This window comes from Candidatus Micropelagos thuwalensis (genome assembly GCF_000469155.1).
Classification (GTDB): domain Bacteria; phylum Pseudomonadota; class Alphaproteobacteria; order RS24; family RS24; genus Micropelagius; species Micropelagius thuwalensis.
The window spans coordinates 633,231-690,901 of the sequence record NZ_AWXE01000001.1 but is presented as its reverse complement, the minus strand read 5'-3'; the positions used below and the strand labels follow the sequence as shown (position 1 = coordinate 690,901).

Below are 57,671 nucleotides of genomic sequence, written 5' to 3'. Positions count from 1 at the left end.
GCGATTGGTGTTCTCAAAACCGACCCAAATCAGAATTAACGGGGCAATGGCGACCACCGGAGTAACCTGAAGTGTGACCACATAAGGGGCAAGCGACATTTCAATAAATCGCGATCGCGTGAACAAAATTGCCAGCGCAACGCCACCAAGTAGTGCCCAGAAATAGGCAAACCCAGTAATGCTTAAAGTGACAATCAGAGACCCCATTAGAGAAGTAAAATTCTCTATAAGCGCATAGACGATTTGTGAGGGTGGAGGGAGAACAAAAATCGGTAGAGCCAGAAAGCCAATAATCCATTCCCAAAACCCTAGAAGAGCAAAGCCGACAAATAAAGGAAGCAAAAATTTCATGATATCGCCTCATCATTTTGTTCTAATGATTTGGTGATTTTCAGACGAGCTTCATGGAATTCTGGTGAGGCTCTGAAGGCGTCATTCCGTGTTTTGCTCTCGATTTGGATATCATCTTTAAGTCGTCCGTTAGGCGACATGACGAGCACGCGCTCTGCCAGATAGGTCGCTTCAGAAACCGTATGGGTAACAAATAAAATTGTACATTTTTGGCGGCGCCAGATATCCAACAACTCATCGTCAAGTTTTAAGCGCGTGAGTTCATCAAGAGCACTAAAGGGTTCATCCATGAACAACACATCAGGGTTTTGTGCCAAGGCTCTTGCGAGAGAAACGCGCATCTTCATGCCACCAGACAATTCACGCGGAAGTGCGTGTTGGCGATCGGCGAGTCCAACAAGTGCTAACGCATCAGCTATCCGGTTATTAATCTGTTGCTTATTGAAGCCTTTAATTTTTAGCGGCAGTGCCACATTTTCATAAACAGTACGCCACGCCAGTAGTGTTGGTTCTTGAAAAACATAACCGATAGATGTGTCTGGATTAGCTTCAATCTCCCCGCTGGATGGGGATTGAAGACCTGCAAGAATTCTTAACAGCGAACTCTTTCCACATCCTGAAGGGCCGACAATAGCCGTAAAGCTGCCAGCGTCAAAAGAATGGGAGAAACCTCTGAGCACCTCAATGCCATCAGCATAGGCCATATTTAAATCTGTTACTTTTATTGCCAGAGACATTATTCGGAGTCAGCCTTGGTGACGAATTTTGTCGTGAAGGCACTTTCCCAATTCATCTCCATGTTATACAGACCATTTTGAGCCATTAAGGTGAAAAAGGTTTCCCACCTGTTTCGTGTCATTGTACCTATGCCTTTATCAAGAGCGTCTCCTGAAATGACGAGGCCGCGGTCACGCATTTGGATGATTGCCTGATCAAGAATATCTTGCGTCATGTCTTGGTTTGCAGCGAGAATAAGTTGATTTCCGGGCGTCGGGTCATCCATCAAATAGCTCCGCCATCCCTCTATGGAGGCGTTAACAAATGCCTGAACAATATCTGGTTTTTCTTCAATCAATTTATTTTGCGCGATGACCATTGCGGCATATGAAGGGTAACCCTCATCGGAGAGAAGAAATACTTTAGGTGTGATGCCGTTTTTGGAAATAGTGTAGGGCTCTGAGGTTGCATAGCCTTGCTGGATTGCATTTTTGTCGACGATGAAAGGCGCTAGGTTAAAAGTATATTTTCTGATTTGTTTATTTGAAAAACCGTACCGTGCACGCATCCAAACCCAGAAAGCATTAATAGATGCGTCGGCTATCATAATGGGTTTGTCTTTCATATCGGAAATCGACTGAATATCATCACGTTCATGGGTGATTAAAACCTGCGGATCTTTTTGAAAAGCGGCCATGACGGCTTTGGCAGGGACTCCAGCTTGCACCATATTTAGCAAAATAAAACTGTTCGACCCCATAGCAAAATCAATTGCATTCGCGCCTAAAAGCTGGGGTATGTTAATACCTGGCCCACCGCCACGAATGACCACATTCAATCCAGCTTTTTCATATAATCCCAAAGCTTTAGCTTGATAAAATCCCCCTTGCTCGGCCTGTGCTTTCCAATCTGTTGCAAAAGTTACCGGCTCAAGTGCGAAAGAGCTCTCAATCTGATAGCTAAAAGAAAAAAAGAAAACTGAAAGCAATCTCAGAAATTGAAGTTTTTTTGATATTATGTTGAGTTTTTTCATAACAAAAAACAAGGTGGCAGAGCCGGCTTTACTGGTCAATAATCAGTTATATTTAAAATAGCTTCCTTATTCTAACAATTTTCTAATATAGAGATTGGGCTTAAATTATATGCGATGAAATTTGCCCTTCCAGAAGTAGACCCCGACTGATATGAAGCATCATGTTTGACATATTTTTTCACGATGTGGTGCTTTGGTGTTTGCTCGCTCTCATGAGTGCGGCAGCAAGTTATTACATTTTGCGCCCATTGATGAAAAAAAAGTTGTTGTATAAGCCCTTTGGTTTGCTAGCGTTTATCGCTGTAGTGAGTTTTCTTCCTGGTCTGGCGCTGATACTTTATTTGATGCTGGGCTCGCCCGGATATTCTGATTTGCCTTTGGCGAAAAGGCTGGATGTTCCCCCCGAAACACTTCCTCTGGAAGGTTTGGTTGTTCATCTGGAACAACGCCTCAAAGATAAACCCAAGGACTCAGAGGGGTGGCTCATGCTGGCAAGAACACGTATGGCACTCGGGGAAGCCGACAGAGCTGAAGATGCATTGTTAAATGTCATTTCCTTGCGGCAAGGCGATAAAAATCCCGACATTTTGGTTATGCTTGCCGAGAGTCGTCTTCAACAACAAGACGGATTGATGGATGATGGCATTGAGCGTCTTGTTAATCGGGCACTTGAAATTAATCCCGACCACCCGCGTGGTCTATATTTACGCGGACTTTCTCTTCTTCAACAGGGCAACAAATCAGAAGCCCTTGCCATCTGGAGTGTTTTACTCTCCGCCGCTAACCCGGACAGTCCGTGGCAGATATTTCTCCGGGCGCAAATTTCCCGCCATCAATAAAATATTGTTCCTGTCATTATTCAGCATGCGTCGGTTTTTCACCTTTAATCTTCGTGTTTAGTCGATATATTCCCCGACAGGAGATATTATGACTAAACGCCAAACACGATTGCTGTTTTTTGCTCTTGGCTTTGTGATGCTGGGCGTAACCGCTTTTATTGCCTTAACGGCTTTAGAGGATAATCTCGTTTATTTTAAAACACCCACGGATATCGCCGAAAGCCCCACCCTACCCGCCGGAAAAATAAGAATTGGCGGTTTGGTGGCTGAAGATAGCTTAACCAAAGCAGGGCTGGAAAGCAGATTTGTTGTTACCGATTTGCAAAGCCGGATAGATGTTTCTTTTGAAGGTGTGTTGCCGGATTTGTTCCGAGAAGGGCAGGGCGTTGTTGCGGAAGGTCAGTTTGTCTCGGCAGGTATTTTTGTTGCTGACACCGTTCTTGCAAAACATGATGAGAATTATATGCCCCGAGAAGTTGCTGATGCACTCAGGGAAACGGGCGTCTGGCAGGGAAAAAATACTGCAGGGGATCAAGAGTGATTGCGGAGACAGGCCATTTTGCGATGATACTGGCATTTTGTGTTGCTCTGGTTCAGTCAATACTTCCGCTTTATGGCGCTCATCGTGACCGTCAAGCTTTTGTCATCATAGCTGCCCCTGCCGCCAAGTTACAATTTATCCTTCTCCTCTGGGCATTTGCTGTGCTGACCATTAAATTTGTTCAATCTGATTTCTCACTTTGGCTGGTCACCGCAAATAGTCACGCAGACAAACCCTTTATTTACCGTCTTACCGGCGTCTGGGGAAATCATGAAGGATCCATGCTTTTATGGATTTTGATGCTCGCGGCTTATGGTGCTGGTATTGCCCAATTTGGTAAATCAATACCGGATGCGCTTAAGGCACGGGTGCTTGGCGTGCAGGGCTTGATAGGCGTTGCTTTTCTGGCATTTTCACTTTTTACCTCTAATCCTTTTGCGCGTCTGACCTCTCCCCCATTTGAGGGAAACGGTCTCAACCCGATTTTACAGGATCCGGCACTGGCAGTTCATCCGCCTTTGCTTTACGCAGGATATGTTGGTTTTTCACTGGCTTTCTCGTTTTCAGTTGCGGCTCTATTGTCCGGTAAAATTTCCCCCGATTGGGCTAAATGGGTTCGCCCTTGGACACTCTTGGCTTGGCTTAGCTTGACGCTTGGCATCGCAGTAGGATCTTTCTGGGCTTATTATGAACTTGGTTGGGGCGGTTTCTGGTTCTGGGACCCAGTTGAAAATGCCAGCTTTATGCCATGGCTCGCTGGCACAGCATTGCTTCATTCTGCACTTGTCACAGCAAGGCGGAATACACTGCATAGCTGGACAATGCTACTTGCCATTTTGACATTTGGTTTATGTATTGCCGGTACGTTTTTGGTGCGCTCTGGCGTTTTAACGTCTGTTCATGCGTTTGCAACCGACCCGACACGCGGTGTGTTTATTCTCATGATACTAGGTGTGCTTGTGGGCGGGGCTTTGCTTTTATTTGCCATGCGATCTGTCGGACTTTCATCAGCGGATAAAAATGTGCCGTTTCAACCTGTCAGTCGAGAAGGCGCATTAATACTAAATAATGTGTTTCTTGCCAGCGCGACAGCTACTGTTTTTTTGGGAACAATATATCCGCTTGTTATTGATGCGTTTGGCCTTGGCAAAATTTCTGTTGGGGCACCTTATTATAACGCAGTATTTGTACCTCTTATCACGCCTCTTTTAATGTTAATGCCTTTAGGGCCACTTGCGGGTTGGGGGCAGTTTGAAATCCCGACGGTGTTAAAAAAGCTTACTATGGCATTTGTGCTGGCTGTTTTGGGCGGGCTGACGGTTTTGATTATGAGTGCCGGTCATCAAGGTGGTGCGGCTTTAGGGGTTGGGCTGGCTCTGTGGCTCATGCTCGGTGCGCTGGCTGATCTGGCGAAAAAAATTAGAGTCGACACTATGCCTTTGGGGCGGCTACCAAAGAATATTCTCAAACTTCCCTTTCAACAATGGGGCAGTGTTTTGGCACATGGTGGCCTGGGGATTATGATACTCGGTATCGTTGGAACAACTGCATGGCGGAGTGAGGTCGTGCAAGCGGTGACACCCGGTGCGGTGATGGAAATTTCAGGATATGAGGTGACGTTTGAAGGGGAAACTTCCGTCAGTGGAGAGAACTATATTGCCGAGCAGGGTGAGTTCTCTGTCAGGCGAGGCGGCGCTGATATTACAATACTGAAACCCGAAAAACGTTTTTATACGGTAGAGCGTCAATCGACGACTGAAGCCGCGATTTTGAAAAACCTTTCAGGCCATCTTTATATTGTCATAGCTGATGAAACCATACGAGACGGCATGGCTTCCCGTGTTGTTAGAATATGGTATCACCCGCTGGTTGCTTTCATATGGATTGGTGGGTTGATTATGGCGTTGGGCGGCGTTGCGGCATTGACGCGCCGTGAGGTAAAATCTTTAGCTGAAAGACATGACGAGTTTTCAAATGATCCTCCGCCTGGCATTTAAAAAAATGAATTTCATTATTTTTTCTCTATGTATTAGTGCCTATCCAGCTTTTGCAATTAGTCCTGGAGAGGCCTTTGCGGATGATGCATTGGAGGAGCGAGCACGAAGCTTATCCATGGAACTCAGATGTATGGTCTGTCAAAATCAATCAATTGACGACAGCGATGCGCCATTAGCAGCAGACCTACGCATGCTTATTCGCGAGCAAATTCAGGCCGGAAAGACCGATGATGAGATTCTTGATTTCATTGAGGATAGATATGGCGAATTTGCTTTATTAAAACCACGCCTTGATATTAAAAATGCTCCCCTATGGGGGCTGCCTTTCCTGTTGGTTATAGCAGGTTTTTTCCTGATGCGGTCTTTCTTCCGCAATGCCCCCAAAGACTAATAACATTAACATTAATTAATCTCCCGGTAACATAGTGTTTAAGAGGCATTATGTAATTTGAGCTTGCGCAATCGGTTCTCCCCAAGTCCACTTGCGTTTCGGCGGCGATAGAAAGTTTACTCCCCCCTCCTTTCTCATCGCCGCCAATTTGTTTAGGATATGTTTATGCATATTTTATTGATTGAAGATGATAAAGAAGCTTCGAAGTATGTCATTAAAGGCCTACAAGAAAGCGGTCATGTTGTTGACCATGCCGCCGACGGTGAAGAGGGATATGAAATTGCCCTTGTTGGCAAGTTTGATGTCTTAATTGTCGATCGCATGCTTCCCGGTCTCGATGGACTTACTTTGGTTGAGAAACTGCGCCAAAATCATATCGCGACACCTGTTTTGTTTTTATCTGCATTGGGAGATGTTGACGACAAGGTTAAGGGTCTCAACTCGGGCGGGGATGATTATCTCAGCAAGCCTTTTGCTTTTTCTGAATTATTAGCAAGAATTGAAGTGTTGGTGAAACGTGGTTCAGGTCTGTTAGCTGAGACAACCCTAAAATTTGAAGATTTAGAAATGAATCTCTTGTCACGTCGAGTGACGCGCAATGATAAAGCCATAGACCTCCAACCGCGTGAATTTAAGTTGCTGGAATATTTATTACGAAATGCAGGGCGGGTAGTAACGAGAACTATGTTGCTGGAAAATGTATGGGAATATCATTTTGACCCTCAGACAAATGTTATTGATGTTCACATTTCTCGGTTGCGGTCAAAAATTGATAAGGATTTTGACCCGCCACTTGTGCACACCATAAGAGGGGCGGGGTACTCCTTACGTGTTCCAGACTAATCTTCTTAAAACAACAACTTTTCGCGCAGCCTTACTGTATTTGTCGATATTTTTATTTTCGTCATCCACGCTGTACGCTTATCTCTTCTGGAACACGTTCAGTCTCATCTCTAGTCAAACGGATGCGGCGATAGAGGCCGATATCGCGGATTTGTCACAAAGATACAAAGAAGGTGGCATACCCAGCCTGGCGCGACGCGTTGCAGTGCTGAGCCGAGACCCGCGTCTGTCGATATATCTTTTAATCGACCCTGAAGGCCGACCCATGGCAGGCAATCTTAATAAAATTCCTGATATGAAAGATGCTGGAGAAGATTGGCAGGAATTTGAGTTTGTTCGTATTACCAATAATTTTGAAGAAAAGCATGCAGCGCGGGCAAAGACCTTCACTTTGCCACAAGGGTTTTATCTACTCGTCGGGCGAGACGTAGAGGAGTTTAACAAATTCAGTGCGGTTATATTAAACGCGATGATTTACGGCTTAGCCATGACAGTTTTATTCGGTTTGATTGGAGGTGTACTTACCAGCCGTAATTTTACCCGACGAATAGACAGCATTAACCGCACAAGTTCAGACATTATGGCGGGGGATTTATCTCGTCGTATTCCGGTTAGGGGGAGTGGGGACGAAATTGACCAGTTGGGCGTGAATCTCAATATGATGTTAAGCAGGATTGAAAGCTTGATGAATGGCATGCGCGATGTGACAGATAACATTGCTCATGATTTGCGTAGCCCCATAAATAGGGTTCGAAATAAGCTGGAAGTTACCCTAATGAAACCTGCGAGCCCAGAAGATTATAAAAAAATTATGCAGGAAACGATCGCGGAGGCTGATGAACTTCTAGCAGTTTTTAATGCGTTGTTATCCGTGGCGCAACTTGAATCCGGGGCTCGAGACATTCAGAAAGAAATGTTGGATGTGGTGGATCTTATTAAGCAAGCAGTAGAATTTATGGAGCCTGCAGGTGAGGAGATTGGCGTCCATTTTGACTTAGATTTGCCTGAAGATCCGTTATTTATCAAAGCCGCGCGGCCTCTCATGTCGCAAGCGATTATTAATTTGATTGATAATTCTCTAAAATATGGTCGTTCGAATGATCCGGTTATTTCGGTTGGTATTACAACATCGAAAGACACATTAACTATTTATGTGTCTGATAACGGCCCAGGCATTCCTCCGACAGATATGTCACGTGTGACTGAACGCTTTGTCCGGTTGGATGCTAGTCGAAACAGGCCTGGGAGTGGGCTTGGTCTTTCATTGGTATCCGCAATTGCACAACGTCATGGCGGTGAGCTTTGTCTTCAACAAAATCTTCCTCAAGGGCTGAGAGCTGAAATTGTGTTAACATTAGACACATGAATAAAGGTTTTTCAGATCGAAAGAAAAATTATGTGAACTTTGGAGACAGCGAAACTCGTCGTGTCGCGCACAGTCATCTTGCGGACTGTCAATCACTTTGGATAGCTGAATTATCTACCGAAGCACAATCAGCCATCATTACATTTGTGAGTGACCATGAAGATTTGTTTCTTCGGATTTTTGCTGGTTCCTCATTTTTAACGCGCATTATTCGTACCCGTCCGGATCTTCTTGGAGAACTGGCAGTAGAAGGGCCGGATGTTTTTTGTGAAAAAATTTTAACCCGTCTTTATGGGCTGGACCTGTCCTGCGACCGAGACATATTAATGCGGGACTTGCGCTTGTACCGTCAGAGCATTTCCTTGGTGACCGCTATGGCAGATATTGCGGGAATCTGGTCGTTGGAAAAAGTAACGGGAGCTCTAACGGATTTTGCTGACGCATCCGTTAGAGTCAGTTTGGATTGGTTGCTCAAAAACAAGTCTGCCCAATATGGTCTGGATACACCTCTTACTGCAGACCAGTGCCAATGCGTTATTCTTGGGATGGGCAAATATGGTGCGCGCGAACTGAATTATTCATCCGATATCGATATTGTCGTTTTTTACGAACCCGATGGGATTGCCTCACTAGGCGAACACAAGATAGCTGAGTTTTGGATTGAGCTGACGAAAGATTTATCCACCATTTTGCAATCTACTACGGATGCAGGTTTTGTGTTTCGTGTGGATTTGCGGTTGCGCCCTGATCCTGGTTCCACACCCGTAGCGGTATCCCTTCCTGCGGCCGAAATTTATTACGAATCTTTCGGTCAAAACTGGGAGCGTGCCGCTTTCATCAAAGCGCGCCAGATTGCTGGTGATACGAGGACGGGCAATAAATTGTTGTCTATTTTATCTCCTTTTATCTGGCGTAAGAACCTGGATTTTGCTGCCATAGAAGATGTGCATGCAATGAAGCGACAAATTCATGCGGTTCGAGGGCATGGTCAAATTGCCATAGCAGGTCATAACATTAAGCTCGGACGGGGCGGCATCAGAGAGATTGAGTTTTTTGTGCAGACACAGCAACTTATTGCCGGCGGACGGGATAAAAATCTGCGTGGGGCACAAACATGCCCAATGCTAAACCAGCTTGCAGAACGCGGGTGGATTAAAAACGAAACTGTAGAGGAATTGACAGGAGCTTATCATTTTCTGCGCGGTATAGAACACCGGTTGCAAATGCAGCAGGATGAACAAACGCACACGCTCCCTAAAACTGAAGAGAAATTGCAGGCCTTTTCAGATTTTTGCGGCTATGAAACGCTTGATGATTTTAAAAGCAGACTGACAGACGTGCTGGAAACCGTTCAGACACATTATGCTGAGTTATTTGAGCAAGGTGAGGTGTTGGCAAATGAGATGGGCAATCTCGTTTTTGCGGGTTGTGAAAATGATCCGGAAACATTGGAGACTCTCTCCCAGATGGGGTTTGAAAGAGCAGCGCAAATGTCTGATGAAATCAGAGGTTGGCATAGCGGCAGGTTTGCGGCTGTTCGTACACCGCGTGCCAGAGAGTTGCTGACAAGATTAAAGCCCCACCTCCTTAAAAGCTTGTCGCAAACACCTGACCCGGATTTTGCTTTTGCACGTTTTAACGATTTTCTAACTGGCTTGCCATCCGGCATACAAATTTTCTCACTCTTTCAATCTAATCCCGACCTGCTTAATCTAATCACAGATATTGTTGGCACCGCACCGCGCCTATCTGCGCAATTAAGCCGCCGCCCAGTCACATTGGACAGCCTGCTGGATCCAAATTTCAATCAACCTCTGTCGGATGCTGATGAGATTTTGTTGGAACTCAAAACCCACACGTCCGGTATCACACATTTTGAAGATATGCTGGATGCCGTAAGACGTTGGCACAGGGAAAAAATCTTCCGGATTGGCACCCAAATTTTGTCGGGTAAGTTGACCGGTCTTTCTGCCGGTGAGGACATTACTAAAATTGCTGATGCGGGCACACGCGTTCTTTATGATTTTGTGTTGAAAGATATGCTGGGTGAGGCCACGCTTCCATATGGCGCTGAAATGGCAGTTTTGGGGCTAGGTAAGCTCGGTAGTCGAGAAATGACTGTTTCCTCAGATCTTGACCTTATTATTGTGTGCACGGCAGAGGATTATGCGCAAAAAGTTACCTATACGGCGACCTCTTCTATGGAAATTTTGTTTAGCCGCACAGCGCGGCGTTTCATTTCTGCTATGACAGCGCCAACATTCGAAGGTCATCTCTTTGAAATAGATATGCGATTGCGCCCATCGGGGAATGCGGGCCCACTCGTTACGAAAATCCAAAGTTTTGAGGATTATCAATTTTCAAACGCATGGTTATGGGAACATATGGCATTGACCCGAGGGCGCGTGCTGGCAGGTGGAGAAGGTCTGACAAACAAAATTAATGCTTTGCTGAAAAGGATTTTTCAGATGCCGCGTGACCAAGACGAGGCACGGCAGAATATTGTGGATATGAAAAAACGGCTTGAGGCGCATCATGTCAAAAAAGGCGATACCAAATGGGATATCAAACATGCGCCAGGGGGGCTGGTGGACGTTGAATTTATCGCACAGGGTTTATGCCTTCTACATGGCGCGGCACTCTTTAATCGCATAGATACCTCCACCAAATCTAATTTAGAATTGCTTGGTACGGCACGTATCATATCTACTGACGATGAGGCTCGGCTCGTTGAGGCCTTGTCGTTTTATTCTAGCCTCTTACAGATTTTCCGCTTGTGCCTCGACACACCCGCAGAGCCGCCATTTTCTCAGTCGTTAAATTTGTTGTTATGTCAAAGCACGGCCTTGCCGAATATGGGGCATTTGGAACAAACGCTGAGTGAGCATCAAAAATCTGTGCGCGAGATTTTTGTACGCATGTTGGGTCAGTTATCTGACTAATTTTTTCAAGACATCCCCATCTATTTGCGGCATATCTATCTCATGACAACGCATCGATTTTGTATAGCGCCAATGATGGACTGGACAGATAGACATGACCGCTATTTTTTGCGGCTATTATCCAGAAAGTCTCGGCTTTATTCTGAAATGGTCACGGCAGATGCAGTGCGCCACGGAGACCGCGCACATCTTTTGTCCTTCAACTCTGCTGAACACCCTGTCGCTCTCCAGTTAGGTGGTAGCGACGCCACGGCGCTGGCAGAGGCGGCAAAGATTGGTGAAGATTTTGGCTATGATGAAATAAATCTCAATGTCGGTTGCCCGTCCGATAGGGTGCAAGCTGGCCGTTTTGGGGCTTGCTTGATGCAAGAGCCGGAGCTTGTTGCTGACTGTGTGGCAGCTATGCGCGCCAATGTTAAAATCCCAGTTACCATTAAATCCCGAATAGGTGTTGACGATCAAGATCCAGAGGAAGCGCTTTTTCAGCTAGTGGAATTATCCGCGCAAGCAGGGTGCGAAGTGTTCATCGTGCATGCAAGAAAAGCTTGGCTTGATGGTTTAAGCCCCAAACAAAATCGCGATATTCCGCCACTTAATTATGATCTTGTTTATGAGTTGAAAAAGTCACGACAGGATTTGACGATTATTTTGAATGGTGGAATTGATACATTGTCTGAGGCACAGACGCATTTGCACCATGTTGACGGTGTCATGCTTGGACGCGCTGCTTATAAAACACCTTATATTCTGGCCGACGTAGATTGCACGATTTTCAACGATGAAGCGCCCCCGCCAAGCCGTGAAGCCGTGGTAGAAGCATTGATACCCTATGCTGAAAAACTGGTTGAAGATGGGGTTCCTCTCCATGCTCTGACTCGACATCTTATGGGGTTGTTCCAATCTCAACCCGGCGGAAGATTATGGCGCCGTTACTTGAGTGAGAATGCACCTAAAAATGAAGCCGATGCGTCTGTTTTATCTGAGGCGCTTCAATATATGCGCCAGGCAGTTCAGCGAATTCATGACACCGATAATGATATAAATCAGCTGGCTGACTGAAATGAAAGTTGCAGATAAAAGGTTATAGATATGTCTGAATTGGAAATGCCAGTCCTCATTGCCCTTTTTATTCTTGCAGGTTCTGTAGCTGGGTATATGGCAGGTCTTTTGGGTATTGGCGGTGGGGCTATTCTAGTGCCGGTACTCTTTCAAACCTTTATTTTTCTTGGCCTTCATGAAGCACATCAAATGCATGCTGCCGTCGCGACCTCATTGACGATCATCGTACTTACATCCATCCAGTCGGGGCGTGTTCATTATAAGAACGACGCCGTTGATATGACAATTGTGCGCCAATGGGCGCCATTTTCTGTGATAGGTGTCGTATCCGGCGCGCTGTTAGCGGGCTATTTCAACGCTGAAGTTTTAAAAATAATCTTTGCAATTCTGACATCCCTTATCGCCTTGAATATGATGTTTAACGATGTTGATGAAACGCTGGATGGAAAAATGCCTATTATCTGGTTGCAACGCGGTGTTGCGTCAATGATTGGATTCTTCTCTGCGCTGATGGGGATTGGTGGTGGTGCATTTTCTGTCACCGTCATGCGTTTGTTTGGTCGCCCGATACACAAAGCGGTGGGTACTGCAGCCGTGCTTGGAATTTTTATTGCGTTACCCGGCAGTCTCGGCTTTGTCGTTTCCGGCTGGGGTAAAGAGGGCCTCGCCCCGTATTTTCTGGGTTATGTGAATTGGCTTGCCGTTTTGCTGCTCATTCCGGTCACAACGCTAACAGCGCCAATGGGCGCGCGAATGGCGCATAGGATTGACCGGAAAAAACTTGAAAAGATTTTTATCTTTTTTCTGTTTCTGGCATCGGCACGAATTTTGTGGTCAGTATTTTAAGCTTAAAGCTTCTGGTCATACTCACCAACCTCAGACCAGGATGAAAGCAAATTATCAATTTCTGCAAACATATCCCGCATGCGGTCTTCTGAAACCGGGCTTTCGACGACAACCACAAGGCCGGGCTTGTTGGAGGAAGCGCGAACAAGTCCCCATGTCCCATCCTCGACTGTTATCCTGATGCCATTGACTGTTACTAAATCGCGAATAGATTGTCTGGCAACCTTTTTGCCGTCATCGGCACATTTTTGGAAATGAGCAATGGCGCGATCCACGACTTCGTATTTTTCCGTATCGGCACAATAGGGTGACATGGTGGGAGAGCCCCAGCTTTGTGGCAGGCTGTCATTTAAGTCGGCCATGCTTTTGCCGGGATTTTGTTCTAACATCTCGCAAACTGTAATCGCTGTCACCAACCCGTCATCATAGCCCCGCCCAATAGGTGCGTTAAAAAAGAAGTGACCGCTTTTTTCAAAACCAGCCATCGCGCCTGTCTCCACCGTATGACGTTTCATGTAACTATGCCCTGTTTTCCAGTAAACTGTTTCAGCGCCAAGTTCGTTCAGCACTGGATCTGTCATGAAGAGACCTGTTGATTTTACATCAGCAACAAATTTTGCATTTGGATGTTTAGCGGCGAGATCTCTGGCAACAAGCACCCCCATTTTGTCGGCAAAAATTTCACGCCCTAAATTGTCCACGACACCGCAACGATCACCGTCACCATCAAAGGCAAAGCCAATATCTGCGCCCGTTTCTTTTACTTTCGCACTCAAAGAATGAAGCATTTCCATATCTTCGGGGTTTGGATTGTGGTTCGGGAATGTAAAATCCGGATCGCAATGTAAATCAACCGTTTCAATATCAAGCGCCGACAGAGTTTTGGGCGCAAATACTCCGGCAGTGCCATTACCGCATGCCAGCACGGCTTTAATTTTTCTTTTGAAAGCCGGTCTTTTGGTCAAATCAGCTATATAGCGTTCTGCCATATCCGGCACAAATTCATAGCCGCCACCTTCACGCGAAACACCTGTACCATTGAGGACTATATCGCGTAACATCGTCATTTCATCCGGGCCGAATGTTAAAGGGCGGTTGGCGCCCATTTTAACACCTGTCCAGCCATTTTCATTATGACTTGCCGTGACCATAGCTACGCCGGGAACATCCAATTCATATTGTGCAAAATATGCCGTTGGTGAAAGTGCCAGACCAATATCATAAACCTTTGCGCCCGCCGCCATTAGGCCGGTAATCAGAGCTAGCTTGATAGATTGTGAGTAGGAACGGTAATCATGTCCGACAACAAGAGATGGATTGTCAGATAGCTCGTGCAGCACATTGCCAAGGCCAAAGCCTAGGGCTTGAATGCCCGATAAATTGATTTCAGTGGGAAAAAGCCAGCGGGCATCATATTCTCTAAAGCCGGTTGGTGTGATTTGTGGAGTGTTCTCAAATGCTGGTGTGTTTGGCACTAAATCTGAGACTGGAATTGGGAATAGGGAATTGAGTTGTTTTTGTGACATCGAAATCCTCTTCTGACATTAATTTTTTAGCGCATTGTAGGCTTAAAGAACAGAAGTAATCGAGAGTTGAATTTATGTCTGATTGGCTCATATAAAGCTTATATGGATAAAATGAAGCAAGAGATTATTCGGCTTAAATTAAGCGACATGCCTTTGCCTGATGTGCAAATTAGCGGTCTGCCGATTTTTCTGCCCGGCTGGGTATGGCTCGCGGGCGCTGGGCCGGGTGATCCAGGTCTGCTGACATTGCATGCAGTCAATGCCATGCAACAAGCAGACGTCATTATCCATGATGCGTTGGTAAGTGAAGACATATTATCTATAGCCGGGGTAGATACGGAAATTTTCTATGCTGGTAAAAGAGGTGGAAAGCCCTCTATGAAGCAAGCCGATATTACGGATAGTCTCGTTCATCATGCGAAAAACGGAAAAAAAGTTCTTCGTCTCAAGGGGGGGGACCCGTTTGTTTTTGGTCGAGGTGGGGAAGAAGTCGAGAGACTGGTTGAGGAAAAGATATCATTTCGTCTTATTCCCGGTGTGACGTCTGGTATCGCCGGGCCGGAATATGCCGGGATTCCTGTGACGCACAGAGATGTAAATCACGCTGTAAGTTTTGTTACCGGACATCTCGCCGGTTCAGGTAAAACAGAATTGCTCGATTGGGAATCAATTTCGAAGGCTACACCTGTTATTGTGGTTTATATGGCGATGAAAAAAATCGATATTATTGCCGAAAAATTGATGCAAGCCGGACGGTCACCCGAAGAACCAGTGGCGATTATCACCCAAGCAACGACTCCTCAGCAACAGGTGCTCACGACCACTTTGCGAATGGCTGCATCGGAGGCTAAAAATGCCGGTTTGGAGCCGCCAAGCATTATTGTTTTTGGTGCGGTAGCATCCTACGCTGAACGACTTACGTGGTTTGGTAGTGCGTAAATAGTAAAAAGTGACGCAGGCGTCATTTTTTGCTTTTCTTTCTAAAAAGAAGTTTTATAACAACATCAATTGTTACGGGAGATTAAAATGAATTTCGATTTCAGCCCTGAAGAAAATGCATTTAGAGAAGAAGTCAGACAGTTTATTGCTGACAATTATCCTCAACATCTGACGAAAAGCCGTCGAGGAGAGTTTACCAAGGAGGATTTTTTATCATGGCATCGTGTTCTTGCCGAAAAAGGCTGGGTTGCCCCCCATTGGCCTGAGGAATATGGCGGGCCGGGCTGGTCTGTAACGCAAAGATATATTTTTGATGATGAATGTGCCAAAGCAAATACTTTGATTGTTTTGCCTTTTGGAATCACCATGCTGGGTCCGGTTTTGATGCATTATGCAAATGATTCTCAAAAGGCACATTACTTGCCACGTATTTTGTCTGGTGAGGACTGGTGGTGTCAGGGTTATTCCGAGCCGGGGTCTGGGTCTGATCTTGCCTCTCTTAAGACCAAAGCAGAGCGTGATGGCGATGACTATATCGTTAATGGTCACAAAATCTGGACAACGCTGGCGCAGCATGCTGACTGGATGTTCTGCCTTGTGCGTACCTCGCAAGAGGATAAGCCACAAAAGGGAATTTCATTTTTGCTGATTGATATGAACTCACCGGGTATTGAGGTTCGTCCAATTATTACGATAGACGGTAGTCATGAAGTCAATGAAGTGTTTTTGACAGATGTCCGTGTACCGGCTGAAAATCTGGTCGGTGAAGAAGGCAATGGCTGGGGTATAGCTAAATTTTTGCTTGGGAATGAACGCACAGGAATTGCCGGTGTTGCCAGATCCAAAAATGCTGTGAAACGCCTTAAGGAAATTTCTTGTGCCGAATTGGTGGATGGTGAACCGCTTATCGACGACTCTGATTTCAAGAAAAAAATTAGTGAGTTGGAAATTGATTTGCTTGCACTGGAATATACCGAATTGAGAACACTGGCTGCCGAAAGCGCTGGACGTGGTCCGGGTGCGGAAAGTTCAATTTTAAAAATTAAAGGGACTGAAATTCAGCAGAAAGTGACTGAGTTAATTATGGAAGCCGTTGGCACTTATAGTCTGCCGAAAATTCCGATGCTTGATACGGGCGCAAATTATAATCTCGTTGGACCTGATTACAGTCACGGTGCTTCTCAGAATTATTTCAACATGCGGAAAACTGCCATTTATGGCGGTACAAATGAAGTTCAGCGCAATATCATTGCTAAATTTGTTCTAGGTTTATAAACCGCGAACCTGATGCATATAATTTAAGGCAGACAATTATGGATTTTGATTTTACTGAAGAACAAACACTGCTCCGCAATATGGTTCAGAGTTTCGTTCATGATAATTATGATTTCGACAGCCGCATGAAAATTGTTCGATCCGAAACAGGTATGAGTCGTGAAAATTGGTCTCAATTTGCTGAGCTTGGATTACTTGCCGCCCCCTTTAGTGAGGCAATGGGTGGTCTTGGTGGTGGGGCGGTTGATACCATGATTATTACAGAGGAGTTTGGTAAAGGTCTTGTTACCGAACCTTTTATTCCGACAGTGGTTCTCTGTGGGGGTCTCCTTGAGCGTCATGGGAGTGAAGCTCAAAAAGACACGCATCTGCCTCCGCTTATCGGTGGTGAGAAAATTTGGGCGCTAGCTTATTCAGAACCTAAAAGCCGGTTTAACCCCGCAAATGTTCAAACCACTGCTAAACATGATGGTGATGGTTTTGTTCTCAGCGGTCTTAAATCTGTAGTTAATGGTGGGCCTTGGGCTGATTATCTGATTGTGTCTGCCAGAACTTCAGGTGAGGGGTGGCAACAAGACGGGATCAGTCTCTTTATCGTTGATAAATCTGCTGATGGCGTTGCCTCAGAAGATTATGAAACAATTGATGGCGGTCGCGCTGCTGATATTAGTTTTGAAAATGTGAGGCTTGGCGCAGAAGCGCTCTTGGGCCCCTTAGATGCCGGACTTCCGCTTTTAGAAGAAGCATTGGATTATGGTATTGCCGCTATTTGTGGTGAAGCAATTGGTGGAATGCATCAAGCACATCAGGCCACTGTTGAATATTGTAAAACCCGCAACCAATTTGGCGTAGCGATTGGAAGCTTCCAGGCTTTGCAACACCGTATGGTCGATATGTTTATGGAATATGAACAATCCGTCTCTTTGACATATATGGTCAACATGCATGTCGGGGGGGATGCTGCTACGAGATCACGCGCTGCTTCCGGTGCGAAAGTGCAGATTGGTAAAGCCGGAAGATATATCGGTCAAAGCGCTGTGCATTTGCATGGGGGCATGGGCATGTCCGAAGAGCTAAATGTCGGTCATTATTTTAAACGCCTTACAGCCATTGACGCACAGTTGGGAAGTATAGATTATCATCTCAAACGATTTGCTTCATCCGAAGCAGCCTAGTGAGAAGATAATATGAGCAACGCTTTATTGACCTCTCGGCAAGGGGCGGTCATGACCGTCACAATTAACCGTCCTGACCAATTAAATATTTTGGGCGAACCGGGGGATGGTGATGCCTTCCGCAAAGTGTTTGACGCTATTAATGAAGACCGCTCCATTAAGTGCGTGATTTTTACTGGTGCAGGTCGCGCATTTTCTGCCGGTGGTAATGTCAAAGACATGCGTGACAGAGAAAACCTGTTCGCTGGGTCGCAAGCCGACATCGCGGATAATTATCGCAACAATGTGCATGAAATTGTCAGGTCTATTTGGCATTGTGCTGTGCCAGTTATTGCGGCAGTGAATGGCCCTGCAGTTGGTTTGGGGCATGACGTTTCAGGCCTTTGTGATATTCGTCTTGCAGCACAATCTGCAAGATTTGGGTCAACTTTTTTGAAAATTGGTCTTATTCCAGGTGATGGTGGTTCATGGATATTGCCGCAAAATATAGGTGCGTCACGCGCGGCTGAAATGCTTTACACCTCGCGTATTATTGATGCAGAAACAGCATTAAGTTGGGGGCTCGTATCTGAAGTATATCCAGGTGAAGAGTTGATGGCAGCAGCCGAAAAGTTGGCGGCAAAAATTATTTCCCAGCCGACAGCTGCTTTACGGGCAACAAAAAGATTACTAAGAAGTGCAAAAACGCCTGAGCTTGATGCTGCACTTGAAATGGCGGCGGTTGAGCAGGCGAAGCTTCATGCGACGGATGACCATCTGGAAGCTGTGACGGCATTTATTGAAAAAAGGCCGCCACAATTTACAGATAGCTAATTATCGCTTGAGATTATGAAGGGCGAAGAATTTCGCTGATTGCTCAAAACCCATGCCCAATGGTTTGGCCTCGGTTAGATCAGATATTTCTTCCCAGTTTGCCGCGACATCTTCTGCTGCAGCATCCAACCCAAGCAGTTTCCCGGGTGTCTCCACAACTTGTGCCGCTGCAAAAACGCCCGCACCTGCGCAAATAATTTGTCCGCTTGGTGCTTGGTCGGAACTCATGAAAACTACGGCAGGAGTTACGCTTTCAGGCGTGAGGAGGGCCTCTGCTTCGGGCGGCATTAAATCTTCAGTCATGCGTGTCCAGGCAACTGGCGCCAGTGCATTTACATGAATATTATATTTAGCACCCTCAAGTTCGAGCGTGTTCATCATGCCAACGACTCCCATTTTGCCGGCACCATAATTTGACTGACCAAAATTACCGTATAGGCCGGAAGATGAGGTGGTCACGACGATACGTCCGTAATTTTGTTCTTTCATGATTGGAAACACGGCATGGGTTGTTTTAACTGTTCCCATCAAGTGAACATCAACGACAAATTCGAAATCGGACATGGACATGTTGGAAAATGATTTATCGCGGAGCACACCGGCATTGTTAACGAGAACGTCAATTCTGCCGAATTCTGAAAGTGTCTGCTCAACCATATTGGCGACACCTTTGTCGTCGGTCACTGATGCGCCGTTGGAAATGGCCTTGCCACCGTTATCAATGATGGTTTTCACCACTGCATCGGCTGCTTCGGACGATCCGCCTGATCCGTCTACTGAGCCTCCAAGATCGTTAACAACGACGTTTGCGCCTCTGCGCGCAAATTCTAAAGCGTGACTGCGGCCAAGGCCGCCTCCAGATCCGGTGACAATCACAGTTTTTCCAGTGAAATCAAGACTCATAATTCTCCCCTAAAATTATCCCAAATGCATGTTCCAAAAGACTTATCACCTATTTGCATGTAATGGGTCAAGCATATCAATTTAAATATAGAATTTTTTTTCTATCCAATCTAACCTTCGATAAATTATAACCTTTTGAAGTTGTTTAAGTTGTGGACGTGAGGGCAAATGACAGACAAAAATATGTATGAAATTCTTAATCAGGTCACAGCAGAGTTGACGGGGGAAGCGAGTTTATTCGCTATTACGACGACTGAGGTTAACGGCGTAGAAGTTAGATCTTTCGCGCTTGCTCCGCCGACTTTGAGAGATATATGGGGGATGACCGAAGCGCATGCTGAGAAAGATTACATCATCTATGGAGATGAAAGATGGCTCTATAAAGATGCTCACGCAGAGGTGGCATCGATAGGTAATTGGTTGCTGGCGAATGGTGTTCAACCTGGTGATCGCGTTGCCATAGCCATGAGAAACTTTCCAGAATGGACTCTCGCTTATTGGGGGGCTGTTAATGTTGGCGTTGCCGTTGTTGGTGTCAATGCTTGGTGGATAGAAGAAGAGCTTGCTTTCGCGCTGGAAGACTCCCAGCCTAAAATTTTGATATGCGATCAGCAGCGCCATGACCGCTTTATGAATATTCGGGAGAGGTTTCCTGATATGCGTGTTGTTGGGGTTCGCTTGGAAAACCCCGGTGAGGATGTGATAGATTATTCAACGCTGAAATCTTTTGGCGGCGATCAACCAACTCCGGAATTTGATACCGATAGCGATGCGTGCATTTTTTATACATCGGGGACGACTGGACGACCGAAAGGTGCACAACTGACCCACCGAAGTTGTATTAACCAGCTCATGGGCTATGTGCTTAGTTCTTATGTTTATAATATTTCTTCAGCACGTTTGAATGGTGATATGGAAAACGACGGTTCCCAACCACCAACAATCACGATTATCACAACACCTCTTTTTCATGTAACGGCGAATAATTGCATTATGCAGCCTGTTACGATTGGTGGTGGTAAGATGATACATATGTATAAATGGGATGCAAAAGAGGCGCTTGAGATTGTTCAAAGAGAAAAGGTCAACGGGCTTACCGGTGTGCCGGTCATGTCACGTGAAATTCTAACGCATCCTGATTTTGCCAAATTCGACACCTCTTCTATTACCATGATGGGTGGCGGCGGAGCGCAGGTGCCGCCGGATTTGGTTTTAAAAATCGATGAGAAACTTGTTAACGGGAAGCCGGGTACGGGCTATGGCATGACCGAAGGCAGCGGCATGATGTGTTCCATTAATAAAGATTATTATGTCGCTAATCCTGAGAGTGTTGGGCCGACTATAGCTGTTTATGAGTCCAAAATTGTTGATGAAAACGATAATGAAGTTGCTGATGGCGAATTAGGTGAAATCTGTTTTAAAAGTGCAGCTATTTTTAAGGGCTATCTCAATAACCCCGAAGCTACTGCTGAGACCATTAAAGACGGGTGGCTTTATACGGGTGATATTGCTCGCAAAGATGAAAATGGCTTTGTCTATATTATGGACCGTGCCAAAGACATGCTTATTAGAGGTGGAGAGAATGTATATTGCGCCGAAGTCGAGTCCGCTATTTATAAATTTGATGGAATTGCTGAGTGTTCAGTTTTTGGCGTTCCGGATGATAGGCTTGGCGAAGAGGTCGGCGTTGCTATTTATCTGACGCCTGGTGTGACAATGACAGCGGATGAACTGCGTGCCCATTGCAAAGCGAATATGGCTGCTTACAAATCACCAAAATATATTTGGTTCCTTGATAATCCTTTGCCACGAAATGCCAGTGGTAAATTTCTTAAGCGCGAATTAAGGGATGCCTTGGATACTGCGCAAGCTGTCTAATTTGCTTTCAATGAGAGATTTTTGATAGTCGGTGCCCCATTATTGGGCGTAAGGCTGTCACAATGTCATAGAAAGTTTCATAATCATCAATGATGGCTTCCGCCCCTAACGATTGAACAGGTTCTAGGGAATATCCAAAGGTAACACAAATACACGGGATACCCGCATTTTGGGCTGCCTGTGTGTCGGCTGCGCTATCTCCTACCATAATGGTTTGAGAGGGGTCGCCATCCAGTCTTTTCATAGCTTCATAAATCATGCCGGGGTCAGGTTTTCTGGTAGGCAATGTGTCACCGGCAACCAATGTGCAAAAATATTTCAATAGTCCAAGTCGGGTCAAAAGTTTTTCCGACAAATCAAATCTTTTGTTGGTTACAACTGCCAGACCGATATCGGCTTTTTGTGCGGTCTGCAGAATATCTTCAACATGTGGAAATATTTCTGTGTGTGTGTCGATATTATCCATATACCAGGCAACGAAGTCGTCAACATCCTTATCTAGCTCTGCCTCTGAGAGACTGACGTTTCTATACGCCAGACCCCGTTTAAGGATCATGCGTGCGCCACCCCCAATCATGCCTCTAACAATTTCGGTAGGAACCGGCTCAAGTCCTTTTGTGCTTAAAACATAATTCATCGCTGCACATAAATCTGGAGCCGTGTCAGCTAGTGTGCCGTCTAGATCGAATAAAAGTGTTGCAGAGGATTTGTGGGTCATGCACTTAAACCATGTAAAATAAAGAGCTATAGTGGGTTACAGTGTCTGCATACCACGAATGGTAACTTAATATGCAAATGATTGAATGTTTGTCACCAAATTACAATGCCCGCCCCGATGGAGATGAGGTGAGTATGTTGATTATGCATACAACGTGCATGGTCGATACGCGATTAGCTCTGGACAGGTTATGTGACCCGGACAGTAAAGTGTCCGCCCATTATGTCATTGATGAAGAGGGGCAGGTTTATCGCCTTGTTGATGAGGGAAAACGGGCCTGGCATGCCGGGGTTGCTTTTTGGGATGGTGAAACGGATGTGAATGGATATTCTATCGGGATTGAAGTCGCGCATCCCGGCCCTGATGAAAATGGCGAGGAGCCGGAATTTCCATCAAATCAGTGGCAATCGCTAATTAAGTTATCGCAAGATATAATAAGCCGCCATCCAATATCTGCCCACCGCGTTTTGGCACATAGTGATGTTGCACCCACACGCAAAACCGACCCCGGCTCTTTATTTGATTGGCAGGGGCTTGCCGCTGAAGGTGTCGGCCTCTGGTCAGATTGTGGTGCGGAGGATTTGGCAACTTTGTCTCGTCCTCAATTATTTGAACTTGAGCCAATTCAAATATCCGGTGATGCGCTGGAGCAAAGACAAGCGGTCCTCAAGCTCCAGCAGGCTCTCAAGGCTCTCGGATACCAGATAACACCGGATGGCGTTTACGGTGCAGTGACGCAAACAGTGATGCGCGCCTTTCAACTTCATTTTCGTTCTGAGCGAGTTGACGGCATTGCTGATGCTGAATGTTGTGCAAGATTGCTTGACCTTATCAGCCGGAAGCAATAGACAGAAATCGGATAGACGGTCGGGCAGTCGCCTCTGTGAAGGGGAGGAAAGTCCGGGCTCCATGGGAACACGATGCCGGATAATTCCCGGCCAGGGTGACCTGAGGGAAAGTGCCACAGAAAACAAACCGCCCGTCAGGGTAAGGGTGAAATGGTGCGGTAAGAGCGCACCGCATGTCCGGTAACGGGCATGGCAGGGTAAACCCCATCGGGAGCAAAACCAAATAGAAGCGGCGCATAACCAGTTCCTAGGTTGTCGCTTGGGTAGGTTGCAAGAGGTGTCCGGTAACGGTCATCCCAGATGAATGACTGCACATTATGTGTTTTCACATAAGGACAGAACCCGGCTTATAGACTGTCTATCCTTCTTTCATAATTAGATACATTTTGCCCAGATTTTAATTTTTTGGGTGGCTGTATCATTTACTCAAGAGAGTGTTAAGTCCCTATAAAATCCCAATAAAACGAATTGACATCCCATAAAATCCCATGGTATCCCTATATATCCCATTAAGGACCATGCCTGAATTGTGTCCAATAAAGTCATTCAGGCGCACATGAAGGTCATTAAATAAGGGAGAAATTGAGGAGGCATCGAGTTTGACAGCTTTTATGTCAACAGTGACGGGTAAAATTGATGCAAAGGGGCGGGTTTCCGTACCTTCCGTCTTCCGTGCGGCTGCCGTGGCTCAGGGTTTTAACGGTGTTTACCTCTATCCTTCTTTTACCGAGCGCGCGATAGAGGGGGGTGGTCAGCTTTTGATGGATAATGTCAATCAGATGGTCGGGCAACTTGACCCCTATTCCGAGGAGAGAGATGCTCTGGCGACAGCCCTTTTTGCCGACAGTCACCAGTTAAATTTCGATGGTGACGGGCGCGTAACTTTACCAACGGCTCTTCTTGACCATGCAGGTATTGATAAAAGCCTCACATTTGTAGGCTTAGGCGCCAAGTTTCAAATTTGGGAGCCAGAAGTTTTTGCTGATCACAGGTCTAAAGCGCGTGAGCTTGCCAAACAACATCGAGGGATGTTGAGGTCCCTTGCTGCTGGACCTCTGCCTGATAAAGCCGGAGGCGGATGATGGCCCGGGTATGTTCTGACAAAACCACTGATGACAGAAGTTACCCGGAAACGCGTCCTCACATTCCCGTTCTTCTCAACGAGGTTATCGAAGCCCTGTCTCCGCAAGATGGAGAAATTTTTATTGATGGTACATTTGGTGCTGGTGGATATACACGCGCTTTGCTTGAGGCTGCTGATTGCGCTGTCATTGCCATTGACCGCGACCCGGATGCAATAGAGGCGGGTAGAAATCTACAGGCACAATTTGGTGATCGCCTGAAATTAAGTCATGGTTGTTATGGCGATATGCAGGAACTCGCCCAAGCGCACGGGTTTCAGAAAGTGGATGGCGTAACGCTGGATTTGGGTGTCTCTTCAATGCAGCTTGACCAATCAGAGCGTGGGTTTTCATTTAATAATGATGGCCCATTGGACATGCGCATGGGGCAAGTGGGGCCTAGCGCTGCCGATATTGTTAATACAATAGATGAAAAATTACTCGCCCGTATCATTGCCCTTTATGGCGAGGAGCGAAAAGCAAGAGCGATTGCGCGCGCTATCGGGCGTGTGCGTCGTGATATGGAAATTTCCCGTACATTGGAACTGGCAGATATTGTGTCACAGACAATAGGTCAGCCAGCTGGCTTACAAAAAATTCATCCTGCCACACGAACATTTCAAGCCTTGAGAATTTACGTGAATGACGAGCTTGGTGAGTTGGTGCGTGGTTTGGCGGCGGCTGAAAATATACTCGGCGATGGGGGGCGGCTGGCTGTGGTCACTTTCCATTCGCTGGAAGATAGAATTGCAAAAAAATTCCTCGCACATCGGACCGGACGAGCCGGGCGTCCTTCCAGGCATATGCCTGAGATGCACCTCCCTGCGCCTAGTTTTACCGAACTAACGCGAAAAGGAACCAAGGCGACTGAAGATGAAATTTCGCATAATCCGCGTTCTCGGTCTGCTCGCTTGCGTGCTGCAAGGCGAACGGGTGCTCCGGCTTTTGCATTGGATGATGTGCTGTTCAAAGCTCCGGCGGATGACTCTAGTGGGGTGCGCGCATGATACGTCTTGTAAATATCTTTATGTTCATAGCTGTTATCCTGCTTTTTGCGGCGGTCTATCACATCCGTTATGGCGCAGATGCTGAATATAAAGCTATCAGAAATGCCGAGCGCGCGATTGAGAAAGAGAAAATCACACGCCGCATTTTGGAGGCCGAATGGGTGAGCCTGAATAATCCTGCCCGGCTTGAAAGATTATCGGAAATACATTTGCGTCTTGAGCCTCTCGCGGCCACTCAGATACGGACACCAGAAAGCTTTATTACTTCTGAAGAAGATAAAATCGTGAAGGCAAATATTAAGTCTGATAATCAAGGCAATTGGCAAAAGGGCTGGATGATGTCGGGTGAAAGAGGGGGGCTTGATGCGAGGTGAGGTCATGCCATCTCTGATACGTCCGGGCGGCGATTTGGTTGAGACAACAAATGCTCAGCTTGGTATTCGTCTCGGCGATTTAGAAGGACACGCGGTTGATATTACGCGTCGGCGCATTTGGTTGGCGGTATGGGTTTTTGCACTCATCTTTATGTTGCTTGGTGTGCGCCTGGCCAATTTAACCGTCGGGGGTGATGGGCCAATGTTGGCCAAAAAAGGTGTTCCGCCGCAGATGGCTCAAGAGCGTCCATACATTGTTGATCGCAATGGTGTCCTGCTGGCGACGCAAATCAGCGCTTATAATCTCGGTGCTGATGCACGTAAAATCTCCAATATTGATGAAACGGTTTCCGCATTATCTGAGATGCTTCCCGGTTTCAATCGCGAAAAAGCAAAACGGTTTTTGACGTCTAATCGTAGCTATGTCGAGCTGATGAAGGGTCTCACGCCGCAACAATATAAGGCGGTTCTAACGCTGGGTGATCCGGCATTAAAAATGCAAAAGGCGAATAGACGTTTTTACCCGCATGGGCCTTTGGCTTCCCATATGCTCGGTTTTGTCGGCAGCGATATGCAAGGACTTGCGGGACTGGAATTTTTTCTGGACCGTAATGTTGAGCCTTCGGGGTATGACGGGTTTTTGCCTGTCACGCTGGATATTCGGGTACAGCACAGTGTCCGAACTGAACTGGCGAAAAGCATTGAGAAATTTTCTGCTACCGGTGGAAGTGCCATTGTTATGGATGTTATGAATGGCAATATTTTGTCCATGGTGTCATTGCCGGATTTCAATCCTAATCTGACTCCTTGGAATGCCGGTCATCAGCGTTTATTTAATATGGCGACTTTGGGTAGTTACGAACTTGGTTCGGTTTTCAAAGTGTTCACGGCATCTATGGTGCTGGAGACCGGTGCGGCTTCGCCTGAAGACACATTCCAGACATCTCTACCAATTTCGATTGGAAGACATGAAATCACAGACCCGCATGGCGAGAAGCGCCCATTGACGGTTGGCGAGATTGTTGTTCATTCATCAAATATAGGGTCGGCGCAATTAGCGCTCTCTGTTGCGCCTGAAGTACATTGGGGGTTTCTTGAGCGCCTCGGCTTGATTGACAAACCAGAATTGGAAATTCCTGAATTGACAAAACCGCAATTACCTCGCCAATGGGGTGAGGTGGAGCGTGCGACAAGTTCTTACGGCTATGGCATAAGCATTTCTCCGCTTCAGGCATTGGTGGCAGGTGCTGCGATGGTGAATGGCGGGGTGATGTATCGTCCACGCTTAATCAATGATGATTTGCCTCTTGGTGTGCGTGTTATATCTGAAGAAACAAGCAAACATATGCGCCAGATTATGCGGGCTGTTGTCACGCATGGTACGGCCAAAAATGCCAAAAAATCAAAGTTTAAGATTTTGGGTAAGACTGGTACGGCGCGCATGGCAGGGCAGGGTGGTTATGATAACAATCGTCTGATGACGAGCTTCCTTGGTGCATTTCCGGCGCATGCTCCGCGCTATGCTTTCATTGTAATTCTTCAAGAGCCGCAACAGGTTGATGGTGTTTATGGCACTGGTGCTGGCTGGAATGTTGTCCCGCTATCAACAGATATTGTTGAACGTATAGCCCCGTTGCTCGGTGTGATGCCACAGCCAGAAAATATGCCTGGAGATAAGGGTTTCATCGTTCACAAAGCAAAGGAGGTGTTGTGATGCGCCTTAATGAATTGCTTGGTCAAGATTTTAAGGATGATGTTCTGGATAAAAGCTTGGACAAGAATGTTGAAATCCTTGGTATGACAGCAGACAGCCGGAATGTTCTTCCCGGTTATATGTTTGCTGCGCTTCCTGGTTCGGTTGTGGATGGTGCAAAATTTATTGGGGATGCTGTCAAGAATGGTGCGAGATTAATTCTGGCAGCTCCCGAGGTTGACTTCCCTGATGGTGTTGAGACTGTTCTAAGAGATGCCAATCCGCGTCGTCAGCTTGCTTTATTGGCGCAACGATTTTTCAAATTTGCGCCACCGCAGATTTTTGCTGTAACTGGCACGAATGGTAAAACCTCAGTGACGACTTTTATTGATCAAATTTTGACTCATGCTGGTCAGTCATCTGCTTCAATGGGGACGCTCGGTGTTAAGGCTGGTGATTATCAATTCCCGCTTGAGCATACAACGCCTGAACCTGTTATGTTGCATGCTATTTTACGCGACTTATATGCACTCGGTGTTGAAAGCCTGGCAATGGAAGTTTCCAGCCATGCGTTGGCCCAATTCAGGGTTGATGGTGTGAAGGTAAATGTTGCGGGTTTCACAAATTTGTCGCGCGATCATTTAGATTATCATGAAAATGAGCATACCTATCTTGATGCAAAGGCACGTCTTTTTTCTGAGGTTCTCGTGCAAGACGGTGTCGCGGTTATTAATCGCATGGGCGCGAAATCCAATTTTGTTGAACAGGCTACGTCTAAAGCTGGGCGCCGTATATTTACGGTGGATACAGTAAATGCTGATCTCACTTTGACTGATGTGACGCCTCGTACTGACGGACTCGATTTTACTCTAACCTATCAGGGTGAAACTCTTGCGGTGACAACACCTATTGCCGGTGTATTTCAAGCGGAGAATATTGCTCTTGCGGTAGCGATGTGCCTCGCGGGTGGACTACCATTTAAGCATTTACGTGTAGGCCTTGAAGCGCTTGCTGCGCCTGTAGGTCGTATGGAGCAAGTGGTGTCATCCCCAAAAGGTGTTGCGTGTTATGTCGATTACGCGCACACACCCGATGCTTTAATGACTGCTTTGATGGCTCTACGTCCGCATTGCAAAGGCAGATTGATTTGTGTTTTTGGCTGTGGTGGAGACCGTGACGCAGGCAAACGGGCTGAAATGGGGCGGGTTGCTGCGCACCATTCGGACGACATAATCATCACAGATGATAATCCACGTAATGAAGATGCGGCACTTATCAGGCAAGAAATTATGCAAGCTTGTCCGGCGGCAACTGAGGTTGCTGATCGCCGAGAGGCGATTAAAGCTGCTCTTAGGGATGCCGATGCGGGAGATATCATTTTGGTGGCGGGCAAAGGCCACGAGACGGGTCAGATTGTTGGTGACAAAATTTTTCCATTCAGTGATCACGAGACGCTGCGTGATTTGGTTAAAGAGTTGACTGTTGGGAAGGGTGAAGATGACTGAAACCGGACGTGATATGTCTCAAGAAGCTCGTCCTCTCTGGACATCTAAGGAAGTTTCAGAAGCCCTTGGTGTGCCATCACAAGCTGAATGGCAAGCTCAAGGTGTATCTATTGATACTCGGACATTATCTCATGGCGACATATTTGTTGCCATTCGCGGTGACCGTCTGGATGGGCATGATTATGTTTCCAACGCATTTGAAAACGGCGCTGCTGTTGCGATTGTTGCCGCCGATGCCAAGCTTAATGACATTAACGGTGTAGATGAGACGCACCTTTTGCGCGTTACGGATACTCAAGACGCGTTGGAGAGGCTCGGTCAGGCTGCGCGCAACCGCATGTCCGGAAAGGTGATAGCGGTAACGGGCAGTGTTGGCAAAACGACTGTTAAAGAATGTTTGGGGCTGGTCTTTAGCCAGATTGGCAAAACACATATTTCTCAGGCTTCATACAATAATCTCTGGGGCGTGCCGTTAAGCCTTGCACGCATGCCGGCAGATACTGAATTCGGGGTGTTTGAAATTGGTATGAACCATGCGGGCGAGATTTCACCTCTGACCCGTCAAGTTCGTCCTGACATTGCTGTGATTACCAAAATCGCAAATGCTCATATTGAACATTTCGATTCACTCGAAGGTATTGCCCGAGCAAAGGCTGAAATTTTTGAGGGGCTGGGCGGGCTAAAAACTGCTCTTGTGCCAGCGGATAGTGAATGGGCAGCTTTGTTAACACAATCTGCAAAAGATGTGGGTGCACGCAGAGTTGTATCCTTTGGCGAAAGCGATACATGCGATGCGCGGGTGATTTCCTTCAAACTTCATGACCATTGCAGTTGTGTGAGTGCTGAAATTCTTGGCCAATCTGTGACCTTCCGTATAGGTGCGCCGGGTCATCATCAAATTGTGAATGCCATGTCTATTCTTGCCACTGTACAAGTCCTCGAAGAGGATTTGACCAGTGCGGTTTTATCACTCGGAGAAATGAAGGCAATGGATGGGCGTGGCCGTCGGCATAACATCTCCCTATCAGATGGTGAACTGATTGTGATTGATGAAAGTTATAATGCCAACCCCGAGTCTATGGTTGCGGCTTTAAAAACACTCGGACAATTTCCACGCCTTGGTCAAGGCAGACGCATAGCTGTTCTGGGCGATATGAAAGAGCTGGGGGGGCAAGGCGATGCGCTCCATAAAAGCCTCGTAGAGCATATTGTAAACACTGATGTGGATATTGTTTTTACAGTTGGCGCTCAGATGAAGCTTCTGCAGGACGCGCTTCCCGGTGGTCGCCGCGGCGCGCACGCAACAAGTGTTGATGGTTTAAAAAGTTTCCTAACGAGGGAAGTGCATGCCGGAGACGCTGTCATGGTAAAAGGTTCGAATAGTATGCGTCTATCCGAGCTCGTTAAATGCCTAGTTGATTTGGACGTTGAGGAAGGCTTCGGCGCGCCGATAGTTCAAAATGAAGGAGGGATGAGCTGATGTTGTATCATCTTATGCAGTATTTTGGAGATGCTGTTCCGGGTAGTAATGTGTTCAACTATATCACCTTCCGAGCCGGTGGTGCTGTCATGACCGCAATGATTATCAGTTTTTTAATCGGCCCATGGATGATTGATCGGTTAAAGATGCGTCAGGGCAAAGGGCAACCTATCCGCGAGGATGGCCCGCAATCGCATCTTATTACTAAAGTCGGTACGCCTACGATGGGCGGTTTGCTTATTCTCGTTGCTGTTAGCTTGTCGACCTTGTTATGGGGCAATCTTTCCAACCCCTATGTTTGGATTGTGTTACTCGGGACACTCAGTTTTGGTCTCATTGGTTTTGCCGATGATTACAGCAAAATTAAAGGTGGACACAGCGCAGGTGTCTCTGGTCGGGTGAAGCTTTTGATAGAAAGCATTGTCGCTTTGGCGATTGTGTTGTGTCTCTCCAGCAGCATGCCGGCGTCTTTGTCGACAAGTTTTGCTGTGCCGTTTTTCAAAGATTTTTTGATTGATTTTGGCATCTGGTTTTTTGCTTTTGGTGGGGTTTTTGTGATTGTCGGTTCGTCTAATGCAGTCAATTTGACGGATGGGTTGGACGGCTTGGCGATTGTCCCAAGCATGATAGCTGCGGCGAGCTTCGGTTTAATTGCCTATCTGGTCGGCAATGCGATTTTCGCAGATTATCTGCAAATTCATTATGTCCCAGGCACTGGAGAGTTAGCTATTTTCATAGCCGCACTGATAGGTGCCGGTCTCGGATTTTTATGGTTCAACGCGCCGCCCGCCATGGTGTTTATGGGTGATACGGGGTCGCTTGCCATTGGTGGGGCGCTCGGCTCCATAGCCGTTGCCACAAAGCATGAAATCGTCCTCGCAATTATAGGCGGGCTGTTTGTTCTTGAGGCTTTATCCGTCATTGTGCAGGTCGCCTCATTTAAAATGACTGGCAAGCGTGTTTTTGCAATGGCACCACTCCATCATCATTTTGAACAACGTGGCTGGGCTGAACCAACCATTGTTATCAGGTTTTGGATTATCGCCGTGATACTTGCCTTGATCGGGCTTTCAACATTGAAACTGAGGTAAGATGATAAAAATAAACACCTTCCACAATCACGTTGCCGTATTTGGCCTTGGTATCACCGGGGTTGAAGCCGTGCGCGCTTTAAGGGCGGGGGGTGTCAAAGTCACTGCATGGGATGATGACGAAAGCAAACGTAAAGTAGCCGCTGATTTGGGTGCTGATATTCAAGAACTCATTCCAATGCCGGATGGTGTGGAGGCGCTGGTTTTGAGTCCGGGCATTCCGCTCACACATCCCGAGCCTCATAAGGTTGTGACTGTCGCGCAGGAAGCTTCAATTCCTGTCATCGGAGATATTGATCTTTTCGAGGAAGCACGCGCGTCCTTTCCCGCGCCGTCGCAGGTGATTGCAATTACCGGTACTAATGGAAAATCAACCACTGCAGCTTTAACGGCTCATTTGTTGGATGAGAGTGGGTTTAATGTTCAGCTTGGCGGTAATATTGGTCAGTCAGTTCTTGCTCTGAGTCCGGCGGAAGAAAACACCATTTATGTGTTGGAACTGTCTTCTTATCAGATTGATTTGTCGCCTCGATTTAGCCCGGATATTGCTGTGTTGCTGAATTTAAGTCCTGACCACCTTGATCGTCACGGGTCAATGCAAGGATATATTCAAGCCAAATGGCAAATGTTTGAAAACCTCCAGCCTGGCAGCACTGCGATTATTGGTGTGGATGGCTCGGATGAAGCCGCTCTTGCTGAAATTGCAGAAACATATGACGCCATTGTGAGTGTTAGAATTTCTGGTAAGGCAGAAAAAACAGCGAAGGTGTTTTACCTAGAAGGGTGGCTTTATGATCAGGATGGGCCCATTGTTGATCTGTCGGCTATTGCAACGCTTCAAGGCGCGCATAATGGTCAGAATGCTGCCGCGGCTTTTGTTGCCGCGCTCTCTGCAGGAGCCGATAGAGAAGATGTTATAAAAGCCTTTGCAAGCTTTCAGGGGCTCGCGCATCGCATGCAACCTGTTGGGGAAATTGCTGGCGACAACGGCCACGTTCGTTTTGTTAATGACAGTAAGGCCACGAATGCAGAGGCCTCTGCACATGCATTGGCAACTTACGAGAAAATTTACTGGATTGCCGGTGGTCTTCCTAAAGATGGCGGTATTGATCGGTTGCGTCCCTATTTTGAACGTATCGCCTGCGCTTATTTAATAGGCACGGCTTCAGAAGTTTTTTCTCAAACACTTTCAGATACACCACATGTAATATCTGAAACTTTGGACAAAGCTGTGCCCCAGGCAGTGTCCGATGCGCTTGAGGCAGGAGGCGGGGTCGTCTTATTTTCACCGGCCTGTGCGTCCTTTGATCAGTTTGAGAATTTTGAAAAACGCGGCGCAGCTTTTTGTGAATTGGTGAATGACCAAATCTCACTTTTGGGGGCCGTCGCATGATTGGCTTTGGGCGCACAGATAGACATTTTCTAGCCAATTGGTGGTGGACGATTGACCGTTGGTTATTGCTCGGCATTGTCTCCTTAATGATAGTTGGCTTTGTGATGACATTTGCTGCCAGTCCCGTCATCGCGCATAGGCTTGAGATTGACACTTATCATTTTGCCTATCGTCAGATTATTTTTCTCGCCATGGCTTTTGTAGGGATGATAATTGTTTCCCTGTTAGAGCCCGTGCAAATTCGTCGGCTTGCTATGGGGCTTGGTGTGCTTGCGCTTGGTGGCGTATTGCTGACGCTGACAATAGGTTCGGAAATTAAAGGTTCAACGCGATGGTTGCGTATTATGGGCTTTTCGCTTCAACCTTCCGAATTTTTAAAACCATGCTTTGTTGTAGCTGTTGCTTGGTGTTTTGCCATGCAGAATACAAGGCTTGATGTTTCCGGGCGTTTAATTGGATTTGTTTTGCTGATTGTGACGTGCTTCTTACTTTCCCTCCAGCCGGATATCGGTCAGATGATTTTGCTTACCATTGTCTGGACAGCAATGTTTTTTCTTGCTGGTGGTTCTTATTTGTTTTTATCCGCCATGTCTATGACAGGTCTGGGTCTGTTGTTATTTCTGTATCAATCATTCCCACACTTTAAATTCCGGGTAGACAGATTTCTCGACCCATCCCTGGGAGGCACATATCAAACAGATAAGGCGCTTGAAGCATTTAGAAATGGCGGTCTTTTCGGTACTGGGCCAGGTGATGGTAAAATCAAACATGTCTTACCGGACGGTCATACGGATTATGTTTTCGCCGTTGCCGCCGAGGAATTTGGTTTGGTGGTCGGCTTATTAATAATCTGTATTTTTGCAGCGATAATTTTGCGGTGCCTCATGAGTCTGCGTGATAGCCGTGACCATTGGGTGCAGCTTGCAGGCACAGGGCTGGTTATTTTGTTTGGCATGCAAACAATTATTAACATGGCCGTTAATCTTAATCTCATGCCGCCAAAAGGTATGACATTGCCATTCATTTCATATGGCGGATCTTCTCTGCTTGCACTGGCTTTGACCATGGGCATGGTTCTGGCGCTCACGCGTCATTCATCTGGCAAGAAGCGTATTCTTGGCGACGGTTTTGCAGATGAAATACCTCTACATAAAACATTCAATCTGAAGGGCGGTGCCGTATGACAAAGCCAACAATATATTTGGCTGCTGGTGGTACGGGCGGACATTTATTTCCTGCCATTTCGCTGGCGCGTGCATTACAGAAGAAGAATTTCAAAACTATTATTCTGACCGACGCTCGTGCCATGCAATATGCTAGCCAAACCGAAGGTGTTGACCTGCAACTTCTTACCTCTGGATCGATATATAGTGGCGGCAAAGTAAAAAAACTTTTGGCACCTCTCAAGATTCTTTTGGGTGTGCTTCAGGCCATGATAATTATGATTTCAAACCGGCCAGTGGCAGTCATTGGTTTTGGTGGCTATCCTAGTTTCCCGCCATTATTGGCGGCACGACTTTTATTTTGCAAAATTGCCATTCATGAGCAAAATGCGGTTCTCGGACGTGCAAATAGAATGCTTAGTCTTTTAGGTGCACGTATCGCTGCCTCCTATGCAGGAACACGGCATGTCCCGTCAAGTAGTCGCGGCTCAATGGTGGTGACGGGTAACCCTGTAAGACCGGAAGTTTTGAGATATAAGGACTCTGCTTATTCAAGGCCGAATGAGAATGGGGCTTTTAATTTGCTTGTCTTCGGTGGCAGTCAGGGGGCGAGTGTATTTTCAACGCTTCTTCCTGACGCGTTATCTCTGCTTCCACGCGAAAAATTAAATCGCATGCGACTTGTTCAGCAATGCCGCAAAGACGAACTTGCCTCGACCCTGCAAGCTTATGGTGCTTTGGGTATTGATGCAGAGTTGCGAGATTTCTTTGATGATATGCCGCGCCGGATAATGAAGTCGCATCTCGTCATTTCTCGGTCTGGTGCGACAACCATTAGTGAGATGGCGGTTATTGGAAGCCCGTCATTACTCGTGCCATTGCCGCAATCAATTGATCAAGACCAAAAGACAAATGCATTGCAACTTAGCAACCATGAAGCGGCTTGGGTTGTTGATCAAAAAAACCTCACCCCGATAAAGCTCGCTGAGATGATTGGCGAGTTTATGGAGAATCCTCTCAAGCTTGAAACTGCGGCGCGGGCTGCCAAAACGCGCGCTATACCTCAGGCGACTGAAAACCTTGTTGCTTTCGTTGAGACTTATGCAGGTTACACGAATGGTATAAAAATATCTGGAGATGCCGCATGACGCAGCTTTATGAAATGCCATCTCACCCTAACGCCATTGGTTGTGTCCATTTTGTGGGTATTGGCGGTATTGGAATGTCCGGTATTGCAGAAATTATGCATAATCTTGGGTATCACGTTCAGGGGTCGGATGTCAGTGAGAATGCCAATGTCCAGCGGCTCCAAAATATGGGCATTAACATTTTCAAAGGCCATGATGCATCCAATATGGCGGATGTCGCCTTACTGGTAATTTCCTCTGCCATCAAAACGGATGAAAACCCTGAAGTTCTTGCCGCACGAAAAATAAGTATTCCTGTCATCAGGCGTTCGGAAATGCTGGCAGAACTCATGAGGTTGAAATATTGCCTAACTGTTGCCGGTACGCATGGTAAGACAACGACCACATCTATGGTTGCTGCTGTTCTTGATGGGGCGTCGCTCGACCCGACTGTTATTAATGGTGGCGTCATAAATGCCTATGGCACGAATGCGCGTCTTGGTTCAGGTGATTGGATTGTTGTCGAAGCGGATGAAAGCGACGGTACATTTGTCCGTCTGCCATCGACGATTGGAATTGTGACAAATATCGACCCTGAGCATCTGGATTATTATGGGAGTTTTGACGGCCTGAGAGATGCATTTGCGCGTTATGTAGAAAATATTCCTTTTTACGGGGCTGCTTTGATGTGTATTGACAGTCAGGAAGTTCAGAACCTAATGGGACGCATTTCTGATCGGCGTATTACAACTTATGGCCTGTCACCTCAGGCAGATATTCGCGCTGATAATATCTCGGTAGAGGGTCAGAAGACGTTATTTGATGTTGTGATATCTGAACGACGTCTTAATCAAGTTCGGGAAATTCAAGGTTTCTCTCTTCCGATGCTGGGACAGCATAACCTTCAAAACGCACTGGCTGCCATTGCTGCTGGATTGCAACTTGGGGTCACAGATGAGGCAATCAAGCAGGCACTCAGCGAGTTTGGAGGCGTTAAGAGACGCTTCACCCTTACGGGAGAATGGCAAGGCGTTGAAGTGTATGATGACTACGCCCATCATCCAGTCGAAATTAACGCTGTACTTGAAAGTGCCCGCGCTGCGGCGACGGGGAAGGGCGGGAGAGTCACAGCTGTTGTTCAGCCGCATCGTTACACCCGTTTGCGTGATTTGTTTGAGGATTTCTGCACAGCGTTTAATGATGCTGATAGCGTCATTGTTGCGCCGGTCTTTCCGGCTGGAGAAGCACCGATTGAGGGTGTTAATTCCGAAGCTATGGTCACTAATATGATTGCTAAAGGCCATCGCGATGTGAGGCTTTTAGATAGCCCTGAAAATCTATCAAGCTTTATTGCTGATATGACCAGTGACGGTGATGTGGTGATTTGCATGGGTGCTGGCAGTATTACCCAATGGGCAAATGATCTACCTGCTCAACTGGCTGAATTAAAAGAGGCGAGCAAATGAATCTTGCCTTAAAAAATACCGATATGTTGGCGCGCCTTCCACAAGTCCGTGGTGGTTACAGGGAGCAAGCTGACCTGGCGGATGTAAGTTGGTTCCGGGTTGGGGGGTGTGCTGACATTTTGTTTTCTCCTGCCGATGAAGCTGACTTACAAATATTTCTGGCAAACTGCCCCGAAGAAATTCCTGTGACAGTGCTGGGTGCATGCTCGAATACACTTGTGCGCGATGGCGGTGTACCGGGTGTGGTGATTAAGCTCGGCAGACCTTTTGGCGATATTATTATTGGCTCAGATGGTCAGGTGGATGCAGGAGCTGCTGTTCCAGACTTGATGCTGTCCAAGCAGGTTGCTAATGCTGAATTATCCGGTCTGGAATTTTTTCGTGGGATTCCGGGAACTGTCGGTGGTGCACTGCGTATGAATGCCGGTGCGTATGGAAATGACACGGCGACGGTTCTTTCACATGCTTATGCCTATGATAGAAATGGTAAGCGCCATGAAATCCAAGCGCATGAAATGGGTTTCGATTACAGACATTGTGCTCTGCCTCAGGATTTGATTTTCACCGCCGCCCGTTTTCAGACAGTGCCGGGTGATAAGCAGAAGATACTTGCTCAAATGGAAGAGATAAGCGCCTCTCGTGAAGACACCCAGCCGATTAAAACTCGTACAGGCGGGAGCACCTTTAAAAATCCGGGTGGGGCTGATCCTGAAGGTCTCAAGGCGTGGAAGTTGATTGATGCAGCTGGATGTCGCGGTTTGACCCAAGGTGATGCACAGATTTCAGAACTGCACTGCAATTTTTTAATTAATCACGGTAATGCCTCTGCGGCTGATTTGGAAACACTTGGTGAAGTTGTGCGCCAAAGAGTTAAAGATCATTCAGGTGTCACTCTGCAATGGGAAATCAAACGCATTGGCAGGGAGGCGATGTAATGACGAAGAAGCATGTCGCCGTTATTATGGGTGGATGGTCGCCGGAACGCGATATCAGCCTTATTTCAGGTGAAGGGTGCGCCAAAGCTCTTGAAGCATCGAATTATCAGGTCAGTAAAATTGATGCGGGGCGTAATCTCGCTGAGCAATTACAGGCTGTAAAGCCAGATGTTATATTCAATGCTTTACATGGTGTTGGCGGTGAAGATGGGGTTGTTCAGGGTCTCTTTGAATTGCTGGAAATCCCTTACACACATTCAGGCGTGATGGCCTCGGCTTTGGCGATGGATAAAATCCAGGCCAAAAAGATTTTCACTGAAGCGGGATTGTCAGTTGCTCCAGACATGAAAGTTTTTGCAGGAGATATTTCTAATCACCCGATGACACCCCCCTATGTTGTTAAGCCGATTAACCAAGGGTCAAGTGTTGGTATTGAATTGGTGAAGGATTCAACACAGGACATTCCTGAAATCTTAAGAAATTCTGAATGGCCATTAATGGTTGAAGCCTTTGTGCCGGGCAGAGAATTATCTTGTGCAATTTGGCAGGGCAAGCCCTCCGAGGTTATGGAAATTAGAGCCAGTAATGAGTTTTATGACTTTGATGCCAAATATACGGAGGGGGGATCAACTCATATTGTGCCAGCCGATATTTCTGCGGATATTCGCGCGGCTGTACAGGCTCAAACTCTGACAGCGCATGATGCGCTTGGTTGTAAAGGTGTGACCCGCACTGATTTCCGTCTTGATGAAACAGACGGAGGCTATGGATTGATAATCTTGGAGCTGAACACTCAGCCGGGCATGACCACGTTATCTCTGGTGCCAGAAATGGTCGCTTGTGAAGGGGTGAGCTACGAGGAACTGGTTAGCTGGATGGTAGAGGATGCATCATGTCAAAGATAAAACAAAAACTGTCAAACCTCATAAGTGATATGAAAATGTGGTCTCATAATAAGGTTATTGCGCCGATATTGTCGCCGTTAAAAGGTTCAGTAAGCTATTTGAAAAATGCACCAATCCTTCCGGTTATTGCTGGTGCATTGATTGTTGCTTTTATCGTCACCGGTTTAATATTGAACGGATCAGTTCAAAGATTTGGAACTAAATTCGCTGAGAATGTTTCCGCTATGACCCATAAGTCATTAGAAAAAAGCGGTTTTGGTCTCAGGGATGTGACGGTCGAAGGACGCTATAACACCAAACGCGCCGAGCTTCGTCGTGTTGTGCAAGCACGAATTGGTGAAAGCATTTTTAAAATTGATTTGGATGCGACGCGGGTGCGTATCGAAAATTTACCATGGGTGAAATCGGCCACTGTGACACGCGTTTTACCCGATCTTCTGCATATCCAAATCGAAGAACGTAAAGCCTTTGCATTGTGGAAGCATAAAAAAGGCACAGCTTTGATTGACCGTACAGGGGCTATCATCAAAACGCGTAGTCTCGATAAATATGAAACGCTTCCCTATATTAGAGGTAAAAAGTCCGCAACCACCGCCGCGCAACTTTTTGATTTATTGTCAGATTACCCGGTTGTCAGAAATCGCATGATTGGCGCAGAACGTATTAGTGACCGCCGTTGGACGATTTATCTGGATCATGGTGGAGCTATCCATCTACCAGCAGAAAATGTACAAAATGCGCTTAACCTCTTAATGGATATGGAACGTGATAAAAAGGTTCTCGCCATGAAGGGGCGCGTAATAGATTTACGTTTGCCGGATCGTGTTGTTTTGCGCGCGCGCCCACTGCCCATCACATCGTTGTACAGAAAAAGGGATAATACATGAATATTCCTGTTTCGCCATTTACAGCTCAAAAAGATGCCAGTGTCTACAGGGACACGGATTACCGGAGTGGTGTAATCGCTGCTTTGGATATTGGCACGAGTAAAGTGAGTTGTTTTATCGCTCAGAAAATTATTGATGATGATAGCGGTAAATCTGGCATGCGGATTATTGGTGTAGGGCATCAGGTGTCTAAGGGTCTGCGTGGTGGTGTTGTTGTAGATATGGTCGCCGCCGAAAAAAGTATTCGTAAAGCGATAGATGCAGCAGAGCGCATGGCGAATATGATTGTCAAAAAAGTTGTGGTCGGTGTTACGTCACCCAAATTGGCAAGTTCATCTTATAAAATCAGTCTCAATCTGAATGGTTTTGCAGTGAATGATGAGCATATGGGGCAGGCCTTGCTTTTTGCCCGCGATAAATGTCAATCCCCCCAGGTTGAAGTGCTTCATGCCATTCCAGTTAGCTACACAGTTGATGACAGTTTTAATGTTGACGATCCGCGAGGGCTTTTTGGCGAAAAACTAATTGTTAATGCCCATGCAATTACGTCACCTGTCAGGCCGGTCAGAAACTTGCTGGCGTGTATTGAGAAATGTCATCTCAAGGTTGATACGCTTGTTGCTACGCCTTATGCGAGTGCTCTTGCCTGTTTGGTTGAAGATGAAATGGAACTTGGTTCTTTGTCAATTGATATGGGCGGCGGTACGACAGGCTTTACAGTATTCCACAGCGGAGCGCCTGTGTTTACAGGTTCTATTGCTGTTGGTGGTAACCATATTACTGCTGATATCGCGCAGGGACTCGGTGTCTCATTGGCGACAGCCGAACGAATCAAAACGCTTTATGGCTCGGCTTTGAGTGAAACGATAGAAAATGACGAACAATTTGATGTGCCTCTGATTGGTGAAAGTGGTGAGGAAGGGCTGCATAAAATTCAACGTTCCGATATTAGTCGTATCATCCGTCCTCGTATTGAGGAAACATTTGAATTGCTACTTGCTAATCTCAACCGAAGCGGGATTAACAAAACTCATTGCCCCAGAGCTGTTCTAACAGGGGGCGGCGCGATGCTCACAGGGGCGCGGGAACTTGCACAACATATGATTGAACGACAAGTTCGCATGGGCCGTCCTATCAGGCTCTCTGGGCTTCCCGAAGCATCTGCCGGACCTGCTTTCTCAAGTTGTGCCGGTCTTATTGCTTATAAAAAGCGGCGGTCAAACGACATGCTTCCAGCCACACCAAACTTACCGTCTTTTTTTGGAAAGGCCGGAAAATGGCTAAAAAGGAATTTTTAATATGGAAAGAATGCGGATGAATATTGTCTTTCCATTCACGCAAACCGGTCTCGGTTTGTCCCGTTCGGTAGATTTTAGCCGAACACAAATGCTTCAGGTCATGGATCTCACAGTGTATATTACTGAAGGGCCTGATTGCGCTATTTCGGCCCCTAACGGGTGTTCGAAAGAAAGGAGAAAATCATGAGTATCCAACTGACTGTTCCTCCAAAAAGGGAACTTAAACCTCGCATTACCGTCATTGGTGTCGGTGGAGCAGGTGGTAACGCTGTAAATAATATGATTACAGCAGGTCTTGAGGGTGTTGATTTTGTTGTTGCTAATACCGACGCTCAGGCTCTCGCAAACAGTAAAGCAGACCGTCGCATTCAAATTGGCGCGCAACTTACTGAAGGTCTTGGCGCAGGATCTGACCCGGAAGTGGGGCGTGCTGCTGCTGAAGAAGCGATGGCAGAGATTGTCGACCAGATACAAGGTGCGCATATGGCGTTTGTGACTGCAGGCATGGGCGGTGGTACCGGAACAGGCGCTGCGGCTGTTATTGCCCGTGCATGTCGTGAGCAGGGTATCTTAACCATTGGTGTTGTTACCAAGCCATTTGAATTTGAAGGGCCGCGCCGAATGCGGTCTGCAGATACAGGTATTAACGCACTTTCAAAAGAAGTGGATACACTGATTATCATTCCAAACCAGAATCTTTTCCGGGTTGCCAATGAGCAAACGGGTTTTGTTGAAGCCTTTGCTATTGCTGATGAAGTGCTTCATTCAGGCGTTGCGAGTGTAACGGATTTGATGACCAAACCGGGTTTAATTAATCTTGATTTTGCTGATGTCCGCATGGTCATGAATGAAATGGGTAAAGCTATGATGGGAACGGGTGAGGCAGATGGCCCTAATCGGGCTCTTGAAGCTGCTGAAGCTGCAATTGCTAATCCACTTCTGGAAGACGACTCTATGCAGGGCGCGAGTGGGGTGCTTATCAATATTACAGGCGGACAAGATATGACGCTATATGAAGTTGATGAAGCCGCTAACCGCATCAAGCGCGAGGTTGCCACAGATGCAAATATTATTATCGGCGCAATTTATGATGATGCCCTTGCCGGGGTTATCCGCGTATCTGTTGTTGCGACAGGGATTGATGCTGATGAAACTGTGCAACGCGGTCCGCGTGTTGTGCCTATGGAACGCCCAGAAGCAACGGTTGCACCAACTCCACAGGAAACTGCCATTACTGAAGATGATGTTTTGGTTGAAGACAATGATGTCGAAATTCTAGAAATTGATGAAGCGTCAGAATCTATGGTCGAGCAAATGGCCGAGGAAGAGCAGGAGACTGCATCCGTACCTACTTTCCTGGTTCCGAAGCCTGAAGAACCAAGAGTTACAAGACATCGTAAACGCTCCAGAGGTTTCCTTGAGCGTGTTTTAGGGGGGCGCAAGAATGATGAGGAAACATCCGTTCTACTAAACCCTAATGAAGAACCTGTGCCAAGTGAGTCTCAGCAGACCACAGCATCTGTTCAAGAAGCGGAACCTGCTGATGCCGGTATAGTGAATAATGCAGATGTGAGTGAGCCGACTGATGCCACGGATATCAACAATCTGTTCGACTCCGTTGTGACCCATGAGGGGCCCAATGAGCGTATGCAGGAACCTCTTGATAATCCTGTGGAAATTGAAGTTGATGATCCGGTTGTGCCGCCTGAGGAAGCAATTCCAACCCCACGCGAAACAGACCAAAGCGGGTTTCAGGTAACAGCTGAACCCACTTATGCTCCTGAGCCGCCAATGGTTCAAACGAGTATGCAACCTAACATGATATCCGGTTACGAAGATGCACAACTGGATATCCCTGCCTTTCTCCGTCGGCAGGATTAATTCTAACCGCCCTATGAGGTTTGCTTTGAGGATCCATCCAAATCCTCATAGGGTGGTAACTTTCTGAAACTAAGTAACAAATCGAAACAATATGTTATTTGTAATGACGATAGTCCTTTAGTACCTAATACTACGTGATGTATGCACAAACCGTCAGTTTGATACATCAGAATAAAAAAACTTATCCGGTTACGCCGGAAATTTTAAAGGGTTACTTATAAATGGCACCTCCACCCGTATCAGTCGCACAGATACATGAACAGTTTGATGCTGTACCGTTTGCGCGTCTTGCGGCAGCCGAGGGACGCTATCAGACAACTCTTCTTACCTCTGTTTCCTGCGAAGGAACTGGTCTACATTCTGGCGCTGATGTCAAAATCAACATGCGTCCTGCACCTGCGAATACCGGTATTATTTTTGTTAGAACTGATGTTGAAAACCCCGAAGAAGCTGTAATTCCAGCACTTTTTGGTCAGGTCTGTCAGGTCACTTTCTGCACAACTATCGGTAATCAATTCGGTCATTCTGTTGGTACAATCGAGCATTTAATGGCTGCTCTTGCAGGTTTAGGCGTTGATAATGCCATTATTGAAATAGATGGTGCCGAAGTTCCTGTTCTTGATGGTAGTTCTTGCGAATTTGTTAGGCTTATCGAAAGTGTCGGTCTTCAGGATTTACCTGAGTTAAGACGTATGCTTCGCATTACAAAGCCTGTGCGTGTCGAAGATGGTGATAAGTTCTGTGAGCTCATGCCTGATGATGAAAGTGTCTATGAAGCTCAAATTGATTTCGACAATCCTGTTATCGGCACTCAAAGGGGTGAGTTTGTTCTTTCTGGAGATAATTTCCGCGACCAAATTTGTAACGCGCGTACTTTCGGTATGCTCCAGGATGTTCAAGCCATGCACGCCGCAGGTCTAGCTCTTGGCGGCTCTCTGGACAATGCTGTTGTGATTGATGGTGACCGCGTTCTTAATGATGAGGGTCTTAGATTTTCTGATGAGTTTATCCGTCATAAAATTCTTGATGCTGTTGGCGATTTATATCTTGCCGGTGTTCGTATTCTTGGTCGCTATAATGCCCATAAGTCAGGTCACGCCTTACATTATAAGCTTCTCTCAGCTCTTTTTAGTAATGATGATGCTTTTGAAATTATTACCCCTGAAGATTGTGATGCAGTAAAGGTTGTTGCCGCTGAATAATCGTCTGTAATTATTCATTTTTTAATTTTTTCGAGCTTAGACCTTCAATAATTTATACCTATTTCTTATTATGAGAATTATTTTTCTATAAAGCTCTCAAAGGCTTGCTTTCCCTATGAAATGACGTCAAAGTCAGGCTTGCGATTCAAAAATGCGATAATTGATAAATATGACTTCAAAAATGCTTTCACGTCTCTTTTTGCTTCTTATTATGTTCACACTGGTTGCTTGTTCATCTACCAATGATGAACCGGAATATGTTGAGCGGTCTGTTGAAGAGATTTACAATCAAGCATTCGACTCTCTCAAAGAGAGAAACTTCCGTCGGGCGGCACTGGAGTTTGACGAAGTAGAGCGTCAGCACCCATATTCCATATGGGCACGCAGGGCAATGCTGATGTCAGCCTATTCCTATTACCAGCAGAATAAATATTCTGACGCCGTGTTAACAGCACGTCGCTTCTTGGCACTTCATCCGGGTAATAAAAACGCTCCCTATGCCTATTATCTGATAGCCCAAAGCTATTATGAACAAATTTCAGACGTTTCGAGAGATCAGAAAAATACTGAACTTGCGGTTCAAGCGCTTAGAGATGTCATAAGGCGATATCCTGAAACTGATTATGCGCGTGATGCGACTTTGAAACTGGATTTAACCTATGACCATCTCGCAGGTAAGGAGATGGAGGTAGGGCGTTTCTATATGAAGAACCAGTTTTATATTGCCGCCTCTAAGCGATTTAGAAATGTCCTATTGAAATACCAGACCACTTCCCACGTAGAAGAGGCCTTACATCGTTTGACCGAGATATATCTGACACTGGGTATAGAGTCTGAAGCACGCTCTACAGCTGCCGTGCTTGGCTATAATTATCCTGATAGCGAGTGGTATAAAGACAGTTACCGCATGCTTGTAGACCGGGATTTTAGCCCCGAAGTAGAAGAAACCTCTTGGTTTAGAAAATTCTGGCAATCAATTTTCTAGCGTAGGCGCGCAGAGTTGATGCTGGTAAATCTTTCCATAAGAAATATCGTTTTAATAGAAAAGCTAGACCTGACCTGGCGGGCGGGCCTGTGCACGTTAACAGGTGAGACAGGTGCGGGAAAATCCATTTTGCTTGATGCATTGGCTCTGGCAACTGGTGCACGCGGTGATGCCGGGTTGGTTAGAAGTGGGGCAGAGCAAGGAACAGTCACAGCCGCCTTTGATATTCCCGAGGATAAGCTTGTTAAACGCATTATGGAGGAACACGATTTACCCTGTGAAGGACAGATCATCTTGCGTCGTGTTCAGAGTAAAGATGGTCGTTCACGTGCTTTCATCAATGATGCACCCGTAAGTGTTAATTTGCTCAAAACTATCGGTTCCGAATTGGTTGAAATCCATGGTCAGAATGAAAGCCAATCTCTTACGGACGGGCCAGTTCAATTATCACTGCTCGATTCCTATGCTGGGCACGGAGACAAGGTTGATGCGCTGAAACAAAAATATAGTCATTTGATGGAATGTGAGGAGCAATTAGAGCTTTATAAAAATGCCAGTGATCGCGCCGCTGCTGAAGAAGATTTTTTACGTCATGCCCTTAAAGAGCTTGAGAAAATTGACCCAAAAGAGGGCGAGGAAGAGAGTCTGTCGGAAGAGCGCACACTCTTGATGAATTCTGAAAAAATAGCCGGATATATCGCAGAAGCATTGGTTCTTATGGAGGGTGACAAAGCGCTACAATCGTCACTTAACGGTGCGCTTCGCCAATTGGAGAAAGTCTCGGATCAGGCCGCTGGTCGTCTCGATACCACAATTACTGCGTTAGAACGGGCAGTTATAGAGGCGGATGAAGCCCAGACACAATTACTCGAAGCTTCACGGGACTTGGTATACGACCCGCAAAGATTGGAGCAAGTTGAAGAAAGGCTATTTGGTTTAAAAGCTTTGGCGCGCAAGCATGCTGTTCAAGTTGATCAATTACCTGCCACTAAAACCATGCTTCAACAACAACTTGACGATATTGAAAGCGGTGCAGACAGGTTAAATGAGCTACAGCAAAATGTCGAAAAAGCTTTTAAAGATTATGAAGTTTTAGCGCTGAGTATTTCTAAAACCCGTCAGCAAGCGGCACTAAAGCTCGACAAAACTGTTATGAAGGAGCTTGAGCCCCTCAAGCTAAATGGTGGTGGTTTTCAAACTGTGTTGTCTCATGTTACCCCTTCAATGGGTACAGCGACTGGAATTGACAGTGTACAGTTTATGGCGAGTACAAATCCGGGTATGCCTGCCGGGCCAATATCTAAAATAGCGTCAGGTGGGGAACTGGCACGTTTCATGTTAGCTCTCAAAGTTGCGTTGGCGGAAGCCAGTGAACCTCTGACCATGATATTTGATGAAGTTGATGCGGGCGTGGGTGGTGCTGTTGCTGAAGCTGTAGGTAGTCGTCTGAAGTTACTTGCAGAAAATGGCCAGGTTCTTGTTGTGACCCATTCTCCTCAAGTGGCAGCGTGTGGTAATCATCACTGGTTAATCAGTAAATCTGTCGATGATGACAGCACAATGACTCGTGTTGAAGAACTTTCCACTCAAAACAGAGAAGAAGAAATTGCCCGGATGCTCGCGGGTGCTTCTGTGACAGAAGAAGCGCGTGCCGCAGCAGTTAGATTGCTGGGTGGGCAATTATGAAATGGCGGTCTATCTCGGTCGAAGTACTTACCAGCGCACAAGCGGCTGAAGAATTAAAGGCGCTTGCCAGTGAAATAGCTGGACATGATGTAGCCTATTATCAAAATGATGACCCAAATATTTCAGATGCTAATTATGATGCGTTGCGGCTGAGAAATCAGGCTATTGAAGAACGCTTTCCAGATTTGAAACGTGCAGATAGTCCGAGTGACAAAGTCGGCGTTACGCCCGAAAGTGGGTTTGGGAAAATCCAGCACGCAGTCCCCATGCTCTCTTTGGGTAATGCATTTAATGTTCAGGATTTGGAAGACTTTGACACCCGTATAAGACGTTTTTTAAGTTTGGATGAAGCAGAAACTATCTCCTATACATCCGAGCCAAAAATTGACGGCCTTTCTGCAAGCCTTCGTTATGAAAAAGGCATTTTTGTAAAAGGGGCGACACGGGGTGATGGTCAAGTAGGTGAGGACATTACCGAGAATCTCAAGACACTTAAAGATGTCCCCTTAACCCTCCCAGCGGGTGTGCCAGATATTGTCGAAATTCGCGGTGAGGTCTATATGGCGCATGAGGATTTTGAAATTCTTAATCGTCAGCAAACTGAAAAGGGGCGTAAACCCTTTGCTAATCCTCGCAATGCTGCAGCAGGTAGTCTGCGGCAATTAGATGCTAGAATTACTGCTGACCGCCCATTGAAGTTTTTCGCTTATACGTGGGGGGAGATGTCCGACATGCCTTCTGATACGCAATCGGGCATGATCACTTGTTTTGACAAGTGGGGATTTACGGTGAATCAAGATTTCAAAGTTTTGAAAGATGTTGCCGCCCTGAATGATCACTGGCGGGATATTGAAGAACGCCGTTCTTTACTTGGTTATGATATTGACGGCATGGTTTATAAAATTGATCGTCTTGATTGGCAAAGCCGCTTAGGGTTTGTGTCACGCGCGCCCCGTTGGGCGATTGCCCATAAATTTCCGGCAGAAAAAGCTATTACGAAACTTTTGGATATTGATATTCAAGTCGGACGTACGGGTGCGCTTACGCCTGTAGCAAAGCTAAAAAAAGTGACGGTAGGTGGCGTGGAAGTGTCTAATGCAACACTGCACAATGCTCATGAAATTAAACGTCTTGATGTTCGACTTAATGATTTTGTGGTTGTGCAGCGTGCTGGCGATGTTATCCCCCAAATTGTTGAGGTACTGATAGAAAAAAGGGAAGGGGAGCCGCAAGAATATCAATTCCCTGATAATTGCCCTGCCTGCGGCGCGCAAGCCTTTCATGAAATACGTGCGGATGGTGAGCAAGATGCCGTAAAGCGATGTTCAGGCGGGCTAAGTTGCCCTGCGCAAGCCAAAGAAAGATTGAAACATTTTGTTTCCCGCTCGGCTTTAGATATTGATGGTCTTGGGGATAAGCAAATTGATGAATTTTGGGCTTATGATTTGCTCAGAACTCCAGTTGATATCTTCAATTTACACCAAAAAGCTGACGAAGCGCCTGAGATTTGGCTCTATACATCGGGAAAAAATAAAGGGCAACTCAAAGACAGTCTTACAAAATTGTTTTTGGCGATTGAAAAAGCCAAAAAGCCAGACCTTGATCGTTTTTTATTTGCGCTTGGTATTCGTCAAGTCGGTGAGACAACAGCGAGACTACTGGCACGGCGATATAAAACGCTCGAAGGATTTCGTGATGCTGTTCTTTCCATGTGTGAGGGGCATGAAGCGAGCAAAGAAGAATTGGCATCCATAGATGGTGTCGGGAATACTATGGTTGAGTCTTTGCTAACTTTTTTTGCCGAGCCACATAATCTCGATATTATAAATGGGCTCATAAATGTCGGCGTGGCTCCTGTCTCACTTCCTGAAGCAGAAAACAACACACCCATATCTGGTAAAATAGTTGTCTTCACTGGTACGCTTGCACGGATGACACGCGCCGAGGCCAAAGCCCGTGCTGAGAAGATGGGTGCTAAAGTTTCGGGTTCTGTATCAGAGAAAACCGATATTTTGGTAGCAGGGGAAAGTGCAGGTTCAAAGCTTAAAAAAGCTGAAGAACTTGGTATTGAAACCCTGACAGAAGATGAATGGTTGGAGATTGCAGCTTCTACCTGAAGCTTTCGGCAAATAAATCTAATTTTTGTTTGGTAGGGAAGTTAACCACGACTGCACTGTCAAAACATAATTTTTGTAACTTATGCAGGTCGTTCATATCCTGCACCTGACCCTTATCATGTGTCCATCTTTCCCCGTATCTGTCAAACGCTTTACGGAGTCGTGTAATTTGTCTCTCAGTCATTTTCCCACTATTTTTCATATCCCGAGCAACGTCAAGAACGCTCAGTGGAGGTAGGTTATTTTCTGAACAATATTTTAATACCAGATTAAGATGTATGTAGAGAAGCGGATAAACTAATGGCCAATCCTGATCAGGGATTTTATAAAACCGTTTAAACTCTATGAAAGATATAAATTGGCGTTGCTTCGCGCAAGACAAGAGAAATTTAACAGATGTTTCAATATCGTATTTAAATTCAGAAGGGGGCGAGCTTTAGTTCTCAGCACTTTTCTTTTGATTATTTTTTTATTCATAGCATTTCTTTTTGGCATTTCTTTTTGCGCGTTTATTCCCCCCTTATTACATTTCATGCATAACAGGTTAATACGGGCAAATACTACCAACTGAGGATAGTGATAATTTTTTTCTAAACTCTAAATTGATTATCTGGCGACTAAAGTGGTGCACAACTGTGCTGAAGCCATGCCTTTGTGTCGGCTTCTAATAGCGAGGAGAGCGTATCAAAAACTTGCTTATGATAGTTATTTAGCCATTCTCGTTCTTGGGTGACGAGCAAATCTACGTTTATCAGTCTTTTGTCAATTGGTGCGAGTGTCAGCACTTCAAAGCCCATCATTTGACGCTGTCCGTCATTAATTTTTTCGGGAGAGGTCACAAATTGTAAGTTTTCAATCCGGACTCCAAATTCACCTTTTTGATAAAACCCCGGTTCATTGGAAACAATCATCCCTGGCATAAGTGCCTGAGTACCCCCTTTAGAAATGCGCTGTGGCCCTTCATGGACTGATAGATAACTTCCAACACCATGACCTGTGCCATGATCAAAATCCAATCCTCCAGCCCAAAGAGGTGCTCTTGCTAATGCATCAAGCGCTACGCCGTCTGTATTTTCTGGAAACCGTGCTGTCGCTAACGCGATGTGGCCTTTTAAAACGCGGGTAAATGCCTCAATCGCCATGTCGGGTGGAGGTGCGCCATCAATAAGCACTGTTCGCGTGACATCTGTTGTGCCGTCCAGATATTGTCCGCCACTATCGACAAGATATAAATCCCCCGCCTGTAACGTACGGTTACTTTCATTATTGACGCGGTAGTGAACAATCGCCCCATTTGGCCCGCTACCTGAAATCGTGTCAAAGCTTAAGTCTTTCAATTCGCCTGTCTCTTGTCGGCATTGTTCCAAATAACTGACAGCATCTATTTCTGAAACACTTCCTGCAGGCGCAGTTATATCGAGCCAGTGTAAAAATTTGCATAGCGCGGCGCCGTCGCGGATATGCGCGGCTTTTGCGCCTTCAATTTCTATGGGGTTCTTACAGGCTTTTTTAAGATTACAAGGGTCTTTGCCTTCCACTGCTTTGTCTTGCAAAATATTCTTGAAATATTGCGGCGTATGCGACGGATCAACTACCACATTGCCTGTCAGCTTCTCAAGATATGTCTTCATATCCTGGGGGGGAATAATTTCGACATCGCTTCCAAGGTGTGCCTGAAGGTCGCTCGATAACCTATCAGGATTGATAAACCATGCTACGGATGCATCTTTTTTTAAAACCGCAAAGCTAAGTGCAAAGGGGGTGCGTGGTACATCGTTTCCGCGAATGTTTAAAAGCCACGCACTATTTTCAGGCTGTGTGATAAGTAAAGCATCAGCTTGTTCAGTGGTTAATTGTGCCGCAATATTATCGCGCTTATCAGAGCTACTCTGTCCGGCATAGGCGTCGTTATGAAGGTGAATATCGCCATTTGGTGGATCAGGACGGTCAGTCCATAGAGAGTCAATTAGATTATCGTCAAGCGGTGTCAGTGTGATGTCTTGCTTATCCAATGCGGCTGAAAGCTTTTTAATTTGAGCGATGCTGTGGAGCTTTGGGTCATATGCAATTTTATCGCCTGAAACTAGATTTTCAGAGAGCCAGGAATGAATAGACACCTGCATGATAGGAACAATCGTCAAACTTTCTGTGTCGATATAGTTTTCAGCTTCCAAAGTATAGCGTCCGTCCAGAAACAAAGCAGCTTTACTTTTGAGTATAATGGCAATGCCTGCTGACCCACCAAAGCCGGTGAGCCATTTCAACCTTTCACCGCAGGCCGGGACATATTCTCCCATAAACTCATCTTCTCGCGGCACAATAAAGCCATCGATATCTGCATTGTCCATTTCAAGACGCAGAAGCGCCAGTTTTGAGGCGGCTTGATCTGGTTGTGCATTGTTATCAAATTTTTGAAGCATGAATTGAGCTTATCTCCGAAAGCATAAGGTCGTCCATTCATCTAATATAATTTTTTCCTGAAGGCACAAGCCAAATTGTCTCATAGTGGCGGTAATTTGTTGTTGTTGTGTATTTAATATGCCTGACAGTATCAAACTGCCGCCTCTATTCGGGTATAGCGGTGGAGATAATCTATTAGTTAAGTCGTGGGCAAGCCTTTTGAGTGTATTCGACAGAATATTCGCGACAATTAGATCAAAGGTTTTTTGCCCCCTTTCTAACCGATTAAAACCGTCACTTTCATGTACCTGAACAAGATGGTGGACATGATTGAGACAGCTGTTTTTTTGCGTCATGGCGACGGCTTCAGGGTCAATGTCACTGGCTTTTATCTTCTTGTGTGTCGCTTTTGCCAATGCAATGGCAAGAATGCCACTACCGCACCCAAGATCGAGTATATGTTTTGGTTGTGTGCGCTTTAATAATTTATCCAGCATCATCAAACAACCACGGGTCGTTTGATGATGACCTGAACCGAATGCCCGACCAGCTTGCAACTCAATGTTTATCAGGCCATTCGGGTGTTTTGGTTGGTTTAGCTTCTCAAAAATAAAAAATGGTGGTTGCTTGATAACAGGCAGGCCAGTTTGACTATGACTGACCCAATCCAATGGAGGTAGAATTTCGGTTGTAAGGTTTTGATGAGGCGGAAGGGTTTCTTCCAGCCTGTTTAAGTCTGGTTGCGTATGAAAATAGGCCTCAATATGTGTCCGATTACCTGAAGCAGTCACAAAGACAGCACCCGCACCGGCTTCAGAGAGACTTTCCTCTGCAGCGTCTGCATTATTGGTGGTCAGAATCACTTTCCAAATTTGCATGTCTTAAATATTGCTATCAGACTTGCTCGAGGAAGCTGTCGATGACCTTTTTTGTGCCGGCTTTCTCGAAATGCACCGTTAGCTTATTACCATCCATAGACCCAATTTTGCCATAGCCGAATTTCTGATGAAACACGCGTTCTCCAATTTTAAAGGTGTTATGCGTTGATGATGTATTTTGGACTTTGACATTGATGGTCTTATTTTGCTCACGCGCGGCTCGGTTACGTTGCATCCGTTGCCAGCCCGGGCTGGAATAGGTGTCGCTGGTTGAATGTTTGACGAATTGGCTCTGGGAACTGTCTTGAAAGCCTTGATTTTGATTATATCCAATTTCAGCATCTAACGGCTCAACATGCTCTTCGGGAAGTTCATCAATAAATCTTGATGGTATTGCGGCTTGCCATTGCCCGTGAATGCGCCTGTTACCGGCAAAAGAAATCGTAATATTTTCTTTCGCCCGTGTGATGCCAACATAGGCTAAGCGTCTTTCCTCTTCGAGGCCACGATCACCCGTTTCATCTAGACTTCTTTGATGTGGGAATAATCCTTCCTCCCAGCCAGGTAAAAAAACAGTCATAAATTCCAGACCTTTAGCTGCGTGAAGCGTCATTAATGACACTTTTTCCTCACTGTCATTTGTTTCAGCATCCATGATAAGCGAGATGTGCTCCAGATAAGCATTGAGCGATCCAAAATCATCCATGAATCTGATGAGTTCTTTCAGATTTTCTAGTTTGCCTGGTGCTTCGGGAGATTTATCATCCATCCACATTTGCGTGTAACCGCTTTCATCGAGTACGACTTGCGCCAACTCATTATGCGGTAAGTTGTCTTTTTGATTACGCCAACGATCTATAGAGGTGACAAACCCCGAAAGAGCGCGTCGTGCTGCGGGCTTTAATTCGTCCGAGTCGATTAAAATTCTGGCAGCACGCATGAGAGAAATTGAATTACGGCGTGCTGTGCTGTGAATATTTTGTAGAGCAACATCGCCAAGTCCGCGTCGCGGTTTGTTGCATATTCTTTCAAAAGCCAAATCATCATCCGGTTGGGCGATGAGTCTTAAATAGGCATTGGCGTCTCTGATTTCAGCGCGCTCATAGAAGCGTGGGCCACCAATAACGCGGTAGGGTAATCCCAGTTGCATGAAACGGTCTTCAAATTCTCGCATTTGGAATGAGGCGCGCACAAGAATGGCAATTTCATTTAGATTATGTCCTTTTCTTTGAAGTGCTTCGATATCATCTGCAGTGACCCGCGCCTCTTCCTCGCCGTCCCAACTGCCTCGTAGTCTGACTTTGTCTCCAGCGATTTCCTGTGTCCACAGGGTTTTACCGAGTCTATTTATATTCGCTTCAATGAGACCGGAGGCCGCGCCCAGAATATGCGGTGTTGAGCGATAATTACGTTCCAGTCGAATAATGCTGGCACCGGGAAAGTCTTTTTCAAATCTTAAAATGTTATCGACTTCAGCGCCCCGCCACCCATAGATGGACTGATCGTCATCCCCGACACAACATATATTATGATGCTTTTGCGCCAAGAGCCGGAGCCACAAATATTGCACGGCATTGGTATCCTGATATTCATCGACAAGCATATGACGGAAGCGATCCTGATATTCCTGCAAGATCTCATTATTTTCCTGAAATAAGCGCAGACATTCGAGTAACAAATCACCAAAATCAACAGCATTGAGAATTTTTAGCCGGTTTTGATAGCTTTCATAAAGCTTACCTGCTGCGCCATCGGCAAAACTTCCTGCTTCTCCGGCGGGAACTTGATGCGGTTGCCATCCTCGGTTCTTCCATCGGTCAACAAGAAATGCCAATTGTCGGGCAGGCCAGCGTTTATCGTCAATATTTTCAGCCTTGATGAGTTGTCTTAGTAATCTTATCTGGTCATCTGTATCGAGAATTGTGAAATCAGGTCTGAGCCCGACCAACTCGGCATGACGACGAAGGATTTTTGCTGAAATAGAGTGGAAGGTTCCGAGCCACGGCATGCCCTCAACTTGTTCGCCGACAAGACTGCTAATTCTATCTTTCATTTCCCGCGCGGCTTTATTGGTAAAGGTTACGGCGAGAAACTGGCTTGGCCATGCCTGTTTGGTATAAATTTTATGTGCAATACGGGTTGTAAGGACGCGTGTTTTCCCTGTACCTGCCCCTGCCAGTACAAGCAAAGGCCCATCCGGTGCGAGAACGGCTTCACGTTGTTCAGGGTTCATATCCTCCATGCCTTTTGCCAGTTCACCATTTCCGGCATCTAAAGGCATGCGCGCCGCTGCGCGTTGCGATAGGCTCATAGTTTCTCCCCCACTTGACATGGTGTCTGCATGATTGGGGGGCGGAGGTTCTGGGGCATGCGATGTTGTGTTTTTATTCACATCATCCGTGCCTAAATCAAAAGGGTCTGAAACCATAATTTTTTCCGTGATTCTTTAAAGAATATAACACGAACATAAGGCTTTTCACCCAGCTTTTAGGTTTCGTTCGCTTTATCTTGATACCATGACAAAATATACACACGAATAGCCGAGGAGAGTGAGGCCATGCGTTTTGAGTTGTCTATCTCAGCGATTAAATCTTGTGGTGATATATCTTGTTGTGCGGCAATATCCCTTATAGCGTCCCAGAAAGGCGCTTCAAGCGAGATGCTTGTTGCATGACCTGCGATGGTTATGGAACGTTTTCGGGGTTTATCCATGATAGGCCTTTACCCTCAAAATAGACTATTTTGGCGCAATCATATCTTCTGGACGGACAATCTCTTCAAATTCAGCTTCCGTCACAAAACCAAGACCAACGGCTTCTTCGCGAAGTGTTGTGCCGTTCTTATGGGCCGTCTTTGCGACGGTTGTTGCATTGTCATAGCCAATTTTTGGCGCTAGAGCCGTCACCAGCATAAGTGAGCGTTGCATCAACTGTTCAATATTGATTTCGTTAGCTTCGATACCCACCACACAATTATCCGTGAAGCTCACTGCGGCATCACCTATCAAGCGCATGGATTGTAATAAATTATAGGCCATGACGGGTTTGAACACATTAAGTTCCATATGCCCTTGTGCCCCCGAAACCGTAATTGCCGTATGATTGCCCATGACCTGCGCACAAACCATTGTAAGAGCTTCGCATTGTGTTGGGTTGACTTTGCCTGGCATGATGGATGAACCAGGTTCATTTTCAGGTAAGCTCAATTCACCAAGTCCTGAACGGGGGCCTGAGCCGAGCAAACGAATATCATTGGCAATCTTATTCAGCGAGGCGGCAATCGTGTTGAGCATGCCGGACATTTCAACAAATGCATCATGGGCAGCAAGAGCCTCAAATTTGTTTTCCGCAGTCACAAAATCAAGTCCTGTAAAATCAGCGACTTCTGCAGCAAACTTTTCTGCAAATCCGGGTTTAGCGTTCAGCCCCGTCCCGACTGCTGTTCCACCTTGTGCCAATGCCAAAAGGCGCGGCATGGATGTTTCGACGCGTTCAATAGAATATTTAAGCTGTGTGGCGTAGCCCGAAAACTCTTGCCCAAGCGTCAGGGGGGTGGCGTCCTGTAAATGAGTGCGTCCAATTTTAACAATATCTGCCCACGCCTCAGACTTGGCAGTCAGGGCGGTATAAAGGTGTTTCAACGCAGGCAAAAGGCGATTGCTTCCCTCTTCAGCCGCAGCAATGTGCATGGCAGTTGGAAAGGTGTCATTTGAGGATTGGCTTCTATTGCAATGATCATTGGGGTGCACGGGAGATTTGGAACCCATTTCACCACCTAGAATTTCTATCGCACGATTAGAGATGACTTCATTGGCATTCATATTCGATTGTGTGCCAGAGCCTGTCTGCCAGACCACCAGTGGGAAGTGATTATTTAATTTACCATCAGCAACTTCAGTGGCTGCCGACACAATTGCCTGTCCAATATCACTTTCAAGATTATCAAGGGACATATTGGCTTTTGCCGCCGCCATTTTGACAATCCCCAAGGCACGTATCATAGGTTCTGGCATAGTTTCTCCGCCAATCTTGAAATTCCCGAGCGAGCGTTGAGTTTGTGCGCCCCAATATTTATCTTCGGGCACTTCCAAAGGGCCAAAGCTGTCGGTTTCAGTGCGGGATTGGGTCATTGCTGTCCTCTTTAAATCGAAAAACATTACATAATGTATGTAGAAAATGTGTGGGAAGATTTAGCATTTATTGGTTTTGTCGCCAAGTTGGTCAGTCATTTTTATCTCGAAAGTTTTCAAGACTCACCACCTCGCCAGTGGTGTTGATTTCTGGTTCTTGATTTTTCAAATCTTCTTGTTTTTCAATATCTTCAAGATCATTCTCCCTATGATTATCCGATGCAAGGGCAGAGGCCGCGCTCACAGTCATATCTTCCAGTACTAGGCCAAATGACACGGAAGGGTCATAGAACTTTGTGAGTGCGTCAAAAGGAATATAGAGATCATGTGGCGTATGATTAAAGCTCAAACGCACGGAAAATCCTTCAGGTGTTACGATAAGGTTTTCAAACTGGTTTTGCAGCACAATCGTCATTTCATCAGGATATTGTGCCATCAAGCTGTCGGATATTGAGACTTTAGGAGCTTGGGTCTTAAAGGAAATATAAAAGTGATGCTCACCGGGCAGCCCCTCTTCGGAAACAGAGGATAAGATATCGCTGATAAGGTTCAGCATAGCTTTGTGGGTTAATTTTTCGTAATCGATTTCGTTCATGTTCTTCAAAGTTACCCGATGCGATAGGATGAAAGTCCAGCGAGTGAAGTGGTGGGCTTCTGTTGCCAGGTGCCCGCCGGACCCCGCCTTACCCTGCGACGGATAAGGGCTTGAATTGAAGTGTTGGCGCTACTTACGCAGCGACAGCAACTTCCGCATAGTTGTCATTTGCAACTAAAAAATAGCCCGATAACGGTGGTACAATACCGAGCGACGGAAACAACTTTTACGCCCTCGTCGATCCTGTTTCGCCCCCCCAATAACTTGTGAGAATAAATGGTGGAGGCGCCGGGTACTGCCCCCGGGTCCGATGGGTTTATTACGAAGCCCGTTTATCGCCATAGTCGGTAAACCGACCCCTTACATATACTCTTTTTCACAGCAAATGAGTAGGGGGAATTGATAAACTGATTGAGGCAAGGAACTGAATCCCTTAATTATGTGTGATGCTTCAATATTTAACGCTTCTTGAAAAAGTTATGTCAGAAGGTGTCACCCGAGATGATCGAACGGGTACTGGCACTAAAAGTATTTTCGGCTATCAAATGCGCTTTGATTTATCAAAGGGGTTCCCAATTCTAACAACCAAAAAGCTTCATTTGAGGTCCATAATTCATGAACTTTTATGGTTTTTATCGGGGGATACGAATATTTCCTACCTCAAGGAAAATGGTGTTTCGATATGGGACGACTGGGCAGATGAAAATGGTGATCTCGGTCCTGTTTATGGCTATCAGTGGCGCAGTTGGCAAACCCCTGATGGACGTCAAATTGATCAAATCAAAAACCTTGTTGAGCAATTAAAAAATAACCCTGACTCCCGCCGCCATATAATAACTGCCTGGAATCCCGCAGATGTTGATGATATGGCCTTACCTCCCTGTCATTGTCTGTTTCAGTTTTATATCGCAGACGGAAAGCTATCTTGTCAGCTCTATCAACGCTCTGCGGATATATTCCTTGGGGTGCCTTTTAATATTGCCTCTTATGCTCTTCTGACCATGATGCTGGCGCAAGTGCTTGAACTTGAGCCAGGAGATTTTGTGCATACATTGGGAGATGCGCATCTTTACCTAAATCATCTGGAACAGGCGCAAACACAAATTTCGCGTTTGCCTGGGGCTTTGCCAACTATGAAAATCAATCCGGAGAAGAAAGATATTTTTGACTTTGTATTTGAAGATTTTTCTCTTGAAGACTATGAAGCGCAGCCCCACATTCGTGCGCCAATTGCGGTTTAAATCATGCAGATTGAGATGATTGTTGCTGTTGCAGAAAACGGCGTTATTGGGCATGGCGGTAAAATGCCCTGGCGTCTTTCAACAGACCTTAAGCGTTTTAAGAAAATCACAA

The 57,671-nt window shown here is 46.2% G+C and carries 51 protein-coding genes and 2 other RNA genes (2 of these 53 cut by a window edge); 39 read left to right on the top strand and 14 right to left on the bottom strand.

The window, feature by feature from the left end; all coding sequences use genetic code 11:
* The 3 genes in view from RS24_RS03315 to RS24_RS03305 are tightly spaced (each overlapping or abutting the next) and all read right to left on the bottom strand, a layout consistent with a single transcriptional unit that may run on beyond the window.
* Positions 1-351: the start of an ABC transporter permease gene (locus RS24_RS03315; RefSeq protein WP_021776771.1), read on the bottom strand. It extends 411 nt beyond the left edge of the window; 351 of the gene's 762 nt are visible here — the first part of the coding sequence; the start codon lies at positions 349-351; its stop codon lies off the left edge, out of view.
* Positions 348-1,088 (bottom strand): ABC transporter ATP-binding protein, encoded by a 741-nt coding sequence (locus tag RS24_RS03310; RefSeq protein ID WP_021776770.1) that lies wholly within the window; start codon positions 1,086-1,088, stop codon positions 348-350. Before RS24_RS03310 ends, RS24_RS03315 begins: the two co-directional genes overlap by 4 nt.
* Positions 1,088-2,101 carry an ABC transporter substrate-binding protein gene (locus RS24_RS03305; RefSeq protein ID WP_021776769.1) on the bottom strand — a complete coding sequence of 338 codons (1,014 nt, stop codon included), beginning with the start codon at positions 2,099-2,101 and terminating at the stop codon, positions 1,088-1,090. The genes RS24_RS03310 and RS24_RS03305 overlap by 1 nt, the downstream gene beginning before the upstream one ends.
* Before the next feature lie 161 nt (positions 2,102-2,262).
* Between RS24_RS03305 and RS24_RS03300 the strand changes: the two genes are divergently transcribed.
* From RS24_RS03300 to RS24_RS03260, 9 genes are all read left to right on the top strand, one after another.
* Entirely contained in the window at positions 2,263-2,940 is a 678-nt protein-coding gene (locus tag RS24_RS03300; protein WP_021776768.1) for a tetratricopeptide repeat protein, read from the top strand.
* A gap of 88 nt (positions 2,941-3,028) precedes the next feature.
* Entirely contained in the window at positions 3,029-3,481 is a 453-nt protein-coding gene (gene ccmE / locus RS24_RS03295; RefSeq protein WP_021776767.1) for a cytochrome c maturation protein CcmE, read from the top strand.
* Complete coding sequence (locus tag RS24_RS03290) at positions 3,478-5,478, top strand: heme lyase CcmF/NrfE family subunit (RefSeq protein WP_038300460.1); 2,001 nt, start codon at positions 3,478-3,480, stop codon at positions 5,476-5,478. Before ccmE ends, RS24_RS03290 begins: the two co-directional genes overlap by 4 nt.
* Positions 5,479-5,482: 4 nt before the next feature.
* On the top strand, positions 5,483-5,869 hold the full coding sequence (locus tag RS24_RS03285; protein WP_239642386.1) for a cytochrome c-type biogenesis protein: 387 nt from the start codon (positions 5,483-5,485) through the stop codon (positions 5,867-5,869).
* Between the two features lie 165 nt (positions 5,870-6,034).
* Positions 6,035-6,712: a winged helix-turn-helix domain-containing protein gene (locus RS24_RS03280; protein WP_021776764.1), complete on the top strand. Its 678-nt coding sequence runs from the start codon at positions 6,035-6,037 to the stop codon at positions 6,710-6,712.
* The gene (locus RS24_RS03275) at positions 6,699-8,078 is read left to right on the top strand and encodes a sensor histidine kinase (RefSeq protein WP_038300459.1); all 1,380 of its coding nucleotides are present in this window, start codon (positions 6,699-6,701) and stop codon (positions 8,076-8,078) included. Before RS24_RS03280 ends, RS24_RS03275 begins: the two co-directional genes overlap by 14 nt.
* Entirely contained in the window at positions 8,075-11,020 is a 2,946-nt protein-coding gene (locus RS24_RS03270) for a bifunctional [glutamine synthetase] adenylyltransferase/[glutamine synthetase]-adenylyl-L-tyrosine phosphorylase (protein ID WP_021776762.1), read from the top strand. The genes RS24_RS03275 and RS24_RS03270 overlap by 4 nt, the downstream gene beginning before the upstream one ends.
* Before the next feature lie 42 nt (positions 11,021-11,062).
* Positions 11,063-12,079, top strand: coding sequence for a tRNA dihydrouridine(20/20a) synthase DusA (dusA, locus tag RS24_RS03265; RefSeq protein WP_051295572.1), 1,017 nt, complete (start codon positions 11,063-11,065; stop codon positions 12,077-12,079).
* 30 nt (positions 12,080-12,109) lie between these two features.
* Positions 12,110-12,925 carry a sulfite exporter TauE/SafE family protein gene (locus tag RS24_RS03260; protein ID WP_021776760.1) on the top strand — a complete coding sequence of 272 codons (816 nt, stop codon included), beginning with the start codon at positions 12,110-12,112 and terminating at the stop codon, positions 12,923-12,925.
* A gap of 2 nt (positions 12,926-12,927) precedes the next feature.
* Here RS24_RS03260 and RS24_RS03255 read toward each other — a convergent pair whose 3' ends face one another.
* Entirely contained in the window at positions 12,928-14,451 is a 1,524-nt protein-coding gene (locus RS24_RS03255; protein ID WP_021776759.1) for a phosphomannomutase/phosphoglucomutase, read from the bottom strand.
* Positions 14,452-14,553: 102 nt separating this feature from the next.
* On the opposite strand from RS24_RS03255, the gene cobA reads away from it, so the two are divergent.
* From cobA to RS24_RS03235, 4 genes are all read left to right on the top strand, one after another.
* A complete protein-coding gene (gene cobA / locus RS24_RS03250) occupies positions 14,554-15,390 on the top strand; it encodes a uroporphyrinogen-III C-methyltransferase (RefSeq protein ID WP_051295591.1) in 837 nt (278 codons plus the stop codon).
* Between the two features lie 87 nt (positions 15,391-15,477).
* Positions 15,478-16,665 (top strand): acyl-CoA dehydrogenase family protein, encoded by a 1,188-nt coding sequence (locus RS24_RS03245; protein ID WP_021776757.1) that lies wholly within the window; start codon positions 15,478-15,480, stop codon positions 16,663-16,665.
* 38 nt (positions 16,666-16,703) lie between these two features.
* Positions 16,704-17,840 carry an acyl-CoA dehydrogenase family protein gene (locus RS24_RS03240; RefSeq protein ID WP_021776756.1) on the top strand — a complete coding sequence of 379 codons (1,137 nt, stop codon included), beginning with the start codon at positions 16,704-16,706 and terminating at the stop codon, positions 17,838-17,840.
* A 12-nt stretch (positions 17,841-17,852) separates the two neighbouring features.
* Complete coding sequence (locus tag RS24_RS03235; protein ID WP_038300458.1) at positions 17,853-18,653, top strand: enoyl-CoA hydratase-related protein; 801 nt, start codon at positions 17,853-17,855, stop codon at positions 18,651-18,653.
* On the opposite strand, the gene RS24_RS03230 is transcribed toward RS24_RS03235, so the two are convergent.
* Positions 18,654-19,556, bottom strand: coding sequence for an SDR family NAD(P)-dependent oxidoreductase (locus RS24_RS03230; protein ID WP_021776754.1), 903 nt, complete (start codon positions 19,554-19,556; stop codon positions 18,654-18,656).
* A 168-nt stretch (positions 19,557-19,724) separates the two neighbouring features.
* On the opposite strand from RS24_RS03230, the gene RS24_RS03225 reads away from it, so the two are divergent.
* Positions 19,725-21,434 (top strand): class I adenylate-forming enzyme family protein, encoded by a 1,710-nt coding sequence (locus RS24_RS03225; RefSeq protein ID WP_021776753.1) that lies wholly within the window; start codon positions 19,725-19,727, stop codon positions 21,432-21,434.
* Positions 21,435-21,441: 7 nt separating this feature from the next.
* Here the strand turns inward: RS24_RS03225 and RS24_RS03220 are convergent, their stop codons facing one another.
* The gene (locus RS24_RS03220) at positions 21,442-22,152 is read right to left on the bottom strand and encodes an HAD family hydrolase (protein ID WP_021776752.1); all 711 of its coding nucleotides are present in this window, start codon (positions 22,150-22,152) and stop codon (positions 21,442-21,444) included.
* Between the two features lie 71 nt (positions 22,153-22,223).
* Here RS24_RS03220 and RS24_RS03215 point away from each other — a divergent pair, with 71 nt between their 5' ends.
* From RS24_RS03215 to ligA, 23 genes are all read left to right on the top strand, one after another.
* Positions 22,224-23,000, top strand: coding sequence for an N-acetylmuramoyl-L-alanine amidase (locus RS24_RS03215; protein ID WP_021776751.1), 777 nt, complete (start codon positions 22,224-22,226; stop codon positions 22,998-23,000).
* Positions 23,001-23,011: 11 nt separating this feature from the next.
* Positions 23,012-23,366: RNase P RNA component class A (gene rnpB, locus RS24_RS09685), an RNA gene on the top strand.
* Positions 23,367-23,611: 245 nt separating this feature from the next.
* On the top strand, positions 23,612-24,082 hold the full coding sequence (locus tag RS24_RS03210) for a division/cell wall cluster transcriptional repressor MraZ (protein WP_038300457.1): 471 nt from the start codon (positions 23,612-23,614) through the stop codon (positions 24,080-24,082).
* Entirely contained in the window at positions 24,082-25,128 is a 1,047-nt protein-coding gene (rsmH, locus tag RS24_RS03205) for a 16S rRNA (cytosine(1402)-N(4))-methyltransferase RsmH (protein ID WP_021776748.1), read from the top strand. Before RS24_RS03210 ends, rsmH begins: the two co-directional genes overlap by 1 nt.
* On the top strand, positions 25,125-25,502 hold the full coding sequence (ftsL, locus tag RS24_RS03200) for a cell division protein FtsL (RefSeq protein WP_021776747.1): 378 nt from the start codon (positions 25,125-25,127) through the stop codon (positions 25,500-25,502). The genes rsmH and ftsL overlap by 4 nt, the downstream gene beginning before the upstream one ends.
* Positions 25,492-27,216 carry a peptidoglycan D,D-transpeptidase FtsI family protein gene (locus RS24_RS03195; protein WP_021776746.1) on the top strand — a complete coding sequence of 575 codons (1,725 nt, stop codon included), beginning with the start codon at positions 25,492-25,494 and terminating at the stop codon, positions 27,214-27,216. The genes ftsL and RS24_RS03195 overlap by 11 nt, the downstream gene beginning before the upstream one ends.
* Positions 27,216-28,700, top strand: a complete 1,485-nt coding sequence (locus tag RS24_RS03190; protein ID WP_021776745.1) for a UDP-N-acetylmuramoyl-L-alanyl-D-glutamate--2,6-diaminopimelate ligase — start codon at positions 27,216-27,218, stop codon at positions 28,698-28,700. The genes RS24_RS03195 and RS24_RS03190 overlap by 1 nt, the downstream gene beginning before the upstream one ends.
* The gene (locus tag RS24_RS03185; RefSeq protein ID WP_021776744.1) at positions 28,693-30,180 is read left to right on the top strand and encodes a UDP-N-acetylmuramoyl-tripeptide--D-alanyl-D-alanine ligase; all 1,488 of its coding nucleotides are present in this window, start codon (positions 28,693-28,695) and stop codon (positions 30,178-30,180) included. The genes RS24_RS03190 and RS24_RS03185 overlap by 8 nt, the downstream gene beginning before the upstream one ends.
* Positions 30,180-31,271, top strand: coding sequence for a phospho-N-acetylmuramoyl-pentapeptide-transferase (gene mraY, locus RS24_RS03180; protein WP_021776743.1), 1,092 nt, complete (start codon positions 30,180-30,182; stop codon positions 31,269-31,271). Before RS24_RS03185 ends, mraY begins: the two co-directional genes overlap by 1 nt.
* A 1-nt stretch (position 31,272) precedes the next feature.
* Positions 31,273-32,664 (top strand): UDP-N-acetylmuramoyl-L-alanine--D-glutamate ligase, encoded by a 1,392-nt coding sequence (murD, locus tag RS24_RS03175; protein ID WP_021776742.1) that lies wholly within the window; start codon positions 31,273-31,275, stop codon positions 32,662-32,664.
* On the top strand, positions 32,661-33,848 hold the full coding sequence (locus tag RS24_RS03170) for an FtsW/RodA/SpoVE family cell cycle protein (protein ID WP_021776741.1): 1,188 nt from the start codon (positions 32,661-32,663) through the stop codon (positions 33,846-33,848). Before murD ends, RS24_RS03170 begins: the two co-directional genes overlap by 4 nt.
* Positions 33,845-34,975, top strand: a complete 1,131-nt coding sequence (gene murG / locus RS24_RS03165) for an undecaprenyldiphospho-muramoylpentapeptide beta-N-acetylglucosaminyltransferase (protein WP_021776740.1) — start codon at positions 33,845-33,847, stop codon at positions 34,973-34,975. The genes RS24_RS03170 and murG overlap by 4 nt, the downstream gene beginning before the upstream one ends.
* 14 nt (positions 34,976-34,989) lie before the next feature.
* The gene (murC, locus tag RS24_RS03160) at positions 34,990-36,420 is read left to right on the top strand and encodes a UDP-N-acetylmuramate--L-alanine ligase (RefSeq protein ID WP_038300617.1); all 1,431 of its coding nucleotides are present in this window, start codon (positions 34,990-34,992) and stop codon (positions 36,418-36,420) included.
* Positions 36,417-37,355: a UDP-N-acetylmuramate dehydrogenase gene (gene murB / locus RS24_RS03155; protein ID WP_021776738.1), complete on the top strand. Its 939-nt coding sequence runs from the start codon at positions 36,417-36,419 to the stop codon at positions 37,353-37,355. Before murC ends, murB begins: the two co-directional genes overlap by 4 nt.
* A complete protein-coding gene (locus RS24_RS03150) occupies positions 37,355-38,260 on the top strand; it encodes a D-alanine--D-alanine ligase (protein ID WP_021776737.1) in 906 nt (301 codons plus the stop codon). The genes murB and RS24_RS03150 overlap by 1 nt, the downstream gene beginning before the upstream one ends.
* Entirely contained in the window at positions 38,248-39,147 is a 900-nt protein-coding gene (locus tag RS24_RS03145; protein WP_021776736.1) for a cell division protein FtsQ/DivIB, read from the top strand. The genes RS24_RS03150 and RS24_RS03145 overlap by 13 nt, the downstream gene beginning before the upstream one ends.
* Positions 39,144-40,445, top strand: a complete 1,302-nt coding sequence (gene ftsA / locus RS24_RS03140) for a cell division protein FtsA (RefSeq protein ID WP_021776735.1) — start codon at positions 39,144-39,146, stop codon at positions 40,443-40,445. The genes RS24_RS03145 and ftsA overlap by 4 nt, the downstream gene beginning before the upstream one ends.
* Before the next feature lies 1 nt (position 40,446).
* On the top strand, positions 40,447-40,632 hold the full coding sequence (locus tag RS24_RS03135) for a hypothetical protein (protein ID WP_021776734.1): 186 nt from the start codon (positions 40,447-40,449) through the stop codon (positions 40,630-40,632).
* Positions 40,629-42,326 (top strand): cell division protein FtsZ, encoded by a 1,698-nt coding sequence (gene ftsZ, locus RS24_RS03130; RefSeq protein WP_021776733.1) that lies wholly within the window; start codon positions 40,629-40,631, stop codon positions 42,324-42,326. The genes RS24_RS03135 and ftsZ overlap by 4 nt, the downstream gene beginning before the upstream one ends.
* Before the next feature lie 221 nt (positions 42,327-42,547).
* Entirely contained in the window at positions 42,548-43,528 is a 981-nt protein-coding gene (gene lpxC / locus RS24_RS03125; RefSeq protein WP_021776732.1) for a UDP-3-O-acyl-N-acetylglucosamine deacetylase, read from the top strand.
* A gap of 181 nt (positions 43,529-43,709) precedes the next feature.
* Positions 43,710-44,513, top strand: a complete 804-nt coding sequence (locus tag RS24_RS03120; protein WP_021776731.1) for an outer membrane protein assembly factor BamD — start codon at positions 43,710-43,712, stop codon at positions 44,511-44,513.
* An 18-nt stretch (positions 44,514-44,531) separates the two neighbouring features.
* A complete protein-coding gene (gene recN / locus RS24_RS03115; protein ID WP_021776730.1) occupies positions 44,532-46,199 on the top strand; it encodes a DNA repair protein RecN in 1,668 nt (555 codons plus the stop codon).
* Entirely contained in the window at positions 46,196-48,316 is a 2,121-nt protein-coding gene (gene ligA, locus RS24_RS03110) for an NAD-dependent DNA ligase LigA (RefSeq protein ID WP_021776729.1), read from the top strand. Before recN ends, ligA begins: the two co-directional genes overlap by 4 nt.
* On the opposite strand, the gene RS24_RS09940 is transcribed toward ligA, so the two are convergent.
* The 8 genes from RS24_RS09940 to ssrA all read right to left on the bottom strand — a co-directional run bounded on the left by RS24_RS09940 (position 48,309) and on the right by ssrA (position 56,714).
* Positions 48,309-48,500, bottom strand: a complete 192-nt coding sequence (locus RS24_RS09940) for a hypothetical protein (protein ID WP_131443715.1) — start codon at positions 48,498-48,500, stop codon at positions 48,309-48,311. The genes ligA and RS24_RS09940 overlap by 8 nt on opposite strands.
* A 433-nt stretch (positions 48,501-48,933) precedes the next feature.
* Complete coding sequence (locus tag RS24_RS03100; protein ID WP_021776727.1) at positions 48,934-50,736, bottom strand: aminopeptidase P family protein; 1,803 nt, start codon at positions 50,734-50,736, stop codon at positions 48,934-48,936.
* Positions 50,737-50,745: 9 nt separating this feature from the next.
* Positions 50,746-51,594 (bottom strand): 50S ribosomal protein L11 methyltransferase, encoded by an 849-nt coding sequence (locus tag RS24_RS09665; protein ID WP_021776726.1) that lies wholly within the window; start codon positions 51,592-51,594, stop codon positions 50,746-50,748.
* 16 nt (positions 51,595-51,610) lie between these two features.
* Positions 51,611-54,022 carry an ATP-dependent helicase gene (locus tag RS24_RS03090; RefSeq protein WP_021776725.1) on the bottom strand — a complete coding sequence of 804 codons (2,412 nt, stop codon included), beginning with the start codon at positions 54,020-54,022 and terminating at the stop codon, positions 51,611-51,613.
* A gap of 59 nt (positions 54,023-54,081) precedes the next feature.
* Complete coding sequence (locus tag RS24_RS03085; protein WP_021776724.1) at positions 54,082-54,306, bottom strand: ribbon-helix-helix domain-containing protein; 225 nt, start codon at positions 54,304-54,306, stop codon at positions 54,082-54,084.
* A 25-nt stretch (positions 54,307-54,331) separates the two neighbouring features.
* Complete coding sequence (gene fumC, locus RS24_RS03080) at positions 54,332-55,723, bottom strand: class II fumarate hydratase (protein WP_021776723.1); 1,392 nt, start codon at positions 55,721-55,723, stop codon at positions 54,332-54,334.
* A gap of 91 nt (positions 55,724-55,814) precedes the next feature.
* The gene (locus tag RS24_RS03075; RefSeq protein ID WP_021776722.1) at positions 55,815-56,318 is read right to left on the bottom strand and encodes an SspB family protein; all 504 of its coding nucleotides are present in this window, start codon (positions 56,316-56,318) and stop codon (positions 55,815-55,817) included.
* 47 nt (positions 56,319-56,365) lie between these two features.
* Positions 56,366-56,714: a transfer-messenger RNA gene (gene ssrA, locus RS24_RS09845) on the bottom strand.
* Between the two features lie 50 nt (positions 56,715-56,764).
* Here ssrA and RS24_RS03070 point away from each other — a divergent pair.
* Positions 56,765-57,559 carry a thymidylate synthase gene (locus tag RS24_RS03070; protein WP_021776721.1) on the top strand — a complete coding sequence of 265 codons (795 nt, stop codon included), beginning with the start codon at positions 56,765-56,767 and terminating at the stop codon, positions 57,557-57,559.
* A 3-nt stretch (positions 57,560-57,562) separates the two neighbouring features.
* Positions 57,563-57,671, top strand: partial view of a dihydrofolate reductase gene (locus RS24_RS03065; RefSeq protein ID WP_021776720.1) — the beginning only. Its footprint extends 383 nt past the window's final position; only the first 109 of its 492 coding nucleotides appear in the window; the start codon lies at positions 57,563-57,565; the stop codon falls past the right edge of the window.

Excerpts from the sequence above, each read along its gene's own strand:
- RS24_RS03310 (WP_021776770.1), bottom strand. The coding sequence starts at position 1,088 with ATGTCTCTGGCAATAAAAGTAACAGATTTAAATATGGCCTATGCTGAT.
- RS24_RS03305 (WP_021776769.1), bottom strand. The coding sequence starts at position 2,101 with ATGAAAAAACTCAACATAATATCAAAAAAACTTCAATTTCTGAGATTG.
- RS24_RS03300 (WP_021776768.1), top strand. The coding sequence starts at position 2,263 with ATGTTTGACATATTTTTTCACGATGTGGTGCTTTGGTGTTTGCTCGCT.
- ccmE (WP_021776767.1), top strand. The coding sequence starts at position 3,029 with ATGACTAAACGCCAAACACGATTGCTGTTTTTTGCTCTTGGCTTTGTG.
- RS24_RS03285 (WP_239642386.1), top strand. The coding sequence starts at position 5,483 with ATGAATTTCATTATTTTTTCTCTATGTATTAGTGCCTATCCAGCTTTT.
- RS24_RS03280 (WP_021776764.1), top strand. The coding sequence starts at position 6,035 with ATGCATATTTTATTGATTGAAGATGATAAAGAAGCTTCGAAGTATGTC.
- RS24_RS03270 (WP_021776762.1), top strand. The coding sequence starts at position 8,075 with ATGAATAAAGGTTTTTCAGATCGAAAGAAAAATTATGTGAACTTTGGA.
- dusA (WP_051295572.1), top strand. The coding sequence starts at position 11,063 with ATGACAACGCATCGATTTTGTATAGCGCCAATGATGGACTGGACAGAT.
- RS24_RS03260 (WP_021776760.1), top strand. The coding sequence starts at position 12,110 with ATGTCTGAATTGGAAATGCCAGTCCTCATTGCCCTTTTTATTCTTGCA.
- RS24_RS03255 (WP_021776759.1), bottom strand. The coding sequence starts at position 14,451 with ATGTCACAAAAACAACTCAATTCCCTATTCCCAATTCCAGTCTCAGAT.
- cobA (WP_051295591.1), top strand. The coding sequence starts at position 14,554 with ATGGATAAAATGAAGCAAGAGATTATTCGGCTTAAATTAAGCGACATG.
- RS24_RS03245 (WP_021776757.1), top strand. The coding sequence starts at position 15,478 with ATGAATTTCGATTTCAGCCCTGAAGAAAATGCATTTAGAGAAGAAGTC.
- RS24_RS03240 (WP_021776756.1), top strand. The coding sequence starts at position 16,704 with ATGGATTTTGATTTTACTGAAGAACAAACACTGCTCCGCAATATGGTT.
- RS24_RS03235 (WP_038300458.1), top strand. The coding sequence starts at position 17,853 with ATGAGCAACGCTTTATTGACCTCTCGGCAAGGGGCGGTCATGACCGTC.
- RS24_RS03230 (WP_021776754.1), bottom strand. The coding sequence starts at position 19,556 with ATGAGTCTTGATTTCACTGGAAAAACTGTGATTGTCACCGGATCTGGA.
- RS24_RS03225 (WP_021776753.1), top strand. The coding sequence starts at position 19,725 with ATGACAGACAAAAATATGTATGAAATTCTTAATCAGGTCACAGCAGAG.
- RS24_RS03220 (WP_021776752.1), bottom strand. The coding sequence starts at position 22,152 with ATGACCCACAAATCCTCTGCAACACTTTTATTCGATCTAGACGGCACA.
- RS24_RS03215 (WP_021776751.1), top strand. The coding sequence starts at position 22,224 with ATGCAAATGATTGAATGTTTGTCACCAAATTACAATGCCCGCCCCGAT.
- RS24_RS03210 (WP_038300457.1), top strand. The coding sequence starts at position 23,612 with ATGTCAACAGTGACGGGTAAAATTGATGCAAAGGGGCGGGTTTCCGTA.
- rsmH (WP_021776748.1), top strand. The coding sequence starts at position 24,082 with ATGGCCCGGGTATGTTCTGACAAAACCACTGATGACAGAAGTTACCCG.
- ftsL (WP_021776747.1), top strand. The coding sequence starts at position 25,125 with ATGATACGTCTTGTAAATATCTTTATGTTCATAGCTGTTATCCTGCTT.
- RS24_RS03195 (WP_021776746.1), top strand. The coding sequence starts at position 25,492 with ATGCGAGGTGAGGTCATGCCATCTCTGATACGTCCGGGCGGCGATTTG.
- RS24_RS03190 (WP_021776745.1), top strand. The coding sequence starts at position 27,216 with ATGCGCCTTAATGAATTGCTTGGTCAAGATTTTAAGGATGATGTTCTG.
- RS24_RS03185 (WP_021776744.1), top strand. The coding sequence starts at position 28,693 with ATGACTGAAACCGGACGTGATATGTCTCAAGAAGCTCGTCCTCTCTGG.
- mraY (WP_021776743.1), top strand. The coding sequence starts at position 30,180 with ATGTTGTATCATCTTATGCAGTATTTTGGAGATGCTGTTCCGGGTAGT.
- murD (WP_021776742.1), top strand. The coding sequence starts at position 31,273 with ATGATAAAAATAAACACCTTCCACAATCACGTTGCCGTATTTGGCCTT.
- RS24_RS03170 (WP_021776741.1), top strand. The coding sequence starts at position 32,661 with ATGATTGGCTTTGGGCGCACAGATAGACATTTTCTAGCCAATTGGTGG.
- murG (WP_021776740.1), top strand. The coding sequence starts at position 33,845 with ATGACAAAGCCAACAATATATTTGGCTGCTGGTGGTACGGGCGGACAT.
- murC (WP_038300617.1), top strand. The coding sequence starts at position 34,990 with ATGCCATCTCACCCTAACGCCATTGGTTGTGTCCATTTTGTGGGTATT.
- murB (WP_021776738.1), top strand. The coding sequence starts at position 36,417 with ATGAATCTTGCCTTAAAAAATACCGATATGTTGGCGCGCCTTCCACAA.
- RS24_RS03150 (WP_021776737.1), top strand. The coding sequence starts at position 37,355 with ATGACGAAGAAGCATGTCGCCGTTATTATGGGTGGATGGTCGCCGGAA.
- RS24_RS03145 (WP_021776736.1), top strand. The coding sequence starts at position 38,248 with ATGTCAAAGATAAAACAAAAACTGTCAAACCTCATAAGTGATATGAAA.
- ftsA (WP_021776735.1), top strand. The coding sequence starts at position 39,144 with ATGAATATTCCTGTTTCGCCATTTACAGCTCAAAAAGATGCCAGTGTC.
- RS24_RS03135 (WP_021776734.1), top strand. The coding sequence starts at position 40,447 with ATGGAAAGAATGCGGATGAATATTGTCTTTCCATTCACGCAAACCGGT.
- ftsZ (WP_021776733.1), top strand. The coding sequence starts at position 40,629 with ATGAGTATCCAACTGACTGTTCCTCCAAAAAGGGAACTTAAACCTCGC.
- lpxC (WP_021776732.1), top strand. The coding sequence starts at position 42,548 with ATGGCACCTCCACCCGTATCAGTCGCACAGATACATGAACAGTTTGAT.
- RS24_RS03120 (WP_021776731.1), top strand. The coding sequence starts at position 43,710 with ATGCTTTCACGTCTCTTTTTGCTTCTTATTATGTTCACACTGGTTGCT.
- recN (WP_021776730.1), top strand. The coding sequence starts at position 44,532 with ATGCTGGTAAATCTTTCCATAAGAAATATCGTTTTAATAGAAAAGCTA.
- ligA (WP_021776729.1), top strand. The coding sequence starts at position 46,196 with ATGAAATGGCGGTCTATCTCGGTCGAAGTACTTACCAGCGCACAAGCG.
- RS24_RS09940 (WP_131443715.1), bottom strand. The coding sequence starts at position 48,500 with ATGACTGAGAGACAAATTACACGACTCCGTAAAGCGTTTGACAGATAC.
- RS24_RS03100 (WP_021776727.1), bottom strand. The coding sequence starts at position 50,736 with ATGCTTCAAAAATTTGATAACAATGCACAACCAGATCAAGCCGCCTCA.
- RS24_RS09665 (WP_021776726.1), bottom strand. The coding sequence starts at position 51,594 with ATGCAAATTTGGAAAGTGATTCTGACCACCAATAATGCAGACGCTGCA.
- RS24_RS03090 (WP_021776725.1), bottom strand. The coding sequence starts at position 54,022 with ATGGTTTCAGACCCTTTTGATTTAGGCACGGATGATGTGAATAAAAAC.
- RS24_RS03085 (WP_021776724.1), bottom strand. The coding sequence starts at position 54,306 with ATGGATAAACCCCGAAAACGTTCCATAACCATCGCAGGTCATGCAACA.
- fumC (WP_021776723.1), bottom strand. The coding sequence starts at position 55,723 with ATGACCCAATCCCGCACTGAAACCGACAGCTTTGGCCCTTTGGAAGTG.
- RS24_RS03075 (WP_021776722.1), bottom strand. The coding sequence starts at position 56,318 with ATGAACGAAATCGATTACGAAAAATTAACCCACAAAGCTATGCTGAAC.
- RS24_RS03070 (WP_021776721.1), top strand. The coding sequence starts at position 56,765 with ATGCTTCAATATTTAACGCTTCTTGAAAAAGTTATGTCAGAAGGTGTC.